Genomic DNA, 57,671 nt, shown 5'->3' with positions numbered 1-57,671 from the left:
CACTGACGTAACCCCGCGCACCCCGCTGACATCAGCCCTGCGTCCGACCGCTGGCGTGTGCTGGACAGCGGCTTCTGCCGCTACTACCGTCAGTCCCCTTAAAGATCAAAGACGGATGGACAAAGGTACGTCCCCTTCGGGGACATACGCGGCCCCGCCGCGAACGATCGGGGAGGGAGGGCAGCCGTCGATGGCCTGGGTGACCCGGATTGTGGACATGGAGCAGGTCGAGTACCGCCTGACCCAGCATTCCGGTTGTTACGTCCAGTTGGACGGTGAGGGCGCCGCCCCGGCGTCGCAGCAGCTCGGCGATGCCCAGGTCGACTACCGGATGGATGCCGCCGAGGACTCGGGTCTGGTGTGGATCGGCGAGGGCCTGCCGACGCTCGGACTGACTCCCGGTGCAGTGCTGGACGAAGCCGGGAAGGAGGCGGCGCGGGTGCTGGCGAATGGCGTTGACCCGCGCAGCGGGGAGCGGCTGGTGAAGGCCGAGCTGCGAGCCCACCCGCGTGCCCAGCTGGTCGGTGCCCGACTGGTGGAGGCGATCGAGAAGGCGGCGGAGGCCGCCGGCGTCGAGGCGGCCGCGCTCTTCGCGGCCAAGCCCAAGCAGCGCGAGAAGTGGCTCACGCTCGCTCGGATGGTTCATCAGAAAGGCGAGCGGCACCGGCTTCAGGTCGACTCGTTGCACCGCCTGGCCCGGGCGGCCGGGCTGCGGCTGGAGGACGTGTACGAGGCCGGTGAACTTGCCGAGGCCCGCGCCCATGAGGGGGAGCGCGTCAATGTGCGAGTGCGGGCATATGACGTGGTCGCCGACCTGACCAAGACCACCTCGACGCTGTGGGCGCTGCTCGGCCCCGAGCGTGAGAAGAAGTTCCGGGACCTGGTCCATCAGGCCAAGCAGGAGGCGTTTGGGCAGCTGGAGAAATGGATCGGCTACGGACTGGCAAGCGAGGACGGGAAGCTGCACCGCATCGCCACCGGCGGATTGCTGGGGTGGAGCGTGGAGCACCAGTCAGCCCGCCCGGTCGACGACACCACGCCGGGCGACCCGCACCTGCACCTGCATCTGGTGATTGCGAATCTGGCCCGGTGCGAGGACGGGGTGTGGCGGGCGATCGCGAACGGCGGCATGGATCTGCACCGGCATGCGAAGGCCTTTGATGCGCTGTTTAAGGCGCGGGTGCGGGCGCTGGCTGCCGAGCAGTTCGGCGTGCGCTACGTGCGCGACCCGCGGACCGGCGCGTGGGAGATCGCCGGTATTCCGGAGCCGCTGCGTACGCACTTCTCCCGGAGGTCAGCCGCAGTTGATGCGATTGCGGGAGAGGACGCCAGCCGCGAGGAGAAGCTGCGGATCTCCGCCGAGACCCGGCACGCCAAGCACGACACCGGCAGCCTGGACCTGCGGGCCGACTGGCGCAAGCAGGCCGAGGCGCTCGGCATCGACGTGGGGGCGATGGTTGCGGCCGCCGCCCCGGGCCCGGCCGGCCCCAACGGCACCCTGGCCCACCCCGGGCCCGGGGGGCCGCTTCTGCCGACGCCGGAGGCGATCGCGAGCGAGGTCTTCGACCCGAAGACGGGACTGACCGCACACGAGAAGGAATTCAGCCGGGCTCAGCTGCTGGCGGCGGTCGCCAATGCCTGCCCGTACGGGCTGACCACCGGTGCGCTGGAGGCACTCGTTGACCAGGTGCTCGCGGTGCAGGGGTTCGCGAAGGCGCTGCCGCAGCGCGGTTCGGGGCTGCTGTCGAACGCGGACCGGTTCACCACTCAGGACATCCTGCGAGCCGAGCAGGTCATCGTAGACCAGGCCCGGGCCCGGTACGCCGACGGCTCCGCCCAGCTGACTGGAGATCAGGTCGAGGCCGCGCTGTCCGTGTTCGAGGTCGCGGCCGGCTTCGAGCTCGGCGCCGAGCAGCGTCGGGCGGTTCAGCGGCTGCTGACCGCCGGGCACGGCGTCGACACAGTCGAGGGCGTCGCTGGAGCAGGCAAAACGTCGCTCATGGAGGCCTGCCGCATCGGATGGGATGCAGTCGGCCTCACGTACGCCGGCACCGCCCTGTCTGCGGTCGCTGCGGCCAACCTCTTCGAGGGCTCCGGTATCCCATCCCGCACCCTGGCGTCCTGGCTGCAGCGCATTGCGTCAGGAGAAGGCTTGCGCGGCCTGGACGTTCTGGTCATCGACGAGGCGGCGATGACCGACGACCGCGCGATGGCGGTGCTGCTCAAGGAAGCGGCGACCACCGGCACGAAGATCATCGGGGTGGGCGACCCGCAGCAGCTGCAGGCGATCGGCCCGGGCGGCGGCTTCACCGAGGTGCACCGGCTGGTCGGCGGCGTCACCCTCACCGTCAACCGCCGCCAAAAGGACCAGGCCGAGCGTGCAGCGCTGGAGGCGTGGCGCACCGGCGGCGAGGGCCGCGAGAAGGCACTGCAGCAGCTCGCGGACGGCGGGCGAGTACACGCCGCTGACAGCCCCGAGGAAGCCCGGGCCGGGATCCTTACGGCCTGGAACGAGCGGCGAACCCGCTGGGCCGACCCGCACGACGTGCTGAAGAACCTAGTGGTGCTGGCCGCCCGTAACAGCGACGTGGCCGCGCTCAACCATGGCGCCCAGGCGATCAGGCGGGCGGCCGGTGAACTCGGCGCCAGCCACACCTACGCGTTGCCGCGCGGCGAGCGGCTGACCCTCGCCGTCGGCGACCTGGTCCGGGTGCGGGCCAACGACTACCGCTCCCGGCGCGGCGAGGGCCCCGACGTCCTCAACGGCTACCGCGCGGCCATCACCGCCATGGACACCGACCACCGGGTGCGGATCACCTGGCGGCGCACCCACGCAAGCGGCGAGCCAGCCTTTCACCACGCCTGGCTGAGCCCTGCTCAGATTTCCCAGGGGGCGCTCAGCCTCGGCTACGCGATGACGGTGTCCGCATCCCAGGGCCTGACGGTGGATTCCGCGCTGCTGTACGGGCTGGGCGCCAACGCCTTCAGCCTGTACCCCGGCATCACCCGGGCCCGCCAGGAGAACCACCTCTGGCTGCCGACCGCAGCTCTGGAGGACGAACAGACCCGCGCCCAGCTCGGTTCCCCGAGCACCGAGGCGGAAACTCTGGAGCGTGCGCTGAACGCGTACGCGGCCCTGCTGCGGCAGGACCGGCCGACCGGGATGGTCCTCGATCAGCTGCGCCCGGCCCCAGAGTCGCTAGCCGCACCGGTTGGAGCGGCCGCGGCCGAGGAGATGTTCACACCCTGGGATGACCGTACGGCCCGGCCGTACGGTGCGGTGCAGGCTTCCGAGCTGGCGGCCCGGGGCACGACGGCCGAGCGGCAGGCGATCGCCGCCGAGCGGGCCGCCGCCGAGCAGGCCCGCCTGGCCACCGACGGCGCCCTGGCGTTGGCTGCCCGGCCCAGTCCCGGCCGGCGGATCGCCGGTCACATCGATGCCCTGCTGGTTGAGGCCGACAGACTGGTCGCCCTGGCCCAGCAAGAGGAAGTCCGAGCCGCGCAGGCCACCGCAGCCGCCGCCGGGGCCCGGGAGATCCGTGAGACGGTAGCGAAGGCCGCCGACGGCAGCCGTCTCGCGCTGCGGATGGCCGGCACCTCCCGCGCTGAGCAGCAGCAGCTCTTTGTCCACTACACCGAGCAGCTCACCGCGGCGACCGACGAAGCACGGCGCGCCCACGCCGCCAGCGAGGACCTCCTGCGGCAGGCCGCACAGTTGGTCCAGGACTCTCCGTACGCCGGGCTGCTGAGCGATCTGTGCGGCACCAGCGATGCGTTGCCGCGCGATGCGGCCGGGATGCGCCAGCAGTTCGCAGCGGTCCGCGCCCAGCTGCCCCTGGTGGCCGAGAGGATTGATACCGAGCGCGCCGAGACGGTACGGCAGGCCCGCACCCAGGCCGTGGAACTGCAGGCCCAGGCACAGAGTTTGCGCACCGCCAGCGCGGCGATGCGGACGGAGGCGGACCTGCGGGGGCGGATTGCCGCACAGGCTCCGCACCAGCACGTGCAGGAATCCGCGGCCCGTGATGCGGTGCTGCAGCAGGCCCGACGTACGGCTGCGCAGCAGGCCTGGTCCCGCCGGTCCCAGCCGGTTGCTATGCCGGGCGGCGGCCGCCGCCGATAACCCCGACTGGTCAGGACTGCGCCTCGGATCCCGCAGATTTCCCCAGAGCGAGGGAGTTCAGCCGTCGGCGGGTCCGGAGGGCCACCGGTGCCTCAGGCCCGTGGATGTCGGTGACTGCGTTAAGGAGCTCGATGCCGAGACGGTGGGCGTCCTGGGCGGGAACGGTCCGCCAGAGGCTGTAGACCCGGCGGGTCGCCTCATCGGTGTCGGGATGCCGAGGCCCTTGGATCGTGGCCCGCAGGCGTGCGGTGTGCAGATACCACCCGAGCGCCGTGGCGTGGTCGCCCACCAGATGGGCGAGGTGCCCGCGGACCTCCCGGATGTGGACGACGTTCAGGTGCTCAGCGCCGTACTCAGCGGCTATCTCGGTATCGAGCTCGTACGCCATCCAAGCGGCATCCTGCAGCTGGCCATCGGCGGCCGCAGTGGCGACTGCGGCCAGGCGCTCGCGCAGCACCTCTGGGATCCTTTGGGGACCGGGCTGTTCGGCAGAGGGGAGCGCGGGAGCTCCCCAGAACGCTGGAGACACCGTGCCCCACGGATGGAAAACCTCTTCGTGCTCGTGCATGGCGAGATGCCCTTCAGTTGCGCGGGTCACCACTTCACCACCCGGCGGACTTCCGTGATCCGGGTAATGGCGCTGGTGGAGTTGCGCCAGCTGCTGTACGAGACGATCCGGGTCCGTACACCGGTACGGGGCGCCTCGATGATCTTGCCGTCGCCTATGTACATGCCGACGTGCCCCGGGCGCGCGTCCGATCCGTCGCTGCCAGGGTTGAACACCAGGTCGCCTGGCTTGGGTTTGTCGATGCTGACGCGGTCGCCGAAGTTGACCTGGTCGTAGGTGACCCGGGGAATGTTGATCCCGGCGGCCCGGTAGGCCTGCTGCATCAGCGACGAGCAGTCGCACCAGTGGGCGGGGCTCCCGCCGTGGGCCTTGGTGCAGTCGCCGCCGAGGTGGTACCAGCCGCCCTTCTGCTGCAGCGCCCAGGACACGGCGGTACGGACCTCGCGAGGGGTGTCGGCGGGGAGGGTGTATCCGTCGGGCAGATCCACTTCCTGGCTGGATGCGGGGGCGGTGAACTGCCGGGCGGTCGCCATGATGATGTTGACATAGTTGTACGTCTGGCCGTCCGCGAACTTCTCGTCGGGAACGCCTTGGTACTGGTCGACGCGGCCCCATCCTGCGTTGTAGCCGGCGAGCGCGAGTTCGACGGGTGACCCGTTGTACTGCGGGTGTGCCTTGCCCTTCTTGAGCAGGCTGCACATGAACTTCCCCTGCCCGGCGATGGCGTCGGCGGGTTCCCAGACACTCTTGGTCCCATTGCCGTTTCCGTCCACGGCCCAGGTCGGCCAGGTGTCCGGCATGAACTGGGCAATGCCCTGCGCGCCGACGCCGGGAGACTCAGCCCTCGGATTGAAGTTCGACTCCTGCTTCAGCTGGGCGGCCAGGATCGACGGCGGCAGCCCCTGGTCGCAGTCGGCGGACGCCTTGAGAATCATCGGCGCGTACTCGGCGGGGACTCCACCCCTGCCGATCCTGAGGCTGCCCGCCGTCGGCTCCACAGTGCCCCCGCCGCTGTCGTCGTCGAACGTCGCAATGAGCAGCACGATGCCCATACCGAATGCAACCGGCGTCATGACCGCCCCGCCCAAGGCAACCGCCAGCCATCGCTTGATGCGCACAGTCCCCCCTCGGCCTGCACCTCATGATTTGCGCAAAAGAATCCTGATCTGCGGTCTGTTCTGATGAGAGCCAACCGCGATCAGATTGCGTGATAGTGCGTGACACTATGCCATCACCCCTCGACAGGGCCTAGGTTGAAGATACTTCTGGTTGCCACGCCCATGGGAACGATATGGTTCCGGTGCGCTTGCATATGACAGAGCGGTGCAGTCGATTAGCTCAGGCAAATCTTTAACTGTGTCGCATGGGGGTGAAAGTGGGCAAAAAGGAAGGCGCGCTGATGACGCTGCCTACCAGATCCCGACTGGTGCTGCCGGTGATGGCAGCGACCGGGGGCAGTGGGCGCTCCACCGCGGCCGATCTGCTCGCCGGAGCGATGACGGCGGCCGGGACGGGCACAGTCGTGCTCGACACCGCACCACGCCTGTCCTCGCCCTGGCCCTCCTGGACTCTCGGGCAGGAGGCCGCAGGCCTTGCCGTACTCCCACCCGACCGGCCGCTGACCCGCTCCCAGGTTCAGTCCGCGGCCGCCTGGCGGCCAACCGGCCGGGGCGCGGGCTGGCAGGTCCTGACCGACGGACGCGACTGGCACAGCCCGCCGCTCGCACTGCCACAGGACCCTGCCGCCTGGCTCCAACTCGCCGCCATCGGCGGCTGGCAGGCCGTCATCGCCGACACCACGCACCCCGTCGCCCACGACATCCTCGACGCCCGCTGCGCCGGGCGTACTGGACAGACCCGGGCCTGGTGCGAACTTCCCTACGCGGTGCCGGTGCTGTGCGCGGCCGCCACCGCCAGTGGCGTCCAGGCTCTGCAGCAGGCCGTGATGGCGCTGCACGCCGACGGCATGCCGCTGCAGCGCACAGTGGCCGTCCTCGTCGCGCAGACCGACGGACGGCTGCCCGCCGTTGTCCGGGCAGGCGCGACGATGCTTACCTCCCGCACCGCCGCCGTAGTGCACCTCCCGCACGACCCGCACATCCGCACCCACGGGCTGCGGACGGCATCCCGGCTGCGCTCACGTACCCGGCAGGCCGCCCACTCGCTCGCCCAGGCAGTCCTCACAGCGGCAGGTGCCACCTGGGGCATGCCGCTTCCCGAAGCGCCGCGCCCTGCGCCGCTCGCCGTCGTTTCCCCCGCTTCCAGACCACTTTGACGAGGTGTCGGCTATGACCTTGATGACCACCCTGCACACCCTGGCCACCGACCCGGACCTGCACGTACTTGCTGCTGGAGACCCGATCGTCCCCAAGTACAGCCCGGAGCTTCCCGATGCGGTGAACACCCAGGTCAAGACGATCCTGTCCTGGACGGCCGGGCTCGGCCTTGCAGCAGCGGTGGGCGGCGGACTGCTGGGCTGGCTCCTGGTGGCAGTGGGACACAACAGCGAACGCGCACAGCTGGCCGCCCGCGGCAAGCAGTCCGTGCTGTGGAGCCTGTTCGGGGCCGGAGGCATCGGTGTGACCAGCAGCCTCGTCCTCGCGTTCTACAACATGGCGAAGTGAGTCGGCGACACATGGACACCCACGATCGCAGCGCGCGAAAGGCCAAACTCACGCTCGCCGGGCTCGCCGTACTCGCCGCCGCAGGACTGGCCGCCGGCGGCGTCGCGGCCTACTCCCTGCTCGGAAACGACGATTCAGCGAAGGGAACGGCAGGCCCCACGGCTACCGCGAAACCAGGCCCGTCCGGCTCTGGCGCAGATTCGAATGGGCAGGCGATGACGCCGGAGAAGAAGGACAAGCTGCTTCTCTCCGTACCCACTGGCCAAAAGGACGGCGTCTCGACCGGCTTCCCCCACACCGCCCGGGGCGCCGTCTCAGCTGCGGTTTACTTCTGGGAGGAGTACGCCTGGCTGGATGATCAGAAGGCCCGTCAACAGCTAGAGGCCGTTGTCTCACCTGACGCCACCGGCTACATCGACGAGCAGATCTCCGAGATCCGCAAAGGACGCGAGGCCGCCAATCTCCCGACCTCCGGAGGTACGCCCGCTGGTCTCACCATCAGCACCACCGTCGAAGCCGCGCGTCCGACATCCATCACACTGCCAGGTGCGACCCGGGGTGACGTAGTACAGGTGTGGATGTCCTTCGATCGCTACGCAACCACGCCCGAGAAAGCAACTGACGACGATCCGATCAAGGGCGACACAGCCGACCTGATCGTCAAGTGGCAGAACGGAGCGTGGAAACTCACCAACGAACCTCAGTACTGGCAAAAGCGGTCCTTCCCCGTCGCCTACGACCCGGACTCGCCATACGCCAGCCGGGACGGGTGGGTGCAGGTACGGCATGCGGACTGACCACGTCACACGAACCGCGCGCGCTCTGACCCTGCTGCTGACGCTGCTGTTCTGCTTCAGCCTCGGCGGGCTAGGCGCACATGATGCCCGCGCTGCGGACGACCCGTTTGCGACGCACAAAGACTACGGCCCCCCCAAACCTCCACCCAAAGAATGGGACGCCGACGTCGGCCTGGACAGCAAGAACCACTACTGCCTGCTGTACAAGGACGACGACTGCAGCCCGGCCGATGCGGGGGAGATCCCTAACCCGGGTGTGACCGGTGACATCTGTGAAGGCGCCGACGGACATGGCGCCGCCAACTGCAGCAAAGAAGAGCGCCTGGCGTACGAGAAGCGGCGCTTGGAGAAGTGGCGCAAGGACTACAAGGACAAGTCCGACGACCCGAACTACGAGAAGCTGAACAAGTTCATCACCGCCTGCATCGACAAGGGCGGAGCCTTCGAGGACTGCAAGCAGGACGCCTCGTACAAGTACCCGCCCAAGGCGAAGACCCCGTTCACGTGGGTGGGCGGGAAGATCTCGGAGATGGCCTCGAACGCTCTGAAGGAGGCTGCCCGCTACATCGGCAAGGCTGTGGTGTGGCTGCTGGAGGAGTTCGCGAAGGTCTTCAACGAGTCGTCGACCATCGACTTGTCCAAGGTCGGTATCGGTAAGCCGAAGGGGATCATGACGGTCCTTTCCCTGCTGGTCGCGACCTTCTTGTTGCTGCTGCAGTTCGGGAAGGTGGCGATCAGTCAGCGGGGTGAGCCTGCGGCGACCGCCGTGACGGGTCTGGCGAAGTGGGGGATCATTTCGTCGGTCTACGTGATCGCCACGCAGACGGCTCTGACCTGGTCGGATGCCATTTCCACCTGGATCATCAACTACAGCTTCCACGGCGGCGGCTCGGGCGCGGGCGATGCGACCAAGGCGATGCAGCAGCAGCTGGGCACCCTGTTCGGCGGGCTGATTACCGGCGGAGGCGGCGCGGCGACCGTGGGCACGGCACTCATCACCGGTGAGAGCGTGGCGGCCGCGGCGGTCGGCGTGATCATCGTGGTCGGCGTCGTGTGTATCCTGGCGATTGCCGCGCTGTGGATCGAAGTGCTGCTGCGGCAGGCCGGAATCATGATCCTCGTGGCGACCATGCCCGTGGTTCTGGCCGGGCAGCTGTCCGACTCCACCCAGGAATGGTGGCCCAAGGCCCGCAACGCGCTGATCGCACTGATCCTGATGAAGCCGATGATCGTGCTCTGCTTCGCGATCGGGTTCGGTGCTATGTCCGAGGGCGACGGCGTGCAGAACATGTTCGTCGGTCTTGTCATCTTTATCCTGGCCTGCTTCGCATGGCCCGTCCTGGCGAAGTTCATGACGTTCTCCACTGTCGGCGGCGGCAGTGCGATCGCTTCCGGGCTGATGAGCTCGATCGGCTCGTCCGCCGCATCGATCTCCGGCGGCTACCGGCCTGAGATGGGCGGAGCCGGGGCGGTCGGCGGCGGCAGCGCCTACACCCGCGCCCTGGAACAGGACACCGCCCAGACCGCCACCAGCGGCTCCAATGCCATGCAGAGCACGGGCAGTAGCACCGCGGGCGGCAGCGGGAGCGCGGGCGGGCGGACCTTCGGATCCCGGGTCATGGGCACGGTCGGCCTGCCCCTGCAGGTCCTCGCCGCGGGCAAGGACACGCTGGAGTCCGGCATGGCGAGCACGGCGGGCCACGCCGGTCTCGACCACGGGGCGGCCGGCGGTCGTCACGTCGTCATCGCGCAGCGGCGCCATTCCGCCCCCGTCGGACAGCCGCAGGAAGCCGAGGACAGCCCCTCGATACAGATCCCACGGCAGCCGGTGCAGCCTCCCAGCCCTCCGACTCAGGGATAGCCGATGACACAACCCGTCACCTACAGCGGATGGCAGTCGGAGAAGTCCGGCTTCATGGGGCGGCTTTCCGGGCCCGGGTTTGCCCTGGTTGCCGTGGCCTGCGCGTTGTTGCTCACCCCCGTCAACCTGTCCAGCTGGGCTGCGGCTGCTGTGTGTGTGCCGCTGGCTCTGCTGCTGCTTCTGCTTGCCTTCGGGCGGGTGAGCGGGCTGAGCGCCGATGAATGGATCCTTCTGGCAGTAAGGCATCAGATCGCCGTGGCAAGAAAACAGAACATCTTCTTCAGCGGGCCGTTCGCCCCCCGATCCGCCCGCACCGGGCACCAGCCGATGGACCTGCCCGGCACCCTGGCCCGGCTCCGCATTCTGGAGGCACCCGACGGTCTGGGAGGGTTTCTCGGTGTCGCGCACGACCCGGTGGCCGGTACGTACACCGCCGTTGCCCGCGTCTCGTTCCCCGGCCTGGCGCTGGTGGACAGCGACAAGCAGGCGGCCCGGGTCTCCTCCTGGGCCGCGCTGATGCGCACGTTCTGCACCGAGGACTCGCCCATCACCCGCCTGTCCGTACACCAGCGGTGCCTGCCCGACGACGGGGCCGCCCTGCGGTCATGGACCGCGCAGCACATCACCGCCGACGCCCCGCCGGCCGCGGTGAGCGCGCTGGCCGATGTGATGGAAGGGGCCGGTCCTGCGGCGACCTCGCGGGAGACGTACCTGTCCATCACCCTGTCGGCGGCCCGGGCCCGTCTCGCTATCAAGGGCGCCGGCGGCGGCCAGGTCGGCGCCGCCGCCGTCCTGGTACGCGAGCTCCACGCACTCGGCGGAGCACTGAGCACCGCGAGCCTGCAGGTCGTCGAATGGCTCTCCCCGCGGGGGCTGGCCCAGACCGTGCGCACCGCGTACGACCCCGACGCCCAGGTCGCACTCGCCAACGCCAACGCCGCCGCCCGGACACCCGGATGGGAAGGCACCGAAGAAGGCGTCGACCCGAACCTCGCCGGGCCCGCGGCCGCCGAGACCGGATGGGGCACCTACCGCCACGACGGAGCCTGGACGGTCACCTACCAGGTGCGGACCTGGCCGCAGGCCCAGGTGTACGCGACGTTCCTGCAGCCGCTGCTGCGTCCGAGGCGCAATGCCCGGCGCTCGATGAGTCTGGTCTACGAGCCGCTCGGCCCGCGCCGGGCCCGCCAGGAGCTTGCGAAGGAGAAGAGCAAGCGGTCCTCGGCCCGGTACTTGCGGGCCAAGACAGGCCGGGACGAGAGCGAGGACGAGCGCCGCGAGGTCAACCTCGCCCGCGCCCAGGACATGGCCCGCGCGTCCGGCCAGGGCGTGGTGCGGATGACCGCGGTGCTGTCGGTGACCGTCACCGATCTGGAGGAGCTGGAGACGGCCTGCGCGGAGATGCAGGCCGACGCCGCAGCGGCCGGCCTGGAACTGCGGCGCATGTGGGGCGCCCAGGACGTCGGGTTCGCCGCAGGCGCGCTCCCGCTCGGCCAGGGACTGCCCGACCGACGGACGGGATTCTGATGGGCCTGTTCACCCGCCGCCGTGCCGGTGACGACACCCTGCTGACCGCCGCGGGGATCGGCGAGGCCACCGGCATCAACACGGCGTTCGTCCCCGCTCAGGCCGGACCGACGGCGGCCGAACAGCGCGCGGCCCGTCGTCTCGAAGACGCCGACACAGTGATGCGGATCGCCCCGCGCAAGGGGTGGGCGCACCCGTACGCGGGACGGTCCGCGTCCCTGCCCCGCACGGAGGTGGTGCGCGCCGACACCGGGAACGCGGCCGGCGCGTACCCGTTCCTGCACGCCGGGGCGCTGCCGCCGGTCGGGGCTTACATCGGCCACAACACCCTGACCACACAGGCGTTCTCCGCCCATCCGGCGGTCTGGGTCCGCGAAGGACTGTGCACCAACCCCAACGTCATGATCACCGGCATCCCCGGGTCCGGTAAGAGTGCCCACATCAAGGCCCTGTGCTTCCGGCTGATGGCGTTCGGCCACCGCACCCTGATCGCGGGCGACGTGAAGGGCGAGTACGAAGGGCTGTGCCGCCACCTGGGAGTCGAGCCGGTCCGGCTCGGCCCCGGCCTGCCCGGCCGCCTCAACCCGCTGGACGCCGGCCCCCTCGGCGCGGGCCTGGACCGGATCACGGACTCGGCCGAACTCCGCAGCCGCCTCCAGGAGATCCACCGGCGCCGACTGACCCTCCTCAAGGCCCTGCTGGAGCTCCAGCTCAAGCGGACTCTGCAGTCACAGGAGGAAGAGGCCCTGGACGTCGCGGTGCGGGAGGTCACCGGCGAGCTGTACGGACAGACCCGGCTCGCGGTGCCCACTCTGCCGCTGGTCTACGACAAGCTGCGCGACCCCACGGACGCGATGGCTCGGGAACTCCGGGTCCGCGACGGGGAAGTGCAGCGGGCCCGCGAGCAGATGGCCACCATCCGCTCGGCACTCGGCTCCATGGTCAACGGCCATCTGGGAGGGCTCTTCGACCAGGAGACATCCATCGGCCTGGACTGGCAGGCCCCCATCCAGTCTGTCGACATCTCCGCCCTGGAGCAGTACGGCGACGAGACGGTCGCCATGGTGCTGTCCTGTGTCTCCTCCTGGGCACAGGCGGCGATCGACCGGCCCGGCCAGCGCCCGTGGGTCGTCGTACGGGACGAACTGTGGCGCCAGATGCGCAGTGGCGGTGCGGCCATGGTCCGCAAGATCGACGCCGACCTCAGGCTCTCCCGGGCGACCGGCACCATCCAGATCCTCGCCACCCACCGCCTGTCCGACTTCGAGAGCGTCGGCGCGGCCGGCTCGGAGGCCGTGGCGATCGCCAAGGACCTCATCTCCTCCTGCGAGACCCGCATCCAACTCGCCCAGGACACCCGCCCGCTACAGATCACCCGCGAGGCGATCGGACTCACCGACGCCGAATGCGACCTGATCGGCTCCTGGGGCGCCGGCCAACGCGGCCGCGCCCTGTGGAAGGTAGGCCGCGGCGGCGGCTCCCACGCCGTCCAGCTCGTCCTCTCCCACACCGAGCAGAAGCTGTTCGAGACCGACGAGCGGATGGTCGTGTAAGCCCGTGAGTTCGTCATTTCTGAAGCGTCGAGCGAGCGGAACCCACTGGGTGGATGTCCCGCTTCGGGGCACCGGATCCCGTCAGAGATATCGCCGAGGCTTTGGGATTCTCGGCGAAACGGCGGATTCTTCGCGCCTTCGAGTGAACTCTGTCCGACCTGGCCTCCCAGGTCATCGGAACGACTCTGACCAGAACGAACCCAAGACAGTAGGGGCATGATGGCGACGGAGAAGAGCGGCGGCCCGTCCACCGCGGGTATGGACGACAACACCCTGCTTGCCGCCTACGGTGCGGGCGCCCTGGTCGCGGTCGGGGGCGCTGTGCTTCTGGCCGCACCGCTCGCCTCCCTGCTGTCCGGGCATGGGTGGGCGACGCGTACCGACAGCGTCCCGGCGACCGTTCTCACCGCCCTCGTACGCGGCCCAGGTGCCGCCTACGACCCGGCCCCGCCGGCCTGGCTGTTCTACCTGCTCGCTGTCCTCCTGGTCGTCGCCGTCCTCGCCCTGGCCGTCAAAGCCGTCAGCCTCCTTGACCGCAGCGGCCGTACCGGCGGCGCCCAGTGGGGCGGGGCGAAGGTGGAACGGAAACTCTCCGCACCCCAGGACCCGGTCAGGCGCGCCAACCGGATCACCGCCGGGCGCGGGATGCGGACCAAGAAGATCGTGGCCGCCCAGCCCAACATCAGTGCCACGGTGTTCGGGGTGCCCGGGTCGTCGAAGACGACAGGACTGGTGCTGCCGAACGCCGCCGAGTGGCAGGGCCCCCTGGTCGTGACGACCACCAAGGCCGCCGACCTGGACATCATCTACGCCCGCCGCCGGCACTTCGGCCCGGTGTGGGTGATTGCTCCCGCGGGAATCCCCGGCCGCACCACACAGAAGTGGTCCCCGGTGGACTACTGCACCGACGCCAAGGCCGCCGACCGGATGGCTGCGTGGATGGCAGAGGCATCCTCTTCCGGCGATGACAAGCGCGCCGCCCCCTGGATCGACCAGGCCAAGAGCGTCCTCAAGGGCGTCCTGCTCGCGGCGAACCTCTCCGGCGGCGGCGTGAGCGCGATGCGCCGCTGGCTGGGCCTGGGCAAGGACGCCGTCGACCACGTCCGCGCCGTCCTGCTGCAGCATGGCTACACCGAAGCAGCCGAGGACTACGCCTCCCCGTGGCTGCGCCTCCACGAGGACGGCATCGGCAGCATCCAGTTCAGTCTCAACGTGCTGGCTCGCGTCTACGCCGACGAAGAAGTCCGCGAAACGTGCGCGGGCACCGACTTCACCGTCGAGGAGCTTCTGGAGCAGAACGGCACCGTCTGCCTCATCGCGTCCGAAGCCGACGCCGAACGCTTCGCACCGCTGCTGACCTCGATCATCGCGTCGATCATCCACGGCGCCGAAGTCCGCTACAACACCACCGGAAAGCCCTTGGACCCGTCGCTGGGCGTCATGGTCGACGAGGCCGGCAACATGCTCCGCTACCCGAGGCTGCCGAACATCCTGACCACCGGCCGCGGCATGGGCATCGACGTCCTGACGGTGTGGCACGACCTGTCCCAGCTCCGCGACCGGCTCGGCACGCAGAAGGCCAACACCGTGCTCTCCGCGAGCGGCCTGCGGATGCTGCTGCCCGGCTGCGGCGACCTGGAGACCCTGCGCTACTTCTCCGGCCTGTACGGACGCACCGAAGTCATGCGTACCTCCCACGGCCGCTCCCGCGGCGAGTACTCCACCAACACCTCCGCCACCGAGACCGACCTCGCCCCGGTCCACTCCCTCCAGCAGCTGCCCGACTTCACCGCGATCGCCCAGTACTCCAACCAGCCCCCGATCAAGGTCAAGATGCGGCTCACCTTCCGCGACAAGGACCTCAAGAAGCTGCTGACCGCCCCCCTTCCTCCGACGGGGACGGTCAGCTTCACCAAACCCGCCGCACCCGGGAAGGCCGGCACCCGTGTCTGACGCCCTCGACAACCCCGCCTCCCTGTGGCCGACACCACCGGCCACTGCCGAACAGGAGCCTCAGCGATGGGTGTGGGCGGCGATGGACCCGCCCGAGCGGCGTGCCCGGATGCGTGAACTCGCGATCTGGGTCGACTGGCTACGTCCCACTTTCGAGCTCCACAACAACATCCCGCCCTGCTGGTACCGCCATCCGCCCGTCGTCGAGCACCTGACCGCCCTGTACGCCGGCTGGCTGCGTACTTATGCAGGCGAGCAGGCGGCCGGGCGGGAGCTCGCCGAGGCCGACTGGATCAACACCCTCCACAACTTCACGCCCCGCCTGCAGCTGGCCGCCTGCGCCAGCGGCCGCCACCAGGACCCGCCGCCGCTGGTGCCGCCACCGCCCGGCGCCGCCGAGGCCTTCGAGGTGTACCTGGTCACAGCCGACACCACTACTGCCGCGGCCGCGCACCCGGCCGCAGCCGAACTGGCCCGGCGCACCGCCGAACTGGACGCGCCGCTGTAGGCCCAGATCCCTTCGGCGCCAGCGAAGCGAGGGCTTGGGAGGATGTAGTGACAGAGAACCGTCCAGCAGAGGAGACCTCCGCACATGCAGTTGGACCGACACGCGAAGTTGGCCTTGGAGTACTGGACGACGTACCGGCCGCAGGCGCTGCAGGAGCTGGGCGACTCTCAGAAGCAGCTGGAGTTCTTCTACGTCCTGGGGCTGCGGGTGACGGAGCGGGTGGGCGAGCTGACGGACGATCTGCTGGAGCAGGTACCGGCGGGACAGCGGGCCCGACAGCGGATGGCGGTACGGGCTCAGGCGACGGAGATCATCTACGCGGAGGAGATCTACCTGCCCAAGGAGGAGGGGACCGAGCACCGCGAGATGTAGCGCTGCCGCGCTTCCGGCCCTCCGCGCAGACCGATCTCGCGCCCGCCGGACAGACAGACCGCGCCCGGGCCAACGTGGCAGCCCTGGAACTGCTGCGCAACCTGCAGGAGGCCGACCGACCCGCCACCCGGGAAGAACAGCAGGTTCTGGCCCGCTGGTCGGGATGGGGCGCGCTGCCCGCCATCTTCAACGCCCGGCCGGCCCGGCCCGCCTACGACTCCGACGACGAGCACGAGCGGGCCCTGGCCCGGTGGGAGTCACTCGCCGAGACCCGCGGGCGCGTCCGCGAACTGCTGACACCTGCGGAGTGGGATTCCGCCCGCCTCAACACCGTCACCGCGTTCTACACCGACGCCGCCCTCGTCCAGACCATCTGGGGCGCGGTACGAGACCTCGGGTTCGACGGCGGAGCTGTCCTGGAACCCGGCAGCGGTTCGGGCAACTTCATCGGCCATGCCCCACAGGACACCACCGTCCCCGTGCACATGACCGGGGTGGAACTGGACCCCGTCACCGCAGGCCTTTCCCAGTACCTGTATCCCGACGCCGAGATCACCAACAGTGCACTGGAGGACCTGCGACTCCCCGACGCGTACTTCGCCGCAGCCGTCGGCAACGTCCCCTTCGGCAGCTTCAAGCCCTACGACGCCCAGCTCAGCCCGAACCGTGAGTTCTCCATTCACGACCTGGCCGTCCTCAAAGCGCTGACGGCGGTCCGCCCGGGCGGCGTTGTCGCCCTGGTCACCTCCCGCTACACCCTCGACTCCCAGGACGACACCGCCCGCCGGCGCCTGTACGAGCTGGGCGATCTGCTGGGCGCCGCCCGTCTCCCCGCCCGCACTCACCGTGCGGCCGCGGGCACCGACGTGGTCACCGACGTGCTGTTCCTGCGGCGGCGCCCAGACACGGAGGCGCCCGGCGACGACAGCTGGCTGCATTCGGTGGAGCGGGTCCTGCCCGGCCGCGACGAACCCTTGCACGTCAACGCCTACTTCGACGCCCACCCCGAGCACGTGCTCGGTGACCTGCGCGCACGCCTCGGTCAGTACGGGCCCGAGATCACCGTGACCGGCCCGGCCGACCAGGTGGCCGGTCTTCTGCGCGAGGCTGCCCGGTCCATTACCGACACCGCCCGCGAACAGGGCCGTACCGTGCCCGCCGAGCTCACCGCGCCACGGCCGCAGCTCATCCCAGCACGGAATGCTCCCGACGGGGCCCTGCGGGTCGACGAGACCGGCGCGATCACCATCGCCGAGGCCGGCTACTTCATCCCACTGGAAGTCCACCCCGAACAGCGCGACAAGCTCATCCAGCTGGTCGGCCTCAAGCAGCAGGTACGCGCCCTCTACGACGCCGAGGCGGCCACCGCCGGCATCGGCGAGACCGAGGAACTAAACGGGATGCGCACCGAGCTACGCACCGCCTACCGGGTGTACCGCAAGAAGAACGCCTCGCTCGCCAAGCCCCGCCAGGCACGGACCTTCACCCCCAAGGGCGCGGCCGAACAAGCACAGGCCCAGGGGCTCGCCAGCGTCCCCGCCCACTGGAAACACCACACGGCCTTCGCCTACATCGACGACGACCCCGAAGCCGCCCTGCTGTTCGGCCTGGAGGAGTGGGACGACGCCACCAAGAAGGCCACCGAGCAGAAGGTGCTGCACGCCCGTGTGCTGGAACCGCGGCTGCTGTCCGAGCACGCCGAAACTCCCGAAGACGCCGTCACCCTGGCTCTGGAACACGACGGCGGCGACCTGCACATCTCCCGCGTCGCCAGGCTGCTGGGCGTGGACGAGGAAACCGCCGTTCAGCGCATCGGCCACCTCGCGTTCCGCGACCCGGACCGCAACGGTGCATGGGAGCCCCGGCACCGCTATCTGTCCGGAGACGTCCGGCACAAGCTGAAGACCGCCCGGGCCGCGGCCGCCGAGGACCTCTCCTACGCCGGGAACGTCGCGGCCCTCGAGCAGATCCAGCCCGCCGATCTCGCCCCGTCCGAAATCAAGGCGAAGACCGGTGCCACCTGGATCCCCATCGACGTCTATAACGACTTCCTCAAAGAGCTCGGCTTCACCGACGCCTCCGTCGCGCACGCCGGCGGCACGGTGTGGGAGGTCAAGGGGGCCCACAACGGCGACCTCGCCCGATCCGAGTGGGGCACCGAGGAACGCAGCACCCGCCAGCTCTTCGAGGCCCTGCTGCGGCAGACGGAATCCACCATCCGCATCGCCTGGAGGGACGACGAAGGGCACGTCCACGTCGACCAGGAGGCCACCGACGCAGCCCGGGAGAAAGCCCGGCTGCTGGCCGAGGCGTTCGAGGACTGGGTGTGGACCGACGAGAGCCGCGCCCAGAGGCTCGCCGGTATCTACAACGAGCGGTTCAACAACCTGGTCCTGCCCGAACACGACCAGGCGCCGCTCACCCTGCCAGGGGTGGTGACCGACTGGGGGATGCGGCCCCACCAGAACGCGGCCATCCGCCGGATCCTGTCCGAGCCCACGGCACTGCTCGCGCACGTCGTCGGCGCCGGAAAGACAGCCACCATGGTGGGCGGCGCAATGGAACTGCGCCGCACCGGCCTGGCCTCGAAACCCGGCATCGTCGTGCCCAACCACATGCTCAAGCAGTTCGGCCGGGAGTTCCGCCAGCTCTACCCCAACGCAAACATCCTGGCGATCAGCGCCAGCGACCTGGGACGCAGCCGACGGGCGAAGTTCCTCGCCCGGATGGCAAGCGGCGACTGGGACGCAGTGATCCTCACGCACGAGGCGTTCAACCGGATGCCGCTGCGCCCTCAGACCATCCAGCACTACATGGACACCGAGATCTCGCAGCTGCGGGCCCAGATCGACCTGGCCGCCGAGGCGGGCATGGACTCCCGCACGGTCAAACAAGTGGAAACCGCCCTTGCCAACGCCACCGCCCGCCTCAATCAGCAGATGGACAAGGCCACCGAGGACGGCGGAGTCACCTTCGAGGACACCGGCGTCGACTACCTGTTCTTCGACGAAGCCCACGAATACAAGAACCTGCGCACCATCTCCGCGATCCCCGGAGCGGAGATCGAAGGCTCGGCCAAGGCAACCAAACTGCACATGGTCCTGGACCACCTGCGCGAGCACACCGGCAGCGGCCGGGTGGCGACGCTGGCCACGGGAACCCCGGTAGCCAACTCCGTCACCGAGGCGTACGTCCTGATGCGCTACCTCGCGCCGGACCTGCTGGACCGCCTGGACGTTGCGGCGTTCGACAACTGGGCAGCGAACTTCGGCGAAGTCGTCTCAGCACTGGAGCCCGACCCCAAGGGAGGCGGCTACCGCTACAAGGCACGCTTCTCCCGGTTCTTCAACGTGCCCGAGCTGATGAGCGGCTACCGAACCTTCGCCGACGTACAGATGGCCGAGGACCTGAAACTTCCCACACCAGCGGTGCGGGAAGAGAAGGAAGGCCAGCGCGGCGAAACGGTCCTCATCCCCGCCACCCGCGCCCAGCGCGAGTTCATCAAATCCCTCAAGAACGCACCGTGGATCAACAAGCCAGGCGGGATCCTCAAGGCCCTCGGCGAGGGGCTGCGGGCCTCCCTGGACATGCGCTTGGTCGGCGGCCAGGAAGAGGAAGGCAGCAAACTCTCCTACGCCGCCGAGAAGATCGTCGAGGTATGGGAGGAGACCAAGGACACCGTCTATCCCGTGTCCAAGGACGACCCCACCCCGCAGGAGACCCCGGGCGGACTGCAGCTGGTCTTCCTGGACGAGGGGACACCCGGCGGCGGCGCCAAGCACGGCATGAACCTCTACGCCGACCTGCGCGACCAGCTCACTGACCAGGGAATCCCGCGCGAACAGGTCCGCTTCATCCACGAGGCCCACACCGACCAGAAGAAAGAGACGCTGTTCGCCGACTGCCGGGCCGGAAAAGTCGCCGTCCTCATCGGCTCCACCCAGAAGATGGGCACCGGCACGAACGTCCAGGCACGGGCGGTGGCCCTGCACCACTTGTCCTATCCGTGGCGCCCCGCCGACATGGCCCAACGTGACGGCCGCATCGAACGCCAGGGCAACCTGAACGTTCCCGCAATCCCGGGCACACCCGACGACGTACGGATCCTCTACTACGTCACCGAACGGACCTTCGACGAGTTCCGTCTCAACACCCTGGCCCGCAAGGCCAAGTTCATCGGGCAGATCCAGCGCCGGAACTTCGCGGAGCGCGAGATCGAGGACATCAGCGCCGATGCCATGAACCTCGGTCTGCTCACCGCGCTCGCCTCCGGAGACCCGGCCGTTCTCCAGCACGCCGAAGCAGCTGCCGAACGCGTGCGACTCACCGGCCTGGCCCGAGCCTGGGACCGGGCACAGGACAAACGCGCCATGCAGATCGGCGGAGCACGTGACTTCATCAGGCGCGCTGAACCCGCCCTCGAAGCGATGCGTGCCGCCCTGCCCCAACGCAGACCCACCACCGGTGACGCCTTTGCCATGAAGATCGGAGAGACCACCTACCGCAAGAAGGACGAAGCCGGTGCCGCCCTCGGCGCCCGCATGGCCGGCCTCGCCCGCGACCAGTCCCTCCGGCCCGGAGAGCGCATTCCCGTCGGCACCCTCGGCGCACTCGACTTCCACGCCGAGATCTCTTTCGACCACAAGGGCGCCCGCCAGCTGAAACTCAGATTCGGCTGGGGGCACGTCGTTCCGGACGGGCACCGCGACGACCGCGCCCAGTGGCCGACCGCAAAGGTCACCGAGGACAGCGGCCGCGGCGCCGTCCAGGCCCTGGAGAACTTCCTCAACCGCCTGGAACGCGACACCGACACCCTTGCTCAGGAGCTCCAGCGGCAACATGCCCGCAGCGTGGAGATCACCGGCAACCTGCAGAGCAAGGACGACAACCCCTACCGTGCCCTCGCCCGGTCCAAAGAACGTGAGGAACTACTGCTTGGCAAGCTCGTGATCCTCAACGAAAAGGAGTCCGAGCTCGCTGAACGCATCAGTGGCGGAGCCGAACAGCCGTCGGACGAGGTAGAGGTACCCGAGGAACTGGCAGCCCTGCGTTCCGAGATCGACGACCTGGCCCAGCGCATCGCCGCCGAGCACAGCCTCCAGAACGACGTGCAAGCGGCCACGAGTTACGCGTCAACAGGACCATCCCCAGCTGAGTCCGAGACCGTGGCTGACGCGAGGCCTGAGCCGGAGATCGCGCCAGACGCTAAGGCCGGCCAGCTCGGCCTGTTCGCCCCCGCCGTCAGCAATGAGCCCGACCATCCTTCGCCGTCGGCCGTCGCCAAGGAACAACCGAGCCAGCCCCGCACACGACCTGCGCCAGCAACGCCTCCGTCCGGGAACGAAGCCGGTGAAAAGAGCGGCCTTGCATCTCCACCGAACGCCGGGACCGGATCAGCAGCAGACCCGACGAACGTGCCGACACCTGAAGAGACAACCGCCCCGAGAGTGCGGACCGAGCCGAATCCCGCAGCCGATCCGGACCAGCAAGAGCGCCGCGTCCCGCGGACCAGCCTTGTGCCGTCAGAGGAAAGCCCCACGGCGCAGCCAGCAGACCAGCACCCGGATCCGCTGGGACCGGCGGGGGACCTGCAACGCGACCAGGAGGAATACGCCCGTACCGGCCGGGTGCCCGGTCCGTACTTTTCATTGGAAGAGTGGCTGGGACACGGAGCCGACGCGGCGCGCACCCTGCGCGAGGAGTACCTGGAAGCCCTGGTTACTGAGGACGCGCAGCGAGCAGCGGCACCGGCACCTCAACCCTCAGAACTACGCCCACCCGCGGCAGCACCAGACCCGTCCGAGGAGCCGGCCAGCGATGCCGATGCCTCGGGAGCTGCCGAGAATGAGACCTCCGCGGCAGGCCGGGTGGAGAGCGCCGACCCGGTTGTCACGGCACGACCCGCATCGGCATCCAACGAGAGCGACCAGCAGCGCGACGACGTCCCAGAGACCGGCGAGCCGCCCTTGCCAGCCCCTGCCCCGGAGCCCCCGCTCCCGCCCACGACATCCGACCGTACGGAGGAAGCCCCCATGGCCACACCCACCGCCGATCCGTCCACGGCAACGGCCGCCGACTCCGTCCGGTCGGCCGCCGAGGCCTCCCGGGTCAGCCAGCCGCCCGTCCCTGCTCCGCCAGCGGCGTCACCAGCCCCGTTGGAGGAGCGGGTGCGGACGAATGCCGAGGCGGCGACACCCGAGGCACAGCGCGAGCTCCCGCTGTGGACCGGCAACGACCTCCCCGACGGGGCGGGGTGGACCGCACGCGACGGGGTTCTGTACGACGGCTACGGCGCCCCGACATGGAAGCTGAAGACCCCCACTGGCGCCCCGAACCCGACGCAGGTACCCGTGGTCCCGCCCGCACCGGTCGCTGTTTCCTCGGAAGCCGGCAGCACCGATCCAGGAAACGCCTACGACCCCGCGGACCTGTGGGCCGCCGACCTCATCGAGCCGGTGGGCCTGCCTGAGGCGTTCGAGCGGGTGGAGGAGGCCTGGGCCGACATCGTCCCGCCCGACCTGGGGACCGCCCAGGACCTGCGCACCGCCGTCGACAACGACCTGCGCACCCTGGAACAGCAGTGGCGGCGCACCGTGCTCGGCTCACAGGTCGCGCCCGCAGCCGCAGCCTCTGCCAGTGCGACCGACGCCCGACAGGCGGCCGCCGCGGTCAACACCGCCCTGCAGGAAGCCGATCGTCATGCTCCGGCGCTCAAGGACTCGCCGCAGTGGCAGCAGCTGCAGACCGTCCGCGGCGCTGCCGCCCATCTGTGGGACGTCATCAAGGAGAAGGCCGGCCCCTACTTCGAGCGGCTGGCCGACGACGCGCGCGTCCAGGGGTTCTGGCGGACAGTCTCCGCCCGCTCCTGCGAGACCATCGCCCGCTGGGCGCAGGCCGGGGCCGACCGGCTGCGCAGCGGGGCCAAGCGCCCGGACCTGCCGACCGCCGAAGCGCTGCTCAAGGTCTCCGACACGGCCCTGGCCTACAGCAGTCCGCGCGACGAACGGCCCGATGCCGCCACCGTGGCCGCCGCCCAAGACCAGAATGCCGCCGAGATCCGACAACTGCGCAGCACCCTGCGGTCCAACGCCCCGCTCCCGTACGCCACGCGGGACGACGCGGTGGAGGCCTCCCGCGAGATTGCCCAGGCCTTCCAGGACTGGGCGGGCACCGACATGGGCAAGGAGTTCGGCGCTTCCACGCACCGCCGGGTAGCGGAGTTCCGCGAGGCATGGCAGCAGCTGCCGTCCTCAGAGCTGCCCGGCGGTCCCGGGCCGGCGGCCGGGCCCTACAGCGCGGTCGCCGAGCACGCGCAGGGAATCGTGGAACGGGCCCAGGCCCAGCCAGGCCGGTTCAACCCAGCCGACCTCGCCGCCCTGCAGACAGTGGCCGATCTCGCCGAACACCACGGCGGCCGGCTCGCGGCGACCCTCCCACCGGGCCTCACCGGCCCCGCCACCCCGGCCGCAGCCGTCCAGCAGAGCGCTCCGCGCCCCGCGGTGGCGACCCCCGGCCCGGTCGCCCGGCCGGGAGCACCCCGACTCTCGGCCTGAGCCCGTGATCCCACTGAGTACCGAAGGAGACCGCGTTGAGCACGCCGGAAGAGCCCACAGGCACGGTGGTGGAGGCGGTGAAGCTCGAAGCACCGCTGCTACGGCTGATGACGGAACCAGAGATCCTGGAGCGGGAGGCCCGGCTCCTGCGAGCGAAGGACGCCGCCCGACGCCTCGCGCAGCCGCTGCAGGAGTCACCGGACGTCCTGCGTCTCCTGGCCGAGCAGGGCGTCCCGCCCGAGCTGGCCGACCGGGCACGCATCGCCGTCCAGGAGGACCGGGCGTATACCCAGGCGCAGGCTGCCCGCGCCCACGCCCAGGTGATCCGGCTGCATGACCAGCACGAGAAGGCCGAAGCCGAACTCACCCGGCGCCAGCATCTGCCGCCCGACCAGCGGCAGGCCGAAGCCGCTGAACGGGCCCGTCAACGCGCCGCCCGGGCACCGCAGACTGCTCAGTACCGCCCAGTGCAGCAGCCGGCCTTGACCGGTCCGGCCATCTCGCCAGGTCCACGGCAGTGGCGCAGCTGACGAACCGGAACAGCCCGAACCGGCGGGCCGCGCTGCATGGCGTGGATTGTGCATGCCATAACTGCACTCGGCTTGATGTATCCCGCTCTGCCGGTCCGGGCCGTTGCTCCTGGCTCAGTGGGGCCGCTATTGGCTGAGTCCCCGGCGTGGTCCGGGGTGTTGCGGGCCGTCGAGCCGGGGACCAGTTGCTGATTGACGGTGCGGCTGCTGTGCCAGCACTGGGTGAGCGGCGTGCACCTGGGCGCGGATACCCGACTCGACCTGCTGGTGCGCCGAGGGGAGCTGGCGACGCCTTTCTTGCTCTGCACTGACTTGAGACAGCTGGTGCCGGAGCTTGGTACCTCTCTGCCGGGCGTGCTCTTGATCTTCATGCAAGGAGGTGCGTGCCCGGTTCACCCTCTCGGGTGGAGCCCCCTGGTCTGTGAGCCGCTGGACGAGGCTGCCCATTTGGCCCTCTGCCCGCTGGGCAGCGCCCTCGGCAGACTGAACGGCTGCGGTCAGATGCAGGCGCCGCTGAGCGATCTCTTCGTCAGTCTGGAACGACAGAGGCAGTGGCTGGCCTGCGGGCAGGGGGCCGGACGCGAGCCCGCGCAACAGTCGCTGGGCTGCTTCGTGCGCGGACCGGGAGGGGCTGCGCGGGTCAGGGTAGGCCATGGCCACGACGGCGTCGGCGTCTGCGGTCAGCCGCTGGAGAACTCCGCCGCTCGCTTCGTCCACCCGGCCCTCCCCGGCGAAGGTGACAATGACCTGCTGGTAGCGGCTGAGCCAGCTCTGCGCTTCGGTGGCCGGCAGCGGACGAGCCCGCTCACTCTGGAGGGCCTGGACCGCTGCCGGGGCTGACCTCCACCGACCGTCGGGGGAGCGTTCATTGACGTAGAGGTCTGCGCCTGTGCGGTTCGTGATGGTGATCCGTTGAACTATCGCACTCGCCTCTGCCGCGGCCACGGTCTCCGGCATCATTCGGTACGACAGGTCCTGCAGTTCTGGAGGCGTCCACCGGCCGGGCAGTCCGGTGCCGGGAGTGAGGAACCGGTGCAGCGCATCAAGGCGGCTGCGTTCCTCCCGCACGCCGAGGGCAACGATTTCCACCCGGAATCCGGCGGCCGCAAAACGTTCGGCCGTGCTGATCGTCATGGCCGGATCGCGGAAGACGCCTTCGAGTACCAGGCTGTAGCGGTTCTTGAGCGCGTAGTCGATGCTCATGCGCACCCAGGGGCCGGAAGCCTGTGCGGTGCCGGTCTCGAACGTCTGCGGCCCCTCTCGGCGCAGCTCGTCGTACCGGGGGTGAAGAGAACGAAGTTCATCACCGGTCAGCGGCACCAGGTCGGCACCCTCGTAGGCCCGCTGAGTTGCCTGCATCGCCTGCGACTTGCCGGCCGCCGGCTGAGCGCCAAGAAGCACCAGGACCGGCTGGTCCGGCTGAGGCTGGTATCCATCGAAGACATAGCGCTGGACCGTAAGGTCGAACTCGGCCCGCAGCTGCTCCTCGGTCAGGAAGTACTTGCTCGCCTCAGCCACGCTCGGGCGACTCCAGCTCCTCGATCTCCCGCGTCCACCGGGCGATGTGCGCGATGAGCTGATCCCGATCGTGGGCCGGTACGGCACGGCGCGCGTCGCGCAGCGCCATCACCTTGTCCCACCACTCCTCACGCTCCTCGGCGGTCGCTGCCCTTTTCGAGCGGCCGTTGTAGAGGCCGGTGAGCGTGGTGGCCGTCTCCGAGAACTCGTCGAAGACCACGGTCGTTGGCACGTCCTGGTAGGGGTCGGCCGGAGGCTTGGCATGGTTGGTCATTCACTTCTCCTCATGTGTCGTTCAGCCGCCCCACGAGGTGAGGGGCGACAACGGGGCCGTACAGACCCACACAGAGCCCAGACCCAAGGTCAGCTCGTCAGACCACGCCACCAGTCAGCAACCTGGGGATCCATCCGGTAGAGCATCTCGGACTTGCCACTGTTGCCGTTGTAGCTGCCCTGCCAGTTCTCGATCGGCCACCGCTTCTCCCCGAACAGCTCCGCTGCAACACGGCTCAGGCGTGCATGTTCGTTGCGTTGCTGACGTTCATCGAGCCCTGAGCGCTCAAGGACTTCGGTAAACGTGACAGTCGCGCCGGCGCGCTCGACAGCGACTTCGAACAGGGCACGTACCCCTGCCAGGTGCTGGACTCGCCCCCACAGCAGACTGACCTGCTCTCGCGTCCAGAGCCCCTGCCGGGGGATGTTCACCGAGAACGCCGTGCCGTCGATGTCGGCAAGCAACCCCGTGAGCTTCTTCTGAACGGCCTCAACGTCCGCAAGCGCACCAACGACGGCGGCTCGCAGTACCTCTCGATCCATCACCCCTCCAGAGTCGTACACGACTCCACATGAACCTACTGAGTCGTGCACGAGGCCGCAAGGGGTTTCAAGGCCTCGCCTTCCTAGCGGAAGCCGGCGCGGAGGGTCCGCGGAGGACTCCCCTACACGGACAGACGCGCATACCCTGGCACGCATGACCACGGGGGATGAACTGCTTCTGCTCGCGATACGCCCCGGCCGGCGGCGAATACGGATGCGGGCCGAGGACCGGCTCCGGTTCGTCCTGCGGGCCTCGGAGTTGGCGGATCTGGGCCTGGCCGGACGGATCACCATCGGCCCCCGACGGATCGAGGTGATGGACTCCCAGCGCGTCGAGGACCGCCGCCTGAACAACGTCCTGCGTAGTCTGGGGGCAACCGCTCCTCCACCCAGCCTCAAGGACTGGCTGCGCCGGACACCACGCTCCCTCACCACCGAATACCTCTCCCGGCTGGAGGACCAGAAGGCGGTCAGGGTCCGCCGGTGGCGCGACCCCAGCGGCCGTATCCGCCACGACATTCTCTCAGTCGACCTATCGCGCCGCCAGGCGCTGCTGGCCCGTCTCGACAGCGTGGTCCGCTCCGGCTCCGTAATCTCCACCGCCGACCGTGACCTCACCCTCGCCGCCCTCGTCCAGGCTGCGGGCCTCGCCCGTGCCGCCTACCCAGCCCTGCGGGGCATCACCGACCGCCGCCGTTTGGCTGCCCTCGCCGCAACCGACCGCCTCGCCCCCGCAACCTCCGGAGCGGCCCCCGCAGCCGACGCGGAACTCGCTGCGGCACTGACCACCGGCGCCGACGTCCTCACCCGCCAACTCGTCAGCGAGCTCAGCGACCTCTACGCCGACTTCACCACCGGCGGCCATAGCCTCGGCCACGACCTGGACCCGGGCAGTTGGTCCGAGGGCGGCACACCCGGCACCGGCCACCACGGCGGCGGGCACGGGGACGGCGGCCACGGCAGCTGGTGACACCGACGGCACGATCCTTGTCCCAGTCCGGCAGCCGGCGCCAGCACGTCATGCCCGACCCGAAGCTGATGTCCCTAGCGGGGGCCGAACTCGCTGTAGGGGCCGATGCCGAGGGTGACGGCGTTGGCCTCTTCCTCGATGACGTCGGCGGCCTGCTGGTGGAACGGGACGTGGACGCAACGGTCATGTGCTGATCTCTCCCAACTGGGCCCGCTCCCAGGCCTTGATACTGAGGGAGACGTGGCAGCGCTCGTATCCGTTATGTCAACCCATTGACGCAACGGGCAGAGCACCACGGGGAGCAGTCGTGAGCTATTTTCCGTCATAAGCCGAGGTCACCGTTAGGCCCATTTTTGATCTTCTCTCAAGGCCGTCTTCGAGACGGTTTCGGAGTCCCCTGAGCGCTAGGGTGAGGCCTTCCCCGATCCACCCCGGAGGTGCCTGCCCGGTGGCTGACAGCTTTGTTCACCTGCACAATCACACCGAATACTCGATGCTCGACGGCGCCCAGCGCCTCAAGCCGATGTTTGCGGAGGTCGAGCGGCAGGGCATGCCCGCCATCGCGATGAGCGACCACGGCAACATGTTCGGGGCGTACGAGTTCCAGCAGGTTGCCAAGGGCTTCGAGAGCGTCAAGCCGATCATCGGGATCGAGGCGTATGTCGCGCCGTCCTCGCGCCGGAACCGCAAACAGGAGTTCTGGGGCCCGGGCGGTGTCAGGGCGATGTCGGACGACGGTGAGGGTTCAAAGGACGTCAGTGGCGGTGGCCGCTTCACCCACATGACGATGTGGGCGCAGAACGTCAAGGGACTCCAGAACCTGTTCTACATGTCGACGGAAGCGTCGTATACGGGACAATTCCCGGCCGGCAAGCCGCGCATGGACATGGAACTGATCTCCGAGCATGCCGAGGGGATCATCGGGACGACCGGCTGCCCCTCGGGCGCCATCCAGACTCGCCTGCGTCTGAACCAGTACGACGAGGCACGGGAGATCGCCGGCCAGTACCAGGACATCCTCGGGAAGGAGAACTACTTCCTGGAGCTGATGGACCACGGCCTGGACCTGGAACGCAACGTCCGCGGGGACCTGCTGCGCCTGGCGAAAGATCTCGACATCCCGCTGCTGGCCACCAACGACGCGCACTACGTTCTCGAAGAGCACGCGGACGCGCACGACAACCTGCTGTGCATCGGCGTCGGCAAGGACAAGGCCGACCCGAACCGGTTCCGGTTCAACGGCACCGGCTACTACCTCAAGACCGCCGCCCAGATGCGGGAGCTGTTCTCCGAGATCCCCCAGGCCTGCGACAACACTCTCCTGATCGCGGAGCGCATCGAGTCGTACGCATCGGTGTTCGAGAACGTCGACGAGATGCCGAACTTCCCCGGTGTCCCCGAGGGGGAGACGCAGGAGTCATGGCTTCGCAAGGAGTGCCTCAAGGGCCTCGCCATGCGCTACGGCGACCCGATCCCGGCCGAGGTCCTGGAGCGGTTCGAGACCGAGATGAAGGTCATCGGCCCGATGAACTTCTCCAGCTACTTCCTCGTCGTCGCCGATATCTGCCAGTACGCCCGTGACCAGAAGATCCCCGTCGGGCCTGGCCGTGGATCGGCAACCGGCTCGATCGTCGCGTACGCCACGCGTATCACCGAGCTGTGCCCGCTGGAGCACGGGCTGCTCTTCGAGCGGTTCCTGAACCCGGAGCGCATCAACCCGCCTGATGTCGACCTCGACTTCGACGACCGCCACCGCGACCGGATGGTGCGCTACGTCGTCGACAAGTACGGCGACGAGTACACCGCCATGGTGAACACCTTCGGCAAGCTCAAGGCCAAGAACGCGATCAAGGACACGTCGCGGCTCCTGGGCTACCCGTTCAGCCACGGTGAGCGGATCACGAAGGCGCTGCCGCCGGATGTGATGGGCAAGTCCATCCCGATCAACGGGATCTTCGACGAGAGCCACCCCCGCTACGGGGAGGCCGGCGAGATCCGGGCGCTGTACGAGAACGAGCCGGACGTCAAGAAGGTCGTCGACGGCGCCAAGGGCGTCGAGGGCCTGATCCGTAACACCGGGGTCCACGCGGCCGCGGTCATCCTGTCGAAAACACGTCTCACTGACCGTATTCCGCTCCACATGCGCGCCAAGGACGGCGTCAAGATCACCGGTTTTGACTACCCCAGTTGTGAGGACATGGGGCTGGTCAAGATGGACTTCCTGGGGCTTCGGAACCTGGGCGTGATCGACCATGCGCTGCAGAACGTCCGCGAAAACCGTGGCATCAACATCACCACCGACACGATGCCGACGGACGGTGCGCAGCAGATCCCGCTGGATGACGCCACGACCTTCCAGCTCCTGGCGCGCGGCGACACCTTCGGTGTGTTCCAGCTCGACGGCGGCGGCATGCGGACGCTGCTGAAGCTGATGGAGCCCTCCCGGTTCGAGGACATCGCGGCAGCCCTTGCCCTCTACCGGCCCGGCCCCATGGCCGCGAACGCGCACACGAACTACGCGCACCGCAAGACCGGCCGCCAGGAAATCGAGCCGATCCACCCGGAACTGAAGGACGCCCTGGAAGGCATCCTCGGCAACACCTTCCACCTACTCATCTACCAAGAGCAGATCATGGCCATCGCCCGGCAGCTCGCCGGGTACACCCTGGGCGGCGCCGACCTGCTGCGGCGAGCGATGGGGAAGAAGAAGCCCGAAGTGCTGGCCGCGGAGTGGGACAAGTTCTCCGACGGCATGATGAACAAGAACGGCTATTCCGAGGAGTCCACCAAGGCACTGTGGGACGTCATGCTCCCCTTCTCCGGGTACGCGTTCAACAAGTCCCACACCGCCGGATACGGACTCGTCTCGTACTGGACCGCCTACCTGAAGGCGAACTACCCGGCCGAATACATGGCCGCGCTCCTCACCTCCGTCGGGGACGACAAGGACAAGGCAGCGATCTACCTGGCCGACGCCCGCAAGCTCGGAGTCCAGGTACTCCAGCCGGACATCAACGAATCCGTCGCCAACTTCACCGCCATCGGCAACGACGTACGGTTCGGGCTCCGCTCGGTGCGCAACGTCGGCGAAGGCGTCATCGACTCTCTGGTGGGCTCCCGCAAGTCCAAGGGCAAGTACACCTCCTTCCCCGACTTCCTCGACAAGGCCGACATCGGCGCCCTCAACAAGCGGGCTGTCGAATCACTGATCAAGGCCGGCGCTTTCGACTCGCTTGAGCACAGCCGCAAGGGGCTGTCAGCCGTGCACGAGGACGCCATCGACGCGATCATCCCGGTGAAGAAGCAGGCCGCGATCGGGCAGGACGATCTGTTCGGCGACCTCGGTGGTGACAGCGACGAGCCGGCCTTCGGCCTGGACTTCCCCATCGACGCCGGCGAGTGGCCCCGCAAGCAGTTGCTGGCCGCGGAGCGCGAGATGCTCGGGCTGTACGTATCTGCACACCCGCTGGACGGCACCGAGCACATCCTGTCCCGCAACCGGGACACCACGATCAGCGAACTCCTTGGCTCAGGCCGTACGGAAGGCAATGTCCAGCTGTCCGGCCTCATCACCAGCGTGGACCGCCGGATGACCAAGCAGGGCAACCCCTGGGCGATCATCAACCTCGCGGACCGTGACGGCGAGATGGAGATCCTCTTCTTCCCAGCCGTCTACACCCTCGTCCAGCACGCTCTGATCCCCGACACCGTCGTCTCCGTCCAGGGACGCCTCAACGACCGTGACGGTGCAGTCAGTATCTTCGGACAGGAGATTCAGGCGCTGGACGTGTCCTCAGCGGAGAGCGGCGGCCGGCCACCGGTCACGCTGTCCTTCCCCGCCTACAAGATCAACGAGCGTACGGTCTCTGAGCTGAAGCGCATCCTTACTGCGCATAAGGGCGAGAGCCCGGTACGGATGCGAGTCCAGACGCCCACGAAGACCGTCCTGTACGAGCTCGGATTCCTGGTAGACCCGACCTCGGTCGCCTCCGACATCAAGGGCACCTTTGGCCCTGACGCCTGGCAGGGCGTGGCGTGAGAGACGAGGACGACGGAATCGTTCTGCGGCTTGCCGATCCACCGGACTGCGCAGGGTGCGGAGGGCCGGGACTGCTTCTGGTCCGGTTCCCGCATACCTGGAAAGACGGCCCCCCGTGCACCGGGGGGTCCGCTCCCCACCTGCAGCCTGCGTCAGCTGACACGTCCGCCTGCAAGGTGCTGGCTGACGCAGGCCATGCCAAAGAGGTGGACAGTATTCGGGAGGCGGTGCTTTGCCCGGTCTGCGATCGCGGGGAGCCAGCCTCGGACAGGCTCCTGGCATTCTTCGTGCTCCACGAGGCACTGGCTACCTCCGAACTCGCGACCTTCCACGTCCTCGTCACTGCCTGGTTAGCGGTTGCGCGTGACCGCGCGGTCAACCAGCACCAGCTCGACGACGAATTCCAGCGCTGGCGTAACGGGGAACTCTAGCCCTTCAGTGCGTTGTGGCAAAGGGAGTCCCTTCGGACACGAACGGAGTGTCGCACCCCGCTCCGACATCCACGAGGCGCTATTCACCCCTCACCAACAGCCGTCCATACCAACAAGACGGGTCACCCGGTCAGTTCGGCAGAGGAGACGATCAGGCTGTCCGTCCACCGGAAGACTGTTCTTTGGTCACCCTTCCTCCTTGTGCCCGACTGGTCCGCCGTCCTGGCCGGACGCGAGCAGGATGTGTCAGCGCCCGCGGCCCGGGGCGGGAGACCAGACAGCGAAGCCAACGTACGTAAAGGAGTACCGGAGTGCGGTCGGGGCCCTTTGGTGCTCGTGGCTGCCTGTGTACGAACTCTTCCGCGCCGCCCTGCCCGAATTCCTCGGCAGCCTCGGCGCCGCCTTCGCGCTGGGTGCCGGGGCCTGGACGGCCCGCTGGCTCCGCGGTCGCCGTCATGCCGCACCGCCCCTGCATCCCGGTTCGGGGCGGGATCCGGCCGACGGCGCTGTCGTACCGCTGGTGAGTCCGCAGGAGTAACCGGAGGTGCCGCCAGGGTGCCTCCTGCCGCGGGAGGCACCATCGGCCGCCCGGGGCCATGCCCCGGACCACTCAGCGGTACAACCGGCGCAAGTACCTGCTGGAGGACGGCCTGTTCCGGCGCCGGCCGCATGCTGGCCACCGGCGCCGGAACAGGTCACACCAGCCGAAGGACCGGCCGGCTGTCGGGTACGCCGAGCAGCTGGCGCACGCGCGCCGGACGCCATGCAAGTTCCTCGGCAAGGTTCGAAATGGTCAGGCCCTTCTCCCTCTCGGCCAGCTCGTAGGCCTGGGAAAGCAGCACGGGCTGCTCGCCGGGGAAACCGTCGACGGGCTCGGCGGCGAAGCCTGGCTGGTCCTCGAGCGTGCGCAGCCGTTGGTAACCCCGGCTCGCCGTCGCGTCGGAGATCATGCCAAGTTCCCGGCAGCGGTAGATGAAGGACTTCACGCTGACGCCCCAGACTTTGCGCAGTTCGGCGAGCCGTGCCAGGTCGAGACGGCGGGGCAGCAGGGGGGCAATGCTCGTGGCGGGGGTGAGGAACTCCGCGGCGAAGGCGTCGGCCTCGCGCTCCTGTCGACTGTCACCGGTGGCGTCGCCGTGCAAGACGAGGTGCCCCAGTTCGTGGGCGGCGGTAAAGCGGTGCCGGTAGATGTCGTCGGTGCGGTTGGGAGTTAGCACGGCCAGAGGGCGGGCGCAGCGGGAGGAAAAGGCGTCGACGGTCCGGGCCGCCTCGTCGGCAGCGGACGGCGAGACGACCACGATGCCGTGAGCCTCCATGCGCCGTACGAGGTGGGTGACGGGGCCGTCGCCAAGACCCCACTGCCGACGGAGTTCCCGCGCAGCTGCCGCCGGTTCCTGCGGCAAGGCCAGGCCAGGATGCACTTCACCTCCGGCGAAGCCGGGCAGGTCAACGGGCGGCAGCTGCACCCGCTTCTCCAGGGCATAGGTCAGTTCCCAGACCTGCTCGGCGAAGGCGAGGGCACGTTCCCGCTGCGCTTTAGGGGTGCTGCGCAGGCTGCGGAAATGGGCCATGGAGGCGTCGAGCCGGTTGCTCGGGCGGCCGGCGATGAAGAACGGCATTGGCACGTCGAGAACTTCGGCGAGGTGCGGCAGAAGGTCGGGGCGGGGCTTGGACACTCCTGTCTCGTACTGGCCGACGGCTGCAGGGCTCACCCCCAAGCGTTCGGCGACGTCCTTCTTGGTCATCCCGGCCAGGCGCCTTGCCTGGGTGAGGCGTGCCGGGTCAAAGGCGTCGTAGACGGCTCGCGGTGTGGTGCCGCGCTCCGCCATGCCCGGCAGGAGGGGCTGGTCAGTTCTCATTGTCCTCGTGTGCCAACGGCTCGATCGGTTCCGGCTCGGTCATGGGTGGGACGTCCCGTCCCTGCTCCGCGTCAGGCCGGGCGAACAGCAGAGGGACGGGCTGCTCGCCGGAGTCAAAGCTGGCGTGCTGCACCATGCTGACCTGCGGCGGAACGACGCTGAGCCTACGCCGGGTAGGCGTAGCCGCCAGGGGCAGGGGCTCCGGTGTCGTCACCCACTCCAGCGTCCCCTGCTCGTCGACGAGGGACGCCACGCCCCAATAGGGCATGAGAAGACCGTGCGGGTTGCACGCGTACGGCACGAGCACCAGCTGGGTGCCTTCCGGCAGCGACGCCAGCCGGGGGCGGACTTCGACCGAGCCAGGTCCGAACTCGGGATTTTCGTCGAAGATGCTGGTCTGTGAGGGCCGGGGTGCGAGAGTGAACAACTCCCGGATGAAGGGCCCTACGGAGGGCAGCTTCGCACTGCGGATGGGCGTGTCCTCCGTCGAGAAACGGAACGGGTACAGCAAGCCCCGGCCCACGTGGACCAGCTTGAACGGAAAGCCGTTCGGCTTGAAGACCACAGCACCTTCTACGTCCTCGAACTGCCGGGCCACCTGCGTGTACGAGCCCGGCCAACGGGTCCAACCGTACGGATGGTTGGTGTCGACCTCGCCCTCGTTCTGCGCCGCTCGGGCGTTGGCCTGCATATCAACCAAGGCCTGACCGAGCCGTTCCCGGACAAGCACTACCTGCTCGGAGCCGAACAGGTCGACTGCCCAGCGAGATTCTCCGTTCTGCACGCTCACCAACCTTCCGAATGATCACACTTCAGGACACAGCAAAGAGAAGCTCCCTTCACTTTAGTTTCTCTCAATCATCTTGCACAAGCGCTTCATTGGATCTCTTTCGCAAGGGCCTGTCAGGTTTCCGGCGCGTGAGTCAACCCCGTGCCGATAGCGGCAGAATCCGTGAGGGGCGCCAGCTAGCTCTGGCGCCCCTCACCGCATCTGGTTCATGTGGCCTGACCGCTGGTCCCCGGAGGCCGGCGTACGTCGGCGCATCAGGTACGCGGGTCGGGCTCCGGGCACTGGTCGTCCTTACGGACCTCGGTGAACCACAGAATCCGAACCATCTCGGCCGCTGCTCGGCATCGGGCAGAGTCGCCTTCTTCACCGCATCCGGTCAAGCGGAGGTGCGAGCAGGGGCGGTGTGGGTTGTCGTACAGCAGGGCGACGACCGCCAAGCCAACGGCGAAGCACCGCCGGGGGAGCGGCGGTGCTTCGAGAACGCAGCGACGATGCATGGCATCCCAGCAAGTCAGCGGCTCACCGTCTGCCAGATGCACTGCGACGGGACAAGAGGGCCTCGGCGGAGAAGGCCAACTGCCCAGGCTACTCTCGCTCCAACTGGCGCTGGCGCTTCCGCCTCACGTGCTGCTGAAGGCGTCGGGCCGAATCGCCGTGCTTCGCCTGAAAAACCGGCACTCGTGGTATCGGGCCGGGCCGTTGCAAGTGGATTTTCACGTCCGCCTGCTCGTGCTTTGGGAGCACCTCAAGCATCTCCTGCGTGATCGACTCCGGCGTCTCGAACCAGGGGGACTCGTGCAGAATCCGTGGCCCGAGGCCGTACGCGCCCAGGGAATCGAAGTCATCCCTCTTCTCGTAGCGCCACGCACGTGTCCAGGCTGCCTCCCAGCGCGCCCAGTCCGCCTCGGGCAGCTCGCAGGCCCTCAGGTACGCCCGGAACTGGGCCAGGGTGTGCGGTACCGCCCGCTTGTTCACGATGCGGTGCGCGGTGCTACGGGGCAGGGCGCCGTACCCGCCCGCCCGTTGCTCCATGGTGCGTTGCGCCGGAGAACCGGCCTTCTCGTACAGGTCCACCAGGGCGGCGCTCAGGTCGACGAAGTCGCGAATGAACTCCGGACGCGGGGCGGGGCGGCTGCGGCCACCTCGTACCAGGCGGCTCTCTTCGTACCGGGCTCGCTTCCATAGATGCCGGGCTTCGTCAGGCGAGGCATCGCATGCCCGGGCGTAGCTGAGCACTGTCGGTAGCTTGGGTACGGTCTCGCCGGTAGCGGCCCGCTGCAGTGTCGTGGCGTGGCAGCCGGCCCTCACCGACAGGGCGCGGTAGCCCTGTCCGGTGCGGGCCCGCTGGCCACGGAGCCACTCCTGGAGTTCGCGCAGCGCTTTGTTGCTGGTGGTGATCGGCTTCTCGCGACGGCACATGACCGTCACCTCACGCAGCCGGACTCAGCAGGGCGCGCAGCACGGTACGCACCCCTCGGATCGGTGCTCCGGTGACCAAGCCGACCACCAGGGCGGCTGTCAGCCCGGCGCCCAAGAGCACCTGCAGCACGACCGGCACGGTCATGCCCGCGACTGTGGCCAGGACCGCCGCCACAGTGACGATCACGATTATGACGATGGCCTCGGCACCGCTCAGACGTCGGCGGGATGAGGATCCGTTCTCCACACAGGAGACGGACTGGGACTTCGGCACGCTTACCTACCTGATCTTTATGGTCCGGCGACCAATCGGTCGCCGGACACGGGCAGCTGACTCCAACTCGGCGGACCATGCAGGCGGTTGCAGCCGCCTTGGTGTGGTGCGCGTGGACTAGATGGTGGCAGCCGCAGCGGGCCCGATTCCCCCGGCCGGGTTCATATGACGGTCGTTGATGCATCGGCGCCCTAGCGCACTGCGAAGTGCGTTGAACCGAAAAATGCGACTCAGAGTCAGCACCTGGCCACGCATATGTTGGTGACCTGGGGCTTTGTTGCCTAGATCGAGATCGCCAACTGTGTCGGTCACTCGTGGTAATAAATGAGTTGATGCAAACATGCGCCATTCGGGCTTGCACGAGATTGGGCGCCACTGCCACGATCCGAGCACCTGGGCTTGCACCGAGTAGGGCGGGCCCTGCCCTGATTGCTGCTGACTCCAAACTCAAGCCGAACAGGGAACCTACGGCCTCGTGTTGCAGCTCGAGACCACCGGAGCCGGCATCGCCCCCGCGGTGCCGGCTCCTTCTTTGCCGGGTGGAACTCACCGGCCGACCTCCTGGTCGCCAACGGGCAGCAGCCCGCGCTTCTTCATCTCCGTCCTCGCCCTTACGGTGGCCTGTTTCGTATTCGCCCTGTCCAGCTCGCCCGGGTGGGCCATCTACGACGACGGCGCTGTCCAGTGCCGCGTTCAGCCAGCATCAGCGCTGGGTGGACCTCGGTGGACTGATCCAGCGCGTCTCCGTCACTATCGGCTGGACCTGGCAGACGCTGCTCGCCGTGCGCGTCTTGCACGCCTGACAGTTGCCCTGTAGCACCTGGTCACGGGTGAGATGATCTCGAGGTGGCTGGTGTGATCACGGCGTCGGAACCGTCCTAATCCAGTGATAGCGACAGCCGCGAGCTGCGGCCGGACCGCCCCGTGATCCCCGAACGTGATCAAAGCTCACCCGTTGTCAGTGGCGACTGCTTTCATGGTCCGTTGCGCCGCTGCGGCGCGTTGCCCAGGGGAGGGGAAGCACGTCGTGGTGCAGGTAGGAGAGTACGAGCGGGCGGACAGAACGAAGGTACGGGCGCACTCGCGGTGGCACCCGGGGGCCCGGCGGGAGCTGACCATCTTCGCCGTGATCGCCCTGGCGGTCGTCGGCTTCGGCAGCAGCGGCGGCGGGTCAGCCGGCGGCGCTGGGTCGGGCGAGCGGTTACCCCGGCCGCAGCAGACCGGGGTGTATCCGGTGCACTTCCCCGGTTGGGACAAGCCCGCGCCTCGACCGACGCCGACGGTGTCGTACCCGATCCGGTGGGACCGCAGCCAGTAACTTGCCATCGTCCGCTACGAACGCGCGGGCTGACCTGCAGACAGCACAGGGCCCCGGGCGTCATCGGTCGCCCGGGGCCCTGCCGTGTCCGCTCGCTGCGCGAGGGCCCGTCAGATCTGACAGGCCCTCGGCGTGCAGGGTGAGACCTACGGGTGGTGGGTGGCCGGGACCGATGCCGCATGCGACGGCGTGGTGCCGGCCGGTGCCTTGCTGCTGGCTCCCGGTCCGCTGGCCAGGGCCAGCAGTAACAGGAACAACAGCAGACCTCCGCCCCCGGTGCCCGCGACCACGGCGATGGTGCGCGGTCTGATGGACCGGTGGTGCCCGCGCACGCGGGTACCACCGGAGCGGTAGTGGGGGCGTACGTAGGTCGTCGGTCCGGCGGGGACCGGGCGAGTCCGCGGGATGGCGCGTCGGGGTGCCGTACGGGGCTGTGCGGTGCGCGGCCGGGTGCGGCGGTTGTGGCCTTTGACGTAGGTGCCGTCGCGGCGGTAGTGGGGGCGTACGTAGGTCACGGGCGGTCCTCGGCGGTGAAAGGGGGCAATGCCCCCAGGCGGGGCCGGGTGTTCCTCGGCGCAACATTCGACGGTAGCGACCGGCACTGACAATCCGATGCGGCCAACTCCTGGACTGGGAACACCCGTTGGGCTGCGGACAGCGATTTCCGGACGGGTGATCCCGACGGCGGGCCGACTGTCGGTATCGGGTGCTGTCATGAAGGCGGCGGGGAGCTGCAGACGAGGGGGGACTGTGCTCGGGAACAGGGGATACGAAGGCGCCGGTTACACCGGCCGGGATGTGCGCGGGACGCTGGGCGCCGTGGCGGCGGGGGCCTTCCGGTGAGCCCGCGTCGGCGGCGTAAGAGCGACGAAGATCTGCTCTTCGCGCTGGGCGGGCTCGTGGTCGTCGGGTTGGTGCTGGTCAAGGTCGGACAGTGGGTGTGGGCGCACTGGTGGGTCCTGGTCGTGCTCGGCCTGCTGGCGCTTCTCGCCCTCGCGGGCTGGATCTACCGGCAGGTTGACCAGATGCGGTCCGCGCAGCTGCGGGTCGAGGGCCTGACCTACTCGCTCGGCCAGTTGGACGCCATGCACCACAGCGCTTTCGAGATCGCCATACGTGACCTGCTGGCCCGGGACGGCTCCCGCGACGCGCGGCGCTGCGGCGGCCGGGGCGACCTCGGCGCCGACGTAAAGGGGCACGATCCGCTCGGCCGGCTGTGGGTGATCCAGTGCAAGCACCGCAGGAAGGGGCTGGACGGTTCGGCTGTCGGGACTCCGGAGCTGCAGACGCTCAACGGCACCGGCCGGCCGGTGCACGGCGGCGACGTCGTCGTGATGGTGACCAACGGAAGGATCTCCGGGCCTGCCCGTGACTTCGCCCGGCAGCAGCGCCTGCACCTGGTCGACCGAAGGGTGCTGGAGCAGTGGGCCCGGGGCGCGCGACCGCTGTGGGAGATCCTGCCAGCTGTCCCGCCACCCCGGAAGCCTCCACAGCTTCGCTGAGCCTCATCATGACGGTGGGCGAGACCAGTTGGTCCCGCCCACCGTCATGTCGCCTCTCGCCCAGAGCCCTGTCGTCTGCCCGGCTACGGGGTGCTGGGCTCGCCACTGATGAGGGCAATGGTCTCGGCGAAAGCGCGGTGATCGACGACGACGTGACGAGCGCGCGACCAGGGCCACCCGAAGAACTGCCGCTGGACCGGCACGGTCAACGCGAGCAGCAGCTCCACCTTGGTGGCCTCCTCCCGTTCCGAAAGCACGACCGCACGCGCGTGACCGGCGTAGTCGATGGCGAACCGGATGATGCGGGAGTTTGGCCAGCTGCCGGCGTACGTCGCGGCGTTGTCGAGCAGCCACACGGTGGCCTCGTCAAGCTGCTGCCACCAGCGGCTCCGCTCACCCGCCAGCCGTTCGCGCATGACGGGCGTCCAGTCGGGATCGTCGGCCGCAGGCAGCTCGAACCTCTGCAGGAGTGAGCAGGCGGAGATGATCCGCAGCATGTTCGCGCCGAAGGTATCTCGGGCGGTGTGGACCTCGCCCAGCCGCTTCTTGCGGGCCTCCATGCGCGGGGTGACAAACAGACCGACCGCGAGAGCGGTCACCACGGCGGTGACGGCGGCCACCAGAAGGGTCCAAAGGGTGGTTGGGCATGGGGAACATGCTCCCGCACCGCGTGCGGCCACCTGGACGGTCAGCTCGCCGGGTTCTCGACCTCGCCTTGGGCCGTCCACTTCCTGCGCACGCGCTCGCAGCCTCAGTCCAGACGGTTCGGGTTGGCCGGGTCGCGCCACCGGAAGTACCAGCGGCCCTCCTCGTCCTTCGCCGGTTCGTAGGTGCCCTTCCAGAGCAGACGACCATTGCTCAGAGTGTGGCATGCATCACGCTGTGCGAGCAGATAGTTGTGGGACCTGCGTGCTCTCCTCGGCTGGGAGAGCAGTCCTGCAATTGATTGCTCGCAGGCCGAGGTTGACGAGAATTCGAAGAGAAACAAGTCCTCCCATGCCCCTCTTGGGTGTTACTTCCCAGTAAAAGCAAAGCGGTTGAAGGGGTTCCGAATCTGCCTCTCCATCAGGCGAAGTAACTTTCCGTGGAGTTGAGGGTTGGACCGGGACTGGAGAGCACCTCACTGTTGTCGGCACCCGGTAGAGTCTGTCTATCGCCTTTCCCTTTGGGTGCTTCGGTCGTCTTTCTCGATCGGGGTCGACCGCCCCGGGAGGGAGGTGATGCGAGATGGAAGCAACCCCGCCTCCGGGCGGGGAGAGTCGGACCCGCAAGGTCGTGAAGCAGGCTCTCGGCTGGTTGGCACTTCAAGGGCTCAGCGCCCTGCTGCGTCATCTGCTGGACCTGTAAACGGCGACGGGCCCCCTGGTGGAACAGGGGACCCGTACGGAGCCGAAGCTCCCATTCGCCGGCCTCGTGCCCCCGCCTACGGTCTAGCTAACCAAGGGGGTACGGGGCCACTCTTCTATGCACAGCACGCATGGAGAGTCTTCCCAAACGCTGCAGCCAATAGACTCTAAGGCTCGCCCTAACCTCGCTTATTTACTCGCTTCCAGCTAGCCGTTTGGCCGCTAAAAACGATCTATCCGCAGGTCAGAGACCTCCGCTACTCTTCAGAGTCACCAACTGGGTGAAACAAAAGGTACCTCTAAACAGGTCCTCACCGGTAGTTGAAGGGGATGACCATGGCGCGTGGCCTGGCGGACTTTGATCCAGCTGCCCTCTTTGCGCTCCGAACCGGCTACATGGAGGTGGACCGTGATGGAGTGCCTTGGACAGCGCCGCTGACAGCCGCAGCTCTCGCGGCACGGGTCGGTACGACGAAGTCACAGATCCTGGCCTACGAGAACGGGCATCAGACGCCCGACCCGAAGCGCATCCGTGAGCTCGCGGATGCCCTGGACGTGGTGCCGCGGATGCTGATGCGGCGGGGGCATCGAAAGGAGTGGGATCTGGCGGACATCCGCCGTGCGAGCGGGCTCACGGCGAGAGACGTGGTTGAGGCACTGGGCATCTCACCGAAGTCCTACCGCCGGTTCGAGCAGAACGGGATCGTCCCTGTGCGACGCCCCAAGTTCCTTGATGACGTGGCAGGGACCCTGGGCGTGTCACAGCGTGAGTTGCAGGCGGCCATCGACAACGTGGCCGCAGTGAAGGAGCGGCGCCAGCTGACAGCAGTTCTCACCGAGTCGCTGGCGGACCGGTATGTGGCTAAGCCCGGAACCTGGAAGGGGCCGGACATCGACGATTCCTGTGTTCTGCAGCTTTCTTCCTTGTACGGGCGCCCCCCGCAGCGGATACGGCGTCTCATGACGCACTTGCTGGGTGAGTTGCGGCAGATGTCGGTGAGGATGCAACGCGAGAAGATCATCGCCGACTTCGATCCCGAGCCCATGCGACAGCAGCGTGCATGGGCGGCGATAGAACGATGGAGAGAGCTCTACGACCAAGAGATCGACAGGATCCCGAAACTGCTTGAAGGGTTTCATCGGACAGCTCAGCCATCCGACGCATGGCAAGTCCTGGTGAACCTGCACGATGCGGGCACGCACCCTGACGGATCGTGGGTCTTCTCCACCTTGCTGGGAGGCTCCGAGACTCTGCAGCTGCTGCCGCGTTCCCTCGTGTGGCAGCAGACGTTCAACGAAGTGCCAGCGGCGCAGCTGACACCCAACGGTCGCACGCATGTAAGGAACTTCCAAGAACTGTATGCCGCTCTCTATCCGGGCCTTCGGCGTCCACGTCCTCAGGCTCGGCAGGCGCAAGGAGGTTCTCGAGTGTCTCGGCCTGAAGCGGCTTTTACTCTGCCCGGCCGGCAGGAGCGATTCGTCATCCCAAACTATGTGCTGGATGAACTACTCATCGAGGGCAAGAGCCCCCTTGAGCTGACGGTGGCGCCGAACCTTCGGATCACTTTCGGGCTGAACGGAAGTTCCGTGACGTCTGGTGGCCCGACTCGCCCCTCGGTCTCCACGGAGCAAGTGCCGTAGCGACCGTTCCGCTCACTGGCGCTCGCCGCCCGCAGGCTCGCCGGCGCCCTGACCGCCGGGCAGCCTGCCGACGACTTCGACATGGGCGTGGTGGCCCGCATCCCGGTCGTACTGGCCGCCCGCGCCCGACAGGCCGCCCCTGCCGCCCAGGCGGTGCACGGTCGCCCGGACAGCACTCCCGCCCCGAGCGTGACCGTCTAGTGCCGCAGCAGGCAACGTTCGCCCTGTTGTGGGATGACACGCCGCCCGGGTCCCGGTCCTGGGCGGCCCACGGCCGTCAGCCTGCACCGGCGGCTGGTTCGCGACCACGAGCACCACCCGGCGAGCTCCGAATCCCGGGTGTACTGGGTGCTAAGCGATGTGATGGCCCGCCGGCTGACCGGCACCTCCACCGCGCCCTGACGGGGCGCATGAGCCGGGACGATCTGACTCTCGGGGCCGGGCTGGCGCAACTTCAAGTCCGCGAGGAGCAGATTCATCGCGCAGGCCGAGGCAGCCCGCGGCAAGATCGCAGAGCTGACCGCACGGCTGGGCGAACTCGACCAGGCCGCCGACCGCATGAGGATCACCCGCAAGACACTCCTGGACCCTCCCGACCAGGGCGCTGGCGCCCGCCCCGTCAGGCCCGGCACTGCCGGACCACCCGGCCTACCAGCCGATCATGGCCGTGTTCGCCGAAACTGACGGGCCGCTGCGGGCACGTCAGCTGGGCCAGGCGCTGGACCGGCCGATCCTGGCTAAGCACACCGAGGGCATCCGCGCCAAGCTCACGCGTCTGGTCGATCGCAGCATCCTGGCCGAGGCCGAACCGGGACTGTTCACGCAGCCGCGACCGTAGCCTGCTGACGGTTACGCGACCGGCTCGCCTATCCCAACCGCAGCACCAAATCTGACATAAAGTCACGTACCGCCCTCTCAGTCACTCCTGGCTGTGCGGCTCTGCGTCCCGGCCAGTCGGTCCGTTCAGCGCCTTGACGTGTTGCATGTGCGTCAGGGTGCGGACCAGCCGGACTGCGAGAACGGCGCAGACGACGTCGAGGAGGTCGCTGAGCATGACAAGGCCGAGACCCACGTTCGTCTGGCCGATTGATTCGGCCGTGTCGTAGACCGCGCCGCCGGCCAGGGAGACGAAGCCCTCGGCGAGCCAGAAGCCCCACCAGAGGTTGATCAGGCCATGCCCCGACCGGTTGGGCGCGTACGGTCCCACGGGACGGCTCGCGTCCCAGATATCGAGGGTGATCCGCCGCGGGAACCACAAGTTGACGACCGGGATGAGCCAACTCCAGCCGGTCCAGCTGCGGCCCCGTCGGTGAGTGCCCGGTGCGAAGACTTCGGCGTTGTCGCGCAGCCGGTAGAGCCAGCACACGTAGACGATTCCGGTGGAAAGGTAGAGCAGGCTCTGAAGCAGGCCGGAGAGGTCGTAGTAGAACTGCCTGTTCTCGACGCCGGGGAACGTCCCCAGGGCCGTCGCGGAGCGCGGCATGCCGCGCAGCAGGTCGTACAGATAGCCACCCGAGGCTATAGACAGTATGTCCGTGACGACCACGGTGAAGAGCAGAAGGGAAGTGGCCACCCCCAGCCCGACTGGTGAGCGCAGCACCGCGAGGTAGGCGGGCGAAGCGGGCGCGTGCGTTGAGTTCGAGTTCACAGTCCGACCAGCGCCTCCACCATCCCAGACGTCACTCCCCTAGCCACTCCAGGCCTCCAGCCAAGGACTCCGGACGGCGCGTCCCATCACAACAGGGCAAACGTTGCCTGCTGCGGCACTAGCCGAACGAACCCCCACGACCTCTAGGACCAGAGCGCCACCGGCAGCTACCAGCCGCACTCCACCGGCCCGATCGGCTGCAGCCCAACCTGCTGGGCCAGCCATTCGGCACGCGCCACGTCACCCTCCCGGAAGTGAATGAAGACCGTGTGATCCGTGGCGGGCGCGTCGCGGTACACGTCCCGGCTGTTGATGGCGATCTGGACCTTCGCGTCCTTGTTACGGATCTCCAGGCCGAGTTCCGGAACGGCCGGCCAGCTGAAGAAGTCCCAGTCGATCGAGGCTGTCCCGGAACCGATCACACCGAAGAACGCCTTCTCGATCGACCCGACTAGCCGGCTCTCAAGGTAGAGCGTGACAGGGAGCAGAACCGACACCCGCGGGTCCCCTGCCACGATCATGCGCCGGACCTCGTCGTCGGACTCGGGCCAGTACGGGTCGTCAGGGCTGACCCATGCCTTCGGGAAGGCGGCAACCATGCGCTGTGCCTCTTCCAGCGTCAGTGCCTGCGCCTCCGCGCCGACCTGGAACTTGTCCATGGGGAAGGCAAGGCTCAGCAGGCGCTGAACCGCCTGGTGGGCGTTCAGTAGATCTGGGGTTCGCAGAATCGGCAGGGCGTTCGAAGTGCTCACGCCGGAGCAGTCTGGCAGATACAGCCCCGCACGCTCACGCGAGTTTGTACTGCTCAGCTGCGTCTCCGCCTCGGCACCTACCCGCGGCAGTGACTCCGCCCCGCCCCACCAGGTGACACCGCTTCTCAACCTCGCCTCGAAACGGACAGCACCTCACAAACCGCCCTCTGAGAGGGCGTTTAGTGATGGATTGCGGTACTAAGTCGCCCGGGTGGCCAACTATCTTCGGGATAACTCGCACCTTACGTTCGCCTTCACGGCTTTCCGGGCGGCGACCCGTGAGCCCGTTTAATCCGCTTCTCAGTACTGGATTCCGTTTGGTTTGAAAATGAGGCAGAAGAGTCCTGTCAATGCGGAGCTTCCAGGCATTTCAGGCCGTGCACGTTGGTGATGAATACGGCGAAGCGGGTCGAAATGCCCGTCGCAAATCGACATTAAATGCCCACAGAGGCGACCAGCGGTAACCGGGGCTCTCGCTCAGCTTTTGTGGCTGGTGACTGCGCGCTATCAGTTAGATGACGAAGAGGACGTCCTCCTGTGGCGGGATCGGAGGATCGAGGACATTGCGCAGGTGGGTGACCACCTGGCGCCATTGGGAACCGTTCGGGGCTTCGTCCCACAGCTCGGCAAGCTCGGACGGCGCTGCGACGACCTGGTCCAGGGCGTCGACGGCCAGCATCTTGAGGCCGGCGGGGAACTCTGGCATTGGTTCTGAGGGGCCGTAGTTCGGACAGGTCGGTTCGCCGCCCGGGCATTGGGCGACGACCAGAGCGGAAGCAGCTACTGCCAGCACGGCGTCGGGTGTGCTGAGGCAGTCCGTGGTCCTGGTAGCGCGTGTGAGTGCGCTGCGGACCAGACTTTCGCGTTCGTCCATGGTTGCCTCGTCCAAGGCGATGGCGAAGTCCGCGGCGTCGTCGTTGTCGAAGGGGCCGACGTCCCAGGTCCCCATGGTGATCTCCTCTCAGTCGCTTTCCCAGGGATCGTTGCTCTAGGCGGGGTCCGAGGAGTATCCGAGCAGGGATCACCGCTACGGCGTTCAGTTTCCTGAACGCTGATGGGCGGTACGGGGCAGGGTGGCAGGCTGTCGCGGGTGACGGAGTGGTTGAAGAAGTTCCGCCGCGAGCGGCGTGTGTTGGCGCGGGTGCGGCGGGCCGCGTGGCGGCTGGAGCAGGCTGAGCGAGAGCGGGTCTGGGCCCTGGCTGCCGCTCGGCACGAGAAGGTCTCCGTCCGGAAGGTCGCCGAGGCGGCGGGGCTGTCGCCGACCCGGGTGCACCAACTCACCAAGGGCGCTGATCTCGACGCCCTGGATGCCGCGCTCGGGCTGCTGCGTGCCGCGGGTTGGCCGGCCCCGGAGGACCCGGACGGTAGCGACGATGAGGAGTTGTCCGGTCGTGCGCGCATCGCCGAGCGCCTGCAGGACGAGGTCGCATGGGTCCGGCAGTGCGCGGAGTGGATCGACCACCTGGACAGCAAGCCGTGCCCGCCGGCCGCCAACCTCCGCCCCGAGGGCGACTTCCCCGACACCTGTGCCGTGCCGATCCGCCTGCCCAGGGTCGCGGCAATCCTGCGGCGCATCGCCTTCGACGTCGAGGAACTGGCTCGTGCCCGGTGTGTGGAGGAGCTGCAGGCGGCCAAAGTCGCCGCCGACCCGCGCGCCGAACGGCGCCGCAGGCTGGCCGAGCCGGATCTGAGCTACGCCGAGTACTGCGACCGCACCAAAACGCCCTGGCGCTCCACGCAGCAGGGAGACGTCGCGTGGACCGCGTACCAGGCCGAGCGCCGACGGCGTGGGGAAACCGACGAGGACCCCTTCGAGGCATACAACCCGTTCCGCCAAGGCCGCCACTGACCAGTGAGCCCGAAGCGTTCAGGAAACTGAACGCCGTAGCGGTGATCCCTGCTCGGATACTCCTCGGACCCCTGTACGGCCTAGGCGAGTTTCGCAAGTCGTCGCTGAGCTTCCGCGCGAGCAGGAGCGCCAGGGGCACCGCTACAGTCCCCCGTATGCCGCCGCACCCTGTGAGACACCACTTCGTCCCCCAGTTCCTGCTCAAGTACTTCGCCGGACAAGGCGGGCAGCTGTACGTGCACCAATGGGCCAGCGGACGTGCCTTCCAAAGGAATGTGAAAGAGACAGGTCAGCGCAAGTACGGGCATTCGATTTACCGGCCTGGGCAAGATCCCGACCACTCGTCGATGGAAGCCGCCATGGGCGACATCGAAGGGCAGGCCGCCACCGTCGTCAAGGAGCTCGTGCAACGCCGTGAACGTGCCGTGTCCGAGCATGCCCGGGAGGCTCTGGCTTGGCTGCTGGCCCTGCAGTGGCAGCGCAGCCGCTTCCTACGGCACGTGGTCAACCAGTCCGTGGGCGTCGACGACTACGACCTGAACGAGGAAGAAGTCCAGTCCAGCATGATGGGCCTGATCGCCCAGTCGGTAATCTGGCCATGGCAGGCACGCAACGACGAGGACGCCCACTACAAGGACCAGTGGAACCACCTGGTGTCGGTCCTGCTATCCAGCGGCATGCACTGGGCGTGCTACCGGCCACGCGGCGGCGGCCTGATCGTCAGCGACAATCCTCTGTGCATGTCAGGGATCGTGGGCACCCCGCCGCCAGATATACCTACCGGCTTCTTCGATCACGGCGTTGGCATCGGCTTCACCAACTTCCGGCGGATCACAGTGCCGCTCGGCAGCAGCCTCGCCCTCATCATTTCCCGTGACCCGGACGAGGTATCCCGCCTGGATGTGGCCGCCATCAACCGGTTCACCGTGTTCAACAGCCGGGAGTTCGTGGCGCACTCCCCTCAGTGGAAGCAGACTCACCCCAAGCTCGCACGGGAGCTGCCTGAACTGCTGGAGCGGCAACAACTGGTCGCGCCAGCATTCCTCCAGGGCTACAAGCCCGGATCCACCGCGTAAGAGCTCGCGCGGATAGGCGTGTGCTCATGGGCGGCGGTTCGGGCGGTCGGCCCAGCGGTGGGTCGTCCATGCCTGGCGGATCAGGCTACGGACGGTGATGATCGTGTCCGCGAGGTCGAAGAAGGCGTCGATGACCGTTGCGCGGCGTTCGTAGCAGCGGGCGAGCCGGTAGAAGGCGTTCTGCCAGGCGTGGGTTCGCTCGACGTGCCACCGCTGGCTGGCCTGGATCGGGGCCTTCTCGCCTTTGTGCGCGATGCGGCCGTGCAGACTGCGCGCGGCGAGTTCGGTGCGGGTCTTGTCCGAGTCGTAGCCGGCGTCCAGGTGCACGGTGATGTCGTCGGGCAGTGGCCCCAGGTCCTCCAGGCGGTCCAGGGTAGGGGCGAGCAGCGGGGAGTCGTGGCGGTTCGCTCCGGCCAGGACCCGGCCGAGCGGTATTCCGTAACCATCCGTCATGCCTGAGCGTTTCAGGCCCTGTTTGCCGCGGTCGACCGGTGAGCGCCCGGCGACCTCCCCACCGCCGGGGGCCTTGGTGATGGAGCCGTCGATGGCGATCTGGTCGAGCACGAGCCCGACGATGCGGTCGTAGGACTCGAGCGCGATCTGCTTGAGGCGGGCGAAGACGCCGAGCCGGATCCACTCGTCGCGGCGGTTGCGGATGGTGGTCGCCGAGCAGGTCGTGTCGGCGATTGCCTGGTAGGAGCAGCCGAACCGGAGCAGTTGCAGCAGCTTGTCGAAGATAATCCGGTCGCTGATGCGCTGACGGTGGCTTCCCAGCGGATGGGTCGGATCGACCGTCGGGCGCTCGGGCAGCAGCGCCTCGAATTGGCCCCAGAGCGGGTTGGTCAGCCATGATGGCAGGACAGGCACAGGTCTCCCCAGTGATCACAGAGCGTCGCAACTCCATGATCACCTAGACCTGTGCCTGCCTTGCTGTCGCGGCTGCCTCGCGCCGCCAATCTGCGCGGTCTCTAAGCCTCAATCCGCCGAGGTGGTTCGAGAGTGATCTACTGATCGACTTCTGCGTCCGCTTTGGGCTGGTGGCCGGGTGTGGGCAGGTGGTATCTGCTGGTCTGCCCAGCTTTTCCACGTTCTTCGGCTCCGGTTGGGCCCTTGCGGGCGGGGTGGGCAGGGACTGTTCGTGTCAGCCGGCCGGTCCGTGAACGGTGTCGAAGAGGTGTGTCCAGGTGTGCTGCCAGGGCCAGTTGTGTGGCAGGTGCAGTGTGATGCGGCGGGCGGAGCGGGCGATGCGCGCCGGAACGTGGACCAGGTGGGTGCGGATTGTGGTGGTGGTGGCCTTGGTGTGGAAGGCGGAGGCCTGTGCGCCGGTGGCCCGCAGGAGGTTGTAGGTCATCGCCCACAGGGTGAGCCATGCGGCGTTGGCGTTGAAGTGTGCGGAGGGCAGGTGGGCCAGGGCGGAGGCTTTGCTGTCGGCGATGACCTGCTCGATGACGGCGTGGTGCCGGTGTTCGCGTTCGGCCTGGAGGGTTTGTGCGGGCTGGTCGGTGAAGAAGGGGTGGTAGCGCCAGACGGGGAACAACTCGCCCTGCTCACCCTCAATGGCGGGTTTGGCCAGGTCGCGGACGCGGCGCACGATCAGTCGGGCGGTGAACCGCTCTGCTTTCGTGCGGCTGGCGAAGGCGGTGTAGGCGGGTATCTCGGCGACTTCGGCGTTTGAGATGAGTTCACCGGTTGCGGGATCGGGCACCGCGGTGGGGTACGTGATCTGCTGCCAGGCCTGGTCGGGAATGCCGAGGACGGCCCGTTTGATGGAGGGGTTCATGCCGGTGGTGATCGAGAAGTGGGCTCCGGCCCGGTGGCAGGCGGCGATCACCCCGGCGTTGTAGAACTGCGAGTCGGCCCGCAGGATCCGGGTGCCGGTGCAGCCCGCCTCGACGGCGGTGGCCAGCGCCTCACTGACGAACTTCGGGGCGCCTCGGGAGTCTGCTGCTTTGCCGCGTCGCATCCGGACTGTGGCGATCACCGGCCGCGCGTGCGGGGTGCAGATTGTGGCGAGGAGGGGGTGCAGGGTGCGGATGCCTTTGAACCGGCCGTACTCGGCGCCCTGCTTGGTCCGGCCGTAGACGCGTTTGTGGGTGGAGTCGACATCGATGAACGCCTTCTCGCCGGAGCCGGGCAGCAGCGGGGTGTGCGCTGCCAGTTGGCCGAGGAACCTGCGGTGGACAGCGTGGAGTTGGAGTGCGTGACCGTGGGTGAACGAACGGAGGAAGGTGCCCAGCGTGGACGGCGCACGGACCCCCTGGAACAGGGTCGGCATCGCGCCGTGCCGCAGGATATGGAGGTCGTCGATGCTGTCCGCGCCCGCTGCCATGCCGGCCACGATGCTGCTGACCTTGATGTCCGCCGACGCACCCGCGCCGTTCGTCGTCCCGCTCAGCTTCACCTTCTGCGTCACCAGGCCCGACAGCCCGCACCGTTCGGCCAGCCGCATCACCGGAACCAGCCCGGCATGCGCGATCAGATTCGGGTCATCGAACGCAGCGGAGACCGCCGCTGGAGTATGGGAAACTTGCATCTCGGAAGTGCCTTGGGTCACCAGCAGCGGACGCCGCCAGCGCCCTGTCAACAACCTCGAGGTGTCTGCATAGGTGGCTGCACAGGTGCGCCCGGGGTTGCACCGGAGGGCTGCGCGGGTGCCACGACAAGGGCCCGTCACCGTGGTGGTGGCGGGCCCATCGGGTGTCGGCAGGACGACGACCCGCGCGTGCCCCGCATGATCGCCTTCGCCGAGACCGTCCTCGACGCGCTCGGCAAGCTCGACGGCGCCAGCCACCTGGAGCTCTTCCACACCAAGGACGACGAACTGGTCTTCCTGGAGGTCGGCGCCCGCTTCAAGGGCCTCGCCGGACTCGCCGCCATGCAGCAGAACTACGCCGTAGCCCTGCTGAACCTGGCCTTCGAGATCGAGGCCGGCCTGCCCAGCCGCCCGTGGGACCAGGAGCAGATGTACTGCTTCGACGCCGTCCTGCCCAAGCGCCCCGGCATCGTCAGCGAACTGGTCCTGCCCGACCTCACCAGCGAGGTCGAGATGAAGTGGAAGGTCCGGGTCGGCGAGGAGATCCAGCAGGGCGCCTCGCTCATCGACAACGGCGGCACCTTCCTCGTCCGCAACCACGACTACGCCGCCCTCTACCGGGACTTCGAACGCCTCGCCTCGTACGAGCCCATCCGCTACGAGAACTAGTGGGCGGAGGGGAGGAGAGGAACGACCGTCATGCTGCGCAGACAACGCGAAGCCTCCGACGCCGACATCGACGCGGTCGCCACCGCGGTGGGCCGCATCGTCGAGGCGGACCGGTTCGACCGCTGGCTGCTCGAACTGCCCGACCACGTCCTCGTCGCGACGGCCGCGCCGCTGGAGATGCTCGGATTCCAGTACCACCTCACACCGCGCCAGGACCTTCTGTTGGTCAGGGCCGCACGGGTGGTGTGGGACGCTGTCGCCGGCCTCCTGGACGACTGCCCGGACGACCTGGCCGAGGAGTTCACCCTGCTCGGCGTCGCTCTCGTGGAACGGTCCGTCGCGGCACGCGGCCAGGAATGAGCCGGCCACCTCGGCCCCAGCCCCCACCACGGCTGGGCAGCGACGACGGGAGCTCCACCATGTACTACTCCGGACTCGGACTCGACCGCGCGGGCGACCGGCGCGCCGACACCGCCTGGATCACCGGCCTCGCCGACCACCCCGGCACCCGGGTCGTGTCGCTCTGGCGCGACCAGTGCCTGGTGCGGGGCGGCGTGCCGGTGTCCGCGACGGCGGCCGCCGCGCGCGCCGTGCTCGACGCGGCCCCCGAGCCGGTGTTCCTCGGCCTGGACGGCGACACCGCGGTCTTCGCGGCGGACCTGTCGGACCGGCCCGAGGACGAGGCGCTCGCCCTGACCCGTGCCGACGCGGTCCAGGACGTACGCGCCCTGGTCGCCACCCTCGGCACCGAAGAGGCGGGACTCCTCGCGTACGCCCGCGGGCTGCTGCACTGGCACCGCAACCAGCGGTTCTGCGGCGCCTGCGGCGACGCCGCGGAGAGCCGCGACGGCGGGCACCTGCGGGTCTGCGGCGGCTGCGGCAAGCTGCTCTTCCCCCGGATCGAGCCCGCCGTGATCGCCCTGGTCGAGCAGGCCGGGGCGGAGCCGCGGCGCTGCCTGCTCGGCCGGCACGCGGGCGCCGGACCGGAGGCCTTCAGCACCCTGGCCGGTTTCGTCGAGATCGGCGAGAGCCTGGAGGACGCCGTCCGCCGCGAGATCTTCGAGGAGGCCGGCGTGGTGGTCAAGGACGTCGCCTACCAGGGCTCCCAGGCCTGGCCGTTCCCGGCCGGCCTGATGATCGGCTTCCGGGCGCAGGCCGTCTCAGAGACCACCGCCGTCGACGGCGCGGAACTGGTCGAGACCCGCTGGTTCACCGCCGCCGAGCTGCGCGCCCACGTCGAGGCGGGGCACGGCTACCGACCGGACTCCATCGGAAAGCTCCTCATCGAGAGCTGGATCGCGGAAGCCGGGACCGAGAACACGGAGCCCCCCGAGAACACGGAGAAGACTGATGAGAACAGTGACGAGAACGACCACGGGGTCCGCGACCCCGCAGCGGCACGAGCACCGGAACGGAGCACGACCGGACACTGACGGGACCGCGACGCCCGAGGAGTCCGGCTCCCGCGTCCTCGGCATCCCGGCGGCGGACCCGGAGACGGCCCTCGACCACTTCCTCCGCGCCCGCCTGGCCTGCGAGACCGACCCCTACGACGTCCGGCACGACCTCGACGCGGGCATCGGCGGATTCGTCCTCGCCGACGCCCGCACGGCCGCCGCGCACGCCGAGGAGTGCCTGCCCGGCGCGCTGTCGCTGCCCCACGCCGAGCTGACCGACGCCGCCCTCGCGGCCCTGGACCCCGCACCGGTCTACGTCACCTACGGCTGGGGACCGGCCTGCAACGCGGGTTCCAGGGCCGCCGCGCGACTCGCGGCGGCCGGCTTCCGGGTCAAGGAAATGATCGGCGGCCTGGAGTACTGGAAACGGCAGAACCATCCCACGACGACGAGGCGGTAGCGGTGCCGAACGAGATCAAGCGGGTCATCGACGAGGTCAACGAGATACGCGGGCGCATCGCCAAGGGGACCGACGTCACCACCCCCGCGTTCCTCGCGGACCTGCGGAAACAGCTCGAATCCTCCGAGCACCTGCGCCACCAGCCCGTCGTCCGCGCCTTCATCGAGGACCTGCGGGCCGACGACCGCGCGGACGGCCCGGCGCCCCGGCTGCTCCGGACCAAGAAACACATCAACACCGAGCGGGACCACCACCTGTTCTCGCTCTTCAACGCCTCGTACTTCCCCCGGCTCTCGCTGGACTACCTGACGTACGAGACCCTGCCGACCGATCCGCACCTGGCCCGCCGCTACGGCAGCAACACCATGCCGGTCAACATCACGGCGTGCTCGGACGGATTCGATTCCCGGGTGATCGTCGCCCTGTTCCCCGAGAACCACATCGACGGCCGGCAGGAACCCGACGACCTGATCTTCTACTTCATCGACAAGTTCGTGGAGCGGCACAACCGCATCACCCGCCGGCGAGCAGCCAGAGAATGAGGACGGCGTCCAGGTCCTGGCTGTAGCGGTAGACCACGGAGATCCCGCGCCCGCCCGTCTGCTCGGGCAGCAGCTCGACCACGTACGACTCCGAACCGGGGTCGGCGTCCGGCAGCCCGCGGGCGTGGTCGGGGTCGGGGTCGTCCTCCAGCGAGCGGCGGACGGTTTCGACGGCCGCGCGCTCGCCTGGTGTCAGCTCTGCCCGGATCTTCTCGGCGGCGTCGCTGTAGAAGGCGTGGCTCACCGGGCGTTCGCCTCGTCGAGCTTGCGACGCAGCTCGGCGGTGACGTCGGTGGTCGACCGCGCGAGGGCGGCCGATCTGCGCGACTCACAGGCGGCCCGCTCGGTGGCCTGGCGCTCATCGTTCCGGACGACTGGAGCGGCAACTGGCTCCGCCTCGCCCCCGGCCCGCAGCAGTGGACGTTCTACCGGGTGGTGCACCGCGCCCCCGGCATCGTCCTCGCCGATGCTCGGAGCTCCGCCCCGGTCGCGCGCCGGTAGGCCCCGGCCAATGGCTGGTTCCCGCCCGGTTCCCTCGGCCCCGGGCGGGGCAGTCTGCCCCGTCCGCCGGAGGAACCGGCGGGGGCGGAGGGACAGACGACCATGAGCTTGTACAAGGACTACGCGGAGAGCCGGGCGGACCGGGCGGCAGAGCACACGGGAGAGGACATGCAGACCGACGCGATCGGGGAGGGGCTATCCGCCATCGCGTACGCCCTGCTCGACGTCGCCGCGGCGATCCGGGAGCACACAGACAAGACGGAGTAGCCACGCGCTCGGCCGGTGCCCACTCCCCACGGGCAAGGGCACCAGCCGGGCTCGCTCGCGGAAGTCAGTCGTCGGCCCATCGGGCTTTGTAATACAGCAGTCGCGCTTCTGCTTCGGCGATCGAGGGACTTCGTTCGTAGTGGCTGCTCAACGGTGGCGTACATGGCGTTGTCGACGATCTTCCACTTGTCGACCAGCTCCCAGCCGTTGTTGGCGAGGATGTCCTCGGCGGCGCTCTGCGCCTTGGTGAGCTTGTCGTCGTCGTCCGTGCTGACGGTGGTGCCGACCGGCTCCAGCACCAGGCGGTCACTCATGCCGTAGACGGGGGTCTCGGTGCCATCGGCCGCCTTGCGCCTCCTCGGGGGCGTGCGGCGCGTCATTCGCATCCGATATTCGAACAGACGTACCATTAATGCGTGCCCACGTACGACTTTCCCGAAGACCTCCGTGCAGCCCAGCTCGCGCTCCACCAGACCCGCACCGCATACGAGGAGTACGCCGCCACCTTGCCGTGGTCGGCGGAACCCATGCCCGGCTGGGAGAGCGAAAAGCAGCTCCACACCACCTACCAGTCTGGGAAGCCGGACAGCCCCGGGTACACGGAAGATCAGGCCGCAGAGGTGCGCCGGTTCCAGGATGAACTGCGCCGGCTGAGCATCGAGGTATCGACGCACCCGTACTGGTCGACGCTGGGCGAGGGTGTGGTCGAGGCCCGGATGGCGCTCAAACACACCCACGAGGAGCCCGAGGGCCAGGCGGGGTAGTCGTGTCCGATCCCGGAGCGGTATCCCAACCGGCCCCGCGTGTGACTGTCACACTCCCCGGGGGACGTGCCGTCGCAGGGCGCCTCCGCGCGCGGCGGCGGGACGCCGATGGGCAGTGGGCGTACGAGGTCTCGATCGACGTACCCGCCGCGGCCGTCCGCCCCGTCGACGGCGAGGACTACGGCCAGGTCCCCACCGAACGGGCTGGCGGCGGCCGCCCGGAGTGGGTACTCCAGGCCCTCCCCCAGGACACCCCGGATCAGCGCGCCCTCATCCTGCACAGGGCCGACTGCTGGGCCGCCCAAGGGCGCCTCACCCGGGCCAGCGACCGTGAGGCCGCGATCTTTGTCCAGCAGGGGTGGGCCACAGCGTGCGACGTCTGCAAACCCACACCCGGATCTGGCGGGAGATAGCCCCGCACCTGGGTCCGGTGCGATGCAGGCCCGGCAGCCACGGGACGACAGGACAGGACACGAACGCCACATCACGGGGCAATGAGTGACGGATCGTGACCTACAGGGCGGCGCCGCGGCAACGGCGTTCGTTGTCGTCACCCTGACGCTCGAGAGCGGTAATACCGGGGCATACGCCTAATGGTGACTAACCATGGACAACTTCGGCATGGCGCCTGCCCGGTGGCACTATCGGCTGCTGCGGTGGGCGCATGAGCACGTCGCGACCGACCCCGGAGTACGGAGCGCCATGGCTGCCGATCTCCTCGAGCGCCGTGCTCCCCCGGGCGGGGTCACAGCTTTCGCCGGAGCAGCGCGGTGACGAGTCCCGGCAGGGCCCGGAGTACGGAGACGACGTCGGCCCGGTGGGCGCGGCAGATGGCGACGATGCAGACGGCGGTGGCGCAGAGCAGACCGAGCCCGGCGGTGATGGCTGCGGCGAGAGCGATGTAGTCCATGAGGTCTCCTGATTGCGGGCGTGCAGGGGTAGGGCGGTGGCGGTGATGGAAGAAAAAGTCCTCCCGTCCCGGACGGCTCGAGGGCGGCCAGTGAGGGAGGGGAGGTAGATCAGCAGGCGGTTCGGTCGTATTCAAGGGAGCGGGATACCAAGCTCCGCAAGTCCGGTAGCCCGGCTTTTGCCAGGGTCCCGCTCTCGAAGTCTTCAAGTGTGCCGAACGCCCGGTACACGGACGCGTATCCAGGTACCTGGTTATGGGGCGGAGCGGTGCCGATGTGACTAGGGGGTGTCTGACAATCCCCGGCCACCGGCAGCGGAGGCTGTTCCGGGAGTGTCCGCCCAGGCAAACCCGTCGGTGCCGCCGCAGAACCGTCACCCGCCCGGTTCACCACGGCGCATCAGGGGCACCACCCGGAAGGGCGGCTTCCCCCCTCTGCGTACGATGCGGGCGGTCAGCTTTCGCACATATGGATGGAAAGGCTCCGCGCCACCATGTCCGGCCCCCAGAGCCACGAGTCCTCGCCTCCCCCTTCCTCCGCACCTGGCCCCTGGTGGCAGACGGGCGCGGCAGGCGTGGGAGCCATCGCCGCCGTCCCCCTGCTGGGGCTGGTGAGCGACCGGCTCGGCGGGGTGGCGCTCCTCGTCGCTCTGATCCTCTTGTGGTGGCGCAACCCCTGGCCCAGGTCGGGCAGGGTCGTCGCCTCGGTCGCGGCGATGGCCCTCTTCTGGGCGGTGCTCCCCGAGCAGCCCGCCGACACATCGGCCCGGGCGGCGAACACCGAGGCCGCGAAGCCGCCCACGCGCCCGAGTCGCTTCCCCACCGCCTCGCGGGCGACGCCCGAGGCCACGATGCCCACGGTGCCCGACTTCACGGGCGACTCGCTGGACGTGGCCTTCCCGAAGTCGCGGAGGAGGGGCTTCACGGTCATCTACCACGACGCCTCGGACCAGAAGCGGGAGGTGACGGCGCGTTCGCTGTGGAAGGTCTGCTTCCAGGTGACCGGCGGATCGTCCGAGGAGCCGATCGTGGACTTCGGTGTCGTGCGCCGCGGGGAACCGTGCCCCGAGGCCGAGGGCAAGACGGTGCCGTGGAAGAAGATGCCCGACCTCCTGGGGCTGACCTGGCGCGCCGCCGTCCCGAAGGTGACGGCCGCGGGCGTACCCGAGGACGATGTGCACGCCGAGGCCGCGTACCTCAACGACACGCTCCCCCGTGAGGGCGAGTACGACGACTGGCGCGTGTGCCGGCAGGACCCGGCGAGCGGCGGTCCCCTCACCGACGAGGTGTACGTCGTGAGCCTTGCGCTCTCCTCGCCCGACCACGGCTGCCCCGCCCCAGACCGGGGCAGGGACGCCTACCTGCCGGACCGCGACGACGACGGTGACCCGGACTACCTCGACCCGTACCCCCGCGACCGGAACCGCACGAGGCTGTACCCGAACGGAATCCCCGGCGGTACGGGCGGCTCCGGAGGTTCGGGCGGCTCCGGCGACGGCTGGCACATCTGCCGCCACACGCGCTGGTGCTGACGGTGCCTTGACGCGGCGGAACAGCCCGGCCTTCGCCGATTCCCGCCCTCTGACCTTCGCCTCCGCGATGGGTTCACCTGACGGGCGCAACGGGGAGGCGAAACTGCGGAGAGAATCCGATCGGACCGGGACGCCAACACGCCCCGGTTTCGCCGTCTCCGTTCATTGGATTGCGTGCGGGGGCGTAAACAACCGTTTCCGCCCCCCGCTCCGGAATGGACTGACGCCCCGGCCTGTCGCCGCCGCGATGCAGCCTGTCGATCACGATGCTGGCTCCATGAGCAATCGGAACTGTGGACGATCGAGCAACTCGACGGCGAAGTCTGGGAGCGGTGGCACCAGGCAAGCCAGCCGCCGACCGCGCCGCGGCGGGCGCGCACCTGGGGTCAGAAGGCATTCCCAAACCGGACGTAGTGTCAAGTCTTCCCAGGTCAGTGGCAGGTTGCTCGTCGTTTAGGCATGCTCGGGCCGTCGGTTCAGGCTGGGGTATGGAGGTGGCGGATGCCGTCGGTGATCGCGGTGTTGGAGGAGCGTGAACGGCTTGCGCTTGTGCGGGCCGAGGAACTGCGGGCGGAGCTGGAGCGGGTCCAGGTGGCGGTGGCGGCTGCGGAGGAGGCCGCGCGCCGTGTGGTGATCGCTCGTGAGGAGCTCGTTGACGCGTTGGCGGAGACGTGTCAATCCCCTGGAAACGTAGAGGCCTTCCTTACGCGGCTTGGTCCTGCTGATGGTGCTCGGCGCGTGCTTCGCTGATGGTGCGTTCGAACTCGATTGGCGGTAGGCCGGCGGCCCCGCTGTGGCGGCGGCGCGGGTTGTAGAAGTCCGTGATCCAGGTGGCGATCTTCAGCCGGGCCTCGGCGCGGGTGGCGAACTGGTTGCGGTGGA

General features: G+C 68.5%; 53 protein-coding genes. 31 read left to right on the top strand and 22 right to left on the bottom strand.

Features of this window, described 5'->3' with window-relative positions; translation table 11 throughout:
• The first annotated feature begins 190 nt into the window (after positions 1 to 190).
• Positions 191 to 4,123 carry a MobF family relaxase gene (gene mobF / locus ACNPQM_RS21535; protein WP_418085330.1) on the top strand — a complete coding sequence of 1,311 codons (3,933 nt, stop codon included), beginning with the start codon at positions 191 to 193 and terminating at the stop codon, positions 4,121 to 4,123.
• A 10-nt stretch (positions 4,124 to 4,133) separates the two neighbouring features.
• Here mobF and ACNPQM_RS21530 read toward each other — a convergent pair whose 3' ends face one another.
• Positions 4,134 to 4,580, bottom strand: coding sequence for a hypothetical protein (locus ACNPQM_RS21530; RefSeq protein ID WP_418085329.1), 447 nt, complete (start codon positions 4,578 to 4,580; stop codon positions 4,134 to 4,136).
• A 137-nt stretch (positions 4,581 to 4,717) separates the two neighbouring features.
• Entirely contained in the window at positions 4,718 to 5,764 is a 1,047-nt protein-coding gene (locus ACNPQM_RS21525) for an NlpC/P60 family protein (RefSeq protein ID WP_418085328.1), read from the bottom strand.
• Positions 5,765 to 6,090: 326 nt separating this feature from the next.
• On the opposite strand from ACNPQM_RS21525, the gene ACNPQM_RS21520 reads away from it, so the two are divergent.
• From ACNPQM_RS21520 to ACNPQM_RS21470, 11 genes are all read left to right on the top strand, one after another.
• Positions 6,091 to 6,966 carry a hypothetical protein gene (locus ACNPQM_RS21520; protein WP_418085327.1) on the top strand — a complete coding sequence of 292 codons (876 nt, stop codon included), beginning with the start codon at positions 6,091 to 6,093 and terminating at the stop codon, positions 6,964 to 6,966.
• Between the two features lie 13 nt (positions 6,967 to 6,979).
• Positions 6,980 to 7,315, top strand: a complete 336-nt coding sequence (locus ACNPQM_RS21515; protein ID WP_418085326.1) for a hypothetical protein — start codon at positions 6,980 to 6,982, stop codon at positions 7,313 to 7,315.
• Between the two features lie 11 nt (positions 7,316 to 7,326).
• Complete coding sequence (locus tag ACNPQM_RS21510) at positions 7,327 to 8,112, top strand: hypothetical protein (RefSeq protein WP_418085325.1); 786 nt, start codon at positions 7,327 to 7,329, stop codon at positions 8,110 to 8,112.
• A complete protein-coding gene (locus ACNPQM_RS21505; RefSeq protein ID WP_418085324.1) occupies positions 8,102 to 9,973 on the top strand; it encodes a hypothetical protein in 1,872 nt (623 codons plus the stop codon). The genes ACNPQM_RS21510 and ACNPQM_RS21505 overlap by 11 nt, the downstream gene beginning before the upstream one ends.
• A 3-nt stretch (positions 9,974 to 9,976) precedes the next feature.
• Entirely contained in the window at positions 9,977 to 11,500 is a 1,524-nt protein-coding gene (locus ACNPQM_RS21500; protein ID WP_418085323.1) for an SCO6880 family protein, read from the top strand.
• Entirely contained in the window at positions 11,500 to 13,053 is a 1,554-nt protein-coding gene (locus ACNPQM_RS21495) for a type VI secretion protein (protein WP_418085322.1), read from the top strand. Before ACNPQM_RS21500 ends, ACNPQM_RS21495 begins: the two co-directional genes overlap by 1 nt.
• Before the next feature lie 216 nt (positions 13,054 to 13,269).
• Positions 13,270 to 15,006, top strand: coding sequence for a type IV secretory system conjugative DNA transfer family protein (locus tag ACNPQM_RS21490; RefSeq protein ID WP_418085321.1), 1,737 nt, complete (start codon positions 13,270 to 13,272; stop codon positions 15,004 to 15,006).
• Complete coding sequence (locus ACNPQM_RS21485) at positions 14,999 to 15,514, top strand: hypothetical protein (protein WP_418085320.1); 516 nt, start codon at positions 14,999 to 15,001, stop codon at positions 15,512 to 15,514. Before ACNPQM_RS21490 ends, ACNPQM_RS21485 begins: the two co-directional genes overlap by 8 nt.
• An 84-nt stretch (positions 15,515 to 15,598) precedes the next feature.
• A complete protein-coding gene (locus tag ACNPQM_RS21480) occupies positions 15,599 to 15,886 on the top strand; it encodes a hypothetical protein (protein ID WP_418085319.1) in 288 nt (95 codons plus the stop codon).
• Positions 15,887 to 15,960: 74 nt separating this feature from the next.
• Complete coding sequence (locus ACNPQM_RS21475) at positions 15,961 to 23,439, top strand: DEAD/DEAH box helicase family protein (protein ID WP_418085318.1); 7,479 nt, start codon at positions 15,961 to 15,963, stop codon at positions 23,437 to 23,439.
• Positions 23,440 to 23,474: 35 nt separating this feature from the next.
• Complete coding sequence (locus ACNPQM_RS21470; RefSeq protein WP_418085317.1) at positions 23,475 to 23,969, top strand: hypothetical protein; 495 nt, start codon at positions 23,475 to 23,477, stop codon at positions 23,967 to 23,969.
• Positions 23,970 to 24,095: 126 nt separating this feature from the next.
• Here the strand turns inward: ACNPQM_RS21470 and ACNPQM_RS21465 are convergent, their stop codons facing one another.
• The 3 genes from ACNPQM_RS21465 to ACNPQM_RS21455 form a co-directional block, all read right to left on the bottom strand.
• Positions 24,096 to 25,487: a zeta toxin family protein gene (locus ACNPQM_RS21465; protein ID WP_418085316.1), complete on the bottom strand. Its 1,392-nt coding sequence runs from the start codon at positions 25,485 to 25,487 to the stop codon at positions 24,096 to 24,098.
• Positions 25,480 to 25,761: a hypothetical protein gene (locus ACNPQM_RS21460; protein ID WP_418085315.1), complete on the bottom strand. Its 282-nt coding sequence runs from the start codon at positions 25,759 to 25,761 to the stop codon at positions 25,480 to 25,482. Before ACNPQM_RS21460 ends, ACNPQM_RS21465 begins: the two co-directional genes overlap by 8 nt.
• 89 nt (positions 25,762 to 25,850) lie before the next feature.
• A complete protein-coding gene (locus tag ACNPQM_RS21455) occupies positions 25,851 to 26,303 on the bottom strand; it encodes a hypothetical protein (RefSeq protein WP_418085314.1) in 453 nt (150 codons plus the stop codon).
• A 154-nt stretch (positions 26,304 to 26,457) separates the two neighbouring features.
• Between ACNPQM_RS21455 and ACNPQM_RS21450 the strand changes: the two genes are divergently transcribed.
• The 5 genes from ACNPQM_RS21450 to ACNPQM_RS21430 all read left to right on the top strand — a co-directional run bounded on the left by ACNPQM_RS21450 (position 26,458) and on the right by ACNPQM_RS21430 (position 32,281).
• Entirely contained in the window at positions 26,458 to 27,273 is an 816-nt protein-coding gene (locus ACNPQM_RS21450) for a GOLPH3/VPS74 family protein (protein WP_418085313.1), read from the top strand.
• A gap of 17 nt (positions 27,274 to 27,290) precedes the next feature.
• Entirely contained in the window at positions 27,291 to 27,467 is a 177-nt protein-coding gene (locus tag ACNPQM_RS21445) for a hypothetical protein (RefSeq protein WP_418085312.1), read from the top strand.
• A 254-nt stretch (positions 27,468 to 27,721) separates the two neighbouring features.
• Positions 27,722 to 31,312, top strand: coding sequence for a DNA polymerase III subunit alpha (gene dnaE / locus ACNPQM_RS21440; RefSeq protein ID WP_418085311.1), 3,591 nt, complete (start codon positions 27,722 to 27,724; stop codon positions 31,310 to 31,312).
• Positions 31,309 to 31,743 (top strand): DUF6300 family protein, encoded by a 435-nt coding sequence (locus ACNPQM_RS21435; protein WP_418085310.1) that lies wholly within the window; start codon positions 31,309 to 31,311, stop codon positions 31,741 to 31,743. The genes dnaE and ACNPQM_RS21435 overlap by 4 nt, the downstream gene beginning before the upstream one ends.
• Positions 31,744 to 32,089: 346 nt before the next feature.
• Positions 32,090 to 32,281: a hypothetical protein gene (locus ACNPQM_RS21430; protein ID WP_418085309.1), complete on the top strand. Its 192-nt coding sequence runs from the start codon at positions 32,090 to 32,092 to the stop codon at positions 32,279 to 32,281.
• A 157-nt stretch (positions 32,282 to 32,438) separates the two neighbouring features.
• Here ACNPQM_RS21430 and ACNPQM_RS21425 read toward each other — a convergent pair whose 3' ends face one another.
• From ACNPQM_RS21425 to ACNPQM_RS21410, 4 genes are all read right to left on the bottom strand, one after another.
• Entirely contained in the window at positions 32,439 to 33,602 is a 1,164-nt protein-coding gene (locus ACNPQM_RS21425) for a helix-turn-helix domain-containing protein (protein ID WP_418085308.1), read from the bottom strand.
• Positions 33,592 to 34,386: a hypothetical protein gene (locus ACNPQM_RS21420; protein WP_418085307.1), complete on the bottom strand. Its 795-nt coding sequence runs from the start codon at positions 34,384 to 34,386 to the stop codon at positions 33,592 to 33,594. The genes ACNPQM_RS21425 and ACNPQM_RS21420 overlap by 11 nt, the downstream gene beginning before the upstream one ends.
• Positions 34,387 to 34,977: 591 nt before the next feature.
• Positions 34,978 to 35,811, bottom strand: a complete 834-nt coding sequence (locus ACNPQM_RS21415) for a helix-turn-helix domain-containing protein (RefSeq protein WP_418085306.1) — start codon at positions 35,809 to 35,811, stop codon at positions 34,978 to 34,980.
• A gap of 10 nt (positions 35,812 to 35,821) precedes the next feature.
• Positions 35,822 to 35,998 carry a hypothetical protein gene (locus tag ACNPQM_RS21410; RefSeq protein ID WP_418085305.1) on the bottom strand — a complete coding sequence of 59 codons (177 nt, stop codon included), beginning with the start codon at positions 35,996 to 35,998 and terminating at the stop codon, positions 35,822 to 35,824.
• Positions 35,999 to 37,112: 1,114 nt separating this feature from the next.
• Between ACNPQM_RS21410 and ACNPQM_RS21405 the strand changes: the two genes are divergently transcribed.
• Complete coding sequence (locus ACNPQM_RS21405; RefSeq protein ID WP_418085304.1) at positions 37,113 to 37,403, top strand: hypothetical protein; 291 nt, start codon at positions 37,113 to 37,115, stop codon at positions 37,401 to 37,403.
• A 146-nt stretch (positions 37,404 to 37,549) separates the two neighbouring features.
• Here the strand turns inward: ACNPQM_RS21405 and ACNPQM_RS21400 are convergent, their stop codons facing one another.
• Complete coding sequence (locus ACNPQM_RS21400) at positions 37,550 to 37,918, bottom strand: hypothetical protein (protein WP_418085303.1); 369 nt, start codon at positions 37,916 to 37,918, stop codon at positions 37,550 to 37,552.
• Between the two features lie 324 nt (positions 37,919 to 38,242).
• Here ACNPQM_RS21400 and ACNPQM_RS21395 point away from each other — a divergent pair, with 324 nt between their 5' ends.
• Positions 38,243 to 38,905 (top strand): restriction endonuclease, encoded by a 663-nt coding sequence (locus tag ACNPQM_RS21395; RefSeq protein WP_418085302.1) that lies wholly within the window; start codon positions 38,243 to 38,245, stop codon positions 38,903 to 38,905.
• An 83-nt stretch (positions 38,906 to 38,988) separates the two neighbouring features.
• Here the strand turns inward: ACNPQM_RS21395 and ACNPQM_RS21390 are convergent, their stop codons facing one another.
• On the bottom strand, positions 38,989 to 39,525 hold the full coding sequence (locus ACNPQM_RS21390; protein WP_418085301.1) for a hypothetical protein: 537 nt from the start codon (positions 39,523 to 39,525) through the stop codon (positions 38,989 to 38,991).
• A 131-nt stretch (positions 39,526 to 39,656) separates the two neighbouring features.
• The gene (locus ACNPQM_RS21385; RefSeq protein ID WP_418085300.1) at positions 39,657 to 39,893 is read right to left on the bottom strand and encodes a hypothetical protein; all 237 of its coding nucleotides are present in this window, start codon (positions 39,891 to 39,893) and stop codon (positions 39,657 to 39,659) included.
• A 694-nt stretch (positions 39,894 to 40,587) separates the two neighbouring features.
• Between ACNPQM_RS21385 and ACNPQM_RS21380 the strand changes: the two genes are divergently transcribed.
• Positions 40,588 to 41,892 (top strand): helix-turn-helix domain-containing protein, encoded by a 1,305-nt coding sequence (locus tag ACNPQM_RS21380; RefSeq protein WP_418085299.1) that lies wholly within the window; start codon positions 40,588 to 40,590, stop codon positions 41,890 to 41,892.
• A 12-nt stretch (positions 41,893 to 41,904) separates the two neighbouring features.
• On the opposite strand, the gene ACNPQM_RS21375 is transcribed toward ACNPQM_RS21380, so the two are convergent.
• Positions 41,905 to 42,051, bottom strand: a complete 147-nt coding sequence (locus ACNPQM_RS21375) for a hypothetical protein (RefSeq protein WP_418085298.1) — start codon at positions 42,049 to 42,051, stop codon at positions 41,905 to 41,907.
• Between the two features lie 502 nt (positions 42,052 to 42,553).
• On the opposite strand from ACNPQM_RS21375, the gene ACNPQM_RS21370 reads away from it, so the two are divergent.
• Positions 42,554 to 42,730 carry a hypothetical protein gene (locus ACNPQM_RS21370; RefSeq protein WP_382610395.1) on the top strand — a complete coding sequence of 59 codons (177 nt, stop codon included), beginning with the start codon at positions 42,554 to 42,556 and terminating at the stop codon, positions 42,728 to 42,730.
• Positions 42,731 to 42,811: 81 nt separating this feature from the next.
• On the opposite strand, the gene ACNPQM_RS21365 is transcribed toward ACNPQM_RS21370, so the two are convergent.
• The 3 genes from ACNPQM_RS21365 to ACNPQM_RS21355 form a co-directional block, all read right to left on the bottom strand.
• Positions 42,812 to 43,540, bottom strand: a complete 729-nt coding sequence (locus ACNPQM_RS21365) for a DUF4328 domain-containing protein (RefSeq protein WP_418085297.1) — start codon at positions 43,538 to 43,540, stop codon at positions 42,812 to 42,814.
• Between the two features lie 167 nt (positions 43,541 to 43,707).
• The gene (locus ACNPQM_RS21360; RefSeq protein ID WP_418085296.1) at positions 43,708 to 44,292 is read right to left on the bottom strand and encodes a hypothetical protein; all 585 of its coding nucleotides are present in this window, start codon (positions 44,290 to 44,292) and stop codon (positions 43,708 to 43,710) included.
• 511 nt (positions 44,293 to 44,803) lie between these two features.
• Positions 44,804 to 45,241: a DUF4259 domain-containing protein gene (locus ACNPQM_RS21355; protein WP_418085295.1), complete on the bottom strand. Its 438-nt coding sequence runs from the start codon at positions 45,239 to 45,241 to the stop codon at positions 44,804 to 44,806.
• 141 nt (positions 45,242 to 45,382) lie between these two features.
• Here ACNPQM_RS21355 and ACNPQM_RS21350 point away from each other — a divergent pair, with 141 nt between their 5' ends.
• A complete protein-coding gene (locus ACNPQM_RS21350) occupies positions 45,383 to 46,141 on the top strand; it encodes a hypothetical protein (protein WP_418085294.1) in 759 nt (252 codons plus the stop codon).
• 155 nt (positions 46,142 to 46,296) lie between these two features.
• A complete protein-coding gene (locus ACNPQM_RS21345; protein WP_418085293.1) occupies positions 46,297 to 47,217 on the top strand; it encodes a DUF4238 domain-containing protein in 921 nt (306 codons plus the stop codon).
• A 24-nt stretch (positions 47,218 to 47,241) separates the two neighbouring features.
• Here ACNPQM_RS21345 and ACNPQM_RS21340 read toward each other — a convergent pair whose 3' ends face one another.
• Positions 47,242 to 48,084 (bottom strand): IS5 family transposase, encoded by an 843-nt coding sequence (locus ACNPQM_RS21340; RefSeq protein WP_418085292.1) that lies wholly within the window; start codon positions 48,082 to 48,084, stop codon positions 47,242 to 47,244.
• 274 nt (positions 48,085 to 48,358) lie between these two features.
• The gene (locus ACNPQM_RS21335) at positions 48,359 to 49,750 is read right to left on the bottom strand and encodes an IS1380 family transposase (RefSeq protein ID WP_418085291.1); all 1,392 of its coding nucleotides are present in this window, start codon (positions 49,748 to 49,750) and stop codon (positions 48,359 to 48,361) included.
• Between the two features lie 189 nt (positions 49,751 to 49,939).
• On the opposite strand from ACNPQM_RS21335, the gene ACNPQM_RS21330 reads away from it, so the two are divergent.
• The 5 genes from ACNPQM_RS21330 to ACNPQM_RS21310 are packed head-to-tail and all read left to right on the top strand — an operon-like array spanning position 49,940 to position 52,818.
• Positions 49,940 to 50,419, top strand: a complete 480-nt coding sequence (locus ACNPQM_RS21330; RefSeq protein ID WP_418085290.1) for a hypothetical protein — start codon at positions 49,940 to 49,942, stop codon at positions 50,417 to 50,419.
• Between the two features lie 30 nt (positions 50,420 to 50,449).
• The gene (locus ACNPQM_RS21325) at positions 50,450 to 50,779 is read left to right on the top strand and encodes a hypothetical protein (protein ID WP_161247492.1); all 330 of its coding nucleotides are present in this window, start codon (positions 50,450 to 50,452) and stop codon (positions 50,777 to 50,779) included.
• Positions 50,780 to 50,838: 59 nt separating this feature from the next.
• Positions 50,839 to 51,852 (top strand): NAD(+) diphosphatase, encoded by a 1,014-nt coding sequence (gene nudC / locus ACNPQM_RS21320; protein ID WP_418085289.1) that lies wholly within the window; start codon positions 50,839 to 50,841, stop codon positions 51,850 to 51,852.
• Positions 51,770 to 52,276, top strand: coding sequence for a rhodanese-like domain-containing protein (locus ACNPQM_RS21315; RefSeq protein WP_418085288.1), 507 nt, complete (start codon positions 51,770 to 51,772; stop codon positions 52,274 to 52,276). The genes nudC and ACNPQM_RS21315 overlap by 83 nt, the downstream gene beginning before the upstream one ends.
• 2 nt (positions 52,277 to 52,278) lie before the next feature.
• Positions 52,279 to 52,818: a hypothetical protein gene (locus tag ACNPQM_RS21310; protein WP_418085287.1), complete on the top strand. Its 540-nt coding sequence runs from the start codon at positions 52,279 to 52,281 to the stop codon at positions 52,816 to 52,818.
• Here the strand turns inward: ACNPQM_RS21310 and ACNPQM_RS21305 are convergent.
• From ACNPQM_RS21305 to ACNPQM_RS21295, 3 genes are all read right to left on the bottom strand, one after another.
• Positions 52,790 to 53,062, bottom strand: coding sequence for a hypothetical protein (locus ACNPQM_RS21305; RefSeq protein WP_418085286.1), 273 nt, complete (start codon positions 53,060 to 53,062; stop codon positions 52,790 to 52,792). The genes ACNPQM_RS21310 and ACNPQM_RS21305 overlap by 29 nt on opposite strands.
• On the bottom strand, positions 53,059 to 53,259 hold the full coding sequence (locus ACNPQM_RS21300) for a hypothetical protein (RefSeq protein ID WP_418085285.1): 201 nt from the start codon (positions 53,257 to 53,259) through the stop codon (positions 53,059 to 53,061). Before ACNPQM_RS21300 ends, ACNPQM_RS21305 begins: the two co-directional genes overlap by 4 nt.
• Before the next feature lie 179 nt (positions 53,260 to 53,438).
• The gene (locus ACNPQM_RS21295; RefSeq protein ID WP_418085284.1) at positions 53,439 to 53,900 is read right to left on the bottom strand and encodes a hypothetical protein; all 462 of its coding nucleotides are present in this window, start codon (positions 53,898 to 53,900) and stop codon (positions 53,439 to 53,441) included.
• A gap of 102 nt (positions 53,901 to 54,002) precedes the next feature.
• Between ACNPQM_RS21295 and ACNPQM_RS21290 the strand changes: the two genes are divergently transcribed.
• Together ACNPQM_RS21290 and ACNPQM_RS21285 are read left to right on the top strand one after the other, a co-directional pair.
• Positions 54,003 to 54,350 (top strand): hypothetical protein, encoded by a 348-nt coding sequence (locus tag ACNPQM_RS21290; RefSeq protein ID WP_418085283.1) that lies wholly within the window; start codon positions 54,003 to 54,005, stop codon positions 54,348 to 54,350.
• 41 nt (positions 54,351 to 54,391) lie between these two features.
• A complete protein-coding gene (locus ACNPQM_RS21285; RefSeq protein ID WP_418085282.1) occupies positions 54,392 to 54,763 on the top strand; it encodes a DUF6233 domain-containing protein in 372 nt (123 codons plus the stop codon).
• A gap of 332 nt (positions 54,764 to 55,095) precedes the next feature.
• On the opposite strand, the gene ACNPQM_RS21280 is transcribed toward ACNPQM_RS21285, so the two are convergent.
• A complete protein-coding gene (locus ACNPQM_RS21280; RefSeq protein WP_418085281.1) occupies positions 55,096 to 55,260 on the bottom strand; it encodes a hypothetical protein in 165 nt (54 codons plus the stop codon).
• Between the two features lie 470 nt (positions 55,261 to 55,730).
• Here ACNPQM_RS21280 and ACNPQM_RS21275 point away from each other — a divergent pair, with 470 nt between their 5' ends.
• A complete protein-coding gene (locus ACNPQM_RS21275) occupies positions 55,731 to 56,789 on the top strand; it encodes a hypothetical protein (RefSeq protein WP_418085280.1) in 1,059 nt (352 codons plus the stop codon).
• Positions 56,790 to 57,671: the final 882 nt, after the last annotated feature.

The organism is Streptomyces sp. NPDC056231 (assembly GCF_048270745.1).
GTDB lineage: Bacteria > Actinomycetota > Actinomycetes > Streptomycetales > Streptomycetaceae > Streptomyces.
The sequence above is the reverse complement of the archived record's forward strand: the minus strand, read 5'-3'. Positions and strand labels throughout refer to the sequence as shown.

Bases quoted from the DNA above. Each gene is read 5' to 3' on its own strand.
- mobF (WP_418085330.1), top strand. From the start codon at position 191: ATGGCCTGGGTGACCCGGATTGTGGACATGGAGCAGGTCGAGTACCGC.
- ACNPQM_RS21525 (WP_418085328.1), bottom strand. From the start codon at position 5,764: ATGACGCCGGTTGCATTCGGTATGGGCATCGTGCTGCTCATTGCGACG.
- ACNPQM_RS21520 (WP_418085327.1), top strand. From the start codon at position 6,091: ATGACGCTGCCTACCAGATCCCGACTGGTGCTGCCGGTGATGGCAGCG.
- ACNPQM_RS21515 (WP_418085326.1), top strand. From the start codon at position 6,980: ATGACCTTGATGACCACCCTGCACACCCTGGCCACCGACCCGGACCTG.
- ACNPQM_RS21510 (WP_418085325.1), top strand. From the start codon at position 7,327: ATGGACACCCACGATCGCAGCGCGCGAAAGGCCAAACTCACGCTCGCC.
- ACNPQM_RS21505 (WP_418085324.1), top strand. From the start codon at position 8,102: ATGCGGACTGACCACGTCACACGAACCGCGCGCGCTCTGACCCTGCTG.
- ACNPQM_RS21500 (WP_418085323.1), top strand. From the start codon at position 9,977: ATGACACAACCCGTCACCTACAGCGGATGGCAGTCGGAGAAGTCCGGC.
- ACNPQM_RS21495 (WP_418085322.1), top strand. From the start codon at position 11,500: ATGGGCCTGTTCACCCGCCGCCGTGCCGGTGACGACACCCTGCTGACC.
- ACNPQM_RS21490 (WP_418085321.1), top strand. From the start codon at position 13,270: ATGATGGCGACGGAGAAGAGCGGCGGCCCGTCCACCGCGGGTATGGAC.
- ACNPQM_RS21480 (WP_418085319.1), top strand. From the start codon at position 15,599: ATGCAGTTGGACCGACACGCGAAGTTGGCCTTGGAGTACTGGACGACG.
- ACNPQM_RS21460 (WP_418085315.1), bottom strand. From the start codon at position 25,761: ATGACCAACCATGCCAAGCCTCCGGCCGACCCCTACCAGGACGTGCCA.
- ACNPQM_RS21455 (WP_418085314.1), bottom strand. From the start codon at position 26,303: ATGGATCGAGAGGTACTGCGAGCCGCCGTCGTTGGTGCGCTTGCGGAC.
- ACNPQM_RS21450 (WP_418085313.1), top strand. From the start codon at position 26,458: ATGACCACGGGGGATGAACTGCTTCTGCTCGCGATACGCCCCGGCCGG.
- ACNPQM_RS21425 (WP_418085308.1), bottom strand. From the start codon at position 33,602: ATGAGAACTGACCAGCCCCTCCTGCCGGGCATGGCGGAGCGCGGCACC.
- ACNPQM_RS21415 (WP_418085306.1), bottom strand. From the start codon at position 35,811: ATGTGCCGTCGCGAGAAGCCGATCACCACCAGCAACAAAGCGCTGCGC.
- ACNPQM_RS21380 (WP_418085299.1), top strand. From the start codon at position 40,588: ATGGCGCGTGGCCTGGCGGACTTTGATCCAGCTGCCCTCTTTGCGCTC.
- ACNPQM_RS21370 (WP_382610395.1), top strand. From the start codon at position 42,554: ATGGCCGTGTTCGCCGAAACTGACGGGCCGCTGCGGGCACGTCAGCTG.
- ACNPQM_RS21355 (WP_418085295.1), bottom strand. From the start codon at position 45,241: ATGGGGACCTGGGACGTCGGCCCCTTCGACAACGACGACGCCGCGGAC.
- ACNPQM_RS21345 (WP_418085293.1), top strand. From the start codon at position 46,297: ATGCCGCCGCACCCTGTGAGACACCACTTCGTCCCCCAGTTCCTGCTC.
- ACNPQM_RS21335 (WP_418085291.1), bottom strand. From the start codon at position 49,750: ATGCAAGTTTCCCATACTCCAGCGGCGGTCTCCGCTGCGTTCGATGAC.
- ACNPQM_RS21325 (WP_161247492.1), top strand. From the start codon at position 50,450: ATGCTGCGCAGACAACGCGAAGCCTCCGACGCCGACATCGACGCGGTC.
- nudC (WP_418085289.1), top strand. From the start codon at position 50,839: ATGTACTACTCCGGACTCGGACTCGACCGCGCGGGCGACCGGCGCGCC.
- ACNPQM_RS21315 (WP_418085288.1), top strand. From the start codon at position 51,770: ATGAGAACAGTGACGAGAACGACCACGGGGTCCGCGACCCCGCAGCGG.
- ACNPQM_RS21295 (WP_418085284.1), bottom strand. From the start codon at position 53,900: ATGAGTGACCGCCTGGTGCTGGAGCCGGTCGGCACCACCGTCAGCACG.
- ACNPQM_RS21280 (WP_418085281.1), bottom strand. From the start codon at position 55,260: ATGGACTACATCGCTCTCGCCGCAGCCATCACCGCCGGGCTCGGTCTG.
- ACNPQM_RS21275 (WP_418085280.1), top strand. From the start codon at position 55,731: ATGGAAAGGCTCCGCGCCACCATGTCCGGCCCCCAGAGCCACGAGTCC.